42 protein-coding genes and 1 pseudogene are annotated in these 45,092 nt (G+C 60.8%); 23 read left to right on the top strand and 20 right to left on the bottom strand.

Annotated elements, in window-relative coordinates; translation table 11 throughout:
• From NW827_RS02255 to NW827_RS02275, 5 genes are all read left to right on the top strand, one after another.
• A partial coding sequence (locus tag NW827_RS02255; protein ID WP_414503293.1) for a GTP-binding protein occupies window positions 1–741 on the top strand: 741 nt, incomplete at its 5' end.
• 84 nt (window positions 742–825) lie between these two features.
• Window positions 826–1,650, top strand: coding sequence for a hypothetical protein (locus tag NW827_RS02260; RefSeq protein WP_414361710.1), 825 nt, complete (start codon window positions 826–828; stop codon window positions 1,648–1,650).
• Window positions 1,651–1,662: 12 nt separating this feature from the next.
• Complete coding sequence (uvrB, locus tag NW827_RS02265; protein WP_414403702.1) at window positions 1,663–3,750, top strand: excinuclease ABC subunit UvrB; 2,088 nt, start codon at window positions 1,663–1,665, stop codon at window positions 3,748–3,750.
• A 78-nt stretch (window positions 3,751–3,828) separates the two neighbouring features.
• Complete coding sequence (locus NW827_RS02270) at window positions 3,829–5,634, top strand: mechanosensitive ion channel family protein (protein WP_414503294.1); 1,806 nt, start codon at window positions 3,829–3,831, stop codon at window positions 5,632–5,634.
• Between the two features lie 11 nt (window positions 5,635–5,645).
• Window positions 5,646–6,299, top strand: a complete 654-nt coding sequence (locus NW827_RS02275) for a DUF721 domain-containing protein (RefSeq protein ID WP_414403704.1) — start codon at window positions 5,646–5,648, stop codon at window positions 6,297–6,299.
• Here the strand turns inward: NW827_RS02275 and NW827_RS02280 are convergent.
• Both NW827_RS02280 and NW827_RS02285 read right to left on the bottom strand, forming a co-directional pair.
• On the bottom strand, window positions 6,269–7,120 hold the full coding sequence (locus NW827_RS02280) for a prepilin peptidase (RefSeq protein WP_414403705.1): 852 nt from the start codon (window positions 7,118–7,120) through the stop codon (window positions 6,269–6,271). The genes NW827_RS02275 and NW827_RS02280 overlap by 31 nt on opposite strands.
• Window positions 7,121–7,188: 68 nt before the next feature.
• The gene (locus tag NW827_RS02285) at window positions 7,189–7,389 is read right to left on the bottom strand and encodes a hypothetical protein (RefSeq protein WP_414403706.1); all 201 of its coding nucleotides are present in this window, start codon (window positions 7,387–7,389) and stop codon (window positions 7,189–7,191) included.
• Window positions 7,390–7,709: 320 nt separating this feature from the next.
• Here NW827_RS02285 and NW827_RS02290 point away from each other — a divergent pair, with 320 nt between their 5' ends.
• The 3 genes from NW827_RS02290 (at window position 7,710) to NW827_RS02300 (ending at window position 10,360) form a co-directional block, all read left to right on the top strand.
• Entirely contained in the window at window positions 7,710–9,962 is a 2,253-nt protein-coding gene (locus NW827_RS02290) for a ComEC/Rec2 family competence protein (protein WP_414503295.1), read from the top strand.
• A gap of 96 nt (window positions 9,963–10,058) precedes the next feature.
• On the top strand, window positions 10,059–10,148 hold the full coding sequence (locus NW827_RS02295) for a cytochrome b6-f complex subunit PetN (protein WP_414361698.1): 90 nt from the start codon (window positions 10,059–10,061) through the stop codon (window positions 10,146–10,148).
• Between the two features lie 59 nt (window positions 10,149–10,207).
• On the top strand, window positions 10,208–10,360 hold the full coding sequence (locus NW827_RS02300; RefSeq protein ID WP_414503296.1) for a hypothetical protein: 153 nt from the start codon (window positions 10,208–10,210) through the stop codon (window positions 10,358–10,360).
• On the opposite strand, the gene NW827_RS02305 is transcribed toward NW827_RS02300, so the two are convergent.
• The 3 genes from NW827_RS02305 to NW827_RS02315 all read right to left on the bottom strand — a co-directional run bounded on the left by NW827_RS02305 (window position 10,361) and on the right by NW827_RS02315 (window position 14,240).
• Entirely contained in the window at window positions 10,361–10,774 is a 414-nt protein-coding gene (locus tag NW827_RS02305) for a DUF309 domain-containing protein (RefSeq protein ID WP_414403709.1), read from the bottom strand.
• A gap of 4 nt (window positions 10,775–10,778) precedes the next feature.
• Window positions 10,779–13,298: a GAF domain-containing protein gene (locus NW827_RS02310; protein ID WP_414503297.1), complete on the bottom strand. Its 2,520-nt coding sequence runs from the start codon at window positions 13,296–13,298 to the stop codon at window positions 10,779–10,781.
• Between the two features lie 123 nt (window positions 13,299–13,421).
• The gene (locus tag NW827_RS02315) at window positions 13,422–14,240 is read right to left on the bottom strand and encodes a TatD family hydrolase (RefSeq protein WP_414403711.1); all 819 of its coding nucleotides are present in this window, start codon (window positions 14,238–14,240) and stop codon (window positions 13,422–13,424) included.
• Window positions 14,241–14,402: 162 nt separating this feature from the next.
• Here NW827_RS02315 and NW827_RS02320 point away from each other — a divergent pair, with 162 nt between their 5' ends.
• The 3 genes from NW827_RS02320 to NW827_RS02330 all read left to right on the top strand — a co-directional run bounded on the left by NW827_RS02320 (window position 14,403) and on the right by NW827_RS02330 (window position 18,626).
• Complete coding sequence (locus tag NW827_RS02320) at window positions 14,403–14,993, top strand: thioredoxin family protein (RefSeq protein WP_414361690.1); 591 nt, start codon at window positions 14,403–14,405, stop codon at window positions 14,991–14,993.
• A 391-nt stretch (window positions 14,994–15,384) separates the two neighbouring features.
• Entirely contained in the window at window positions 15,385–15,588 is a 204-nt protein-coding gene (locus NW827_RS02325; RefSeq protein WP_414403712.1) for a hypothetical protein, read from the top strand.
• Window positions 15,589–15,710: 122 nt separating this feature from the next.
• Complete coding sequence (locus tag NW827_RS02330; RefSeq protein ID WP_414503298.1) at window positions 15,711–18,626, top strand: ATP-binding protein; 2,916 nt, start codon at window positions 15,711–15,713, stop codon at window positions 18,624–18,626.
• 4 nt (window positions 18,627–18,630) lie between these two features.
• Here NW827_RS02330 and rlmN read toward each other — a convergent pair whose 3' ends face one another.
• Window positions 18,631–19,719 (bottom strand): 23S rRNA (adenine(2503)-C(2))-methyltransferase RlmN, encoded by a 1,089-nt coding sequence (gene rlmN / locus NW827_RS02335; RefSeq protein ID WP_414403714.1) that lies wholly within the window; start codon window positions 19,717–19,719, stop codon window positions 18,631–18,633.
• Between the two features lie 122 nt (window positions 19,720–19,841).
• Here rlmN and NW827_RS02340 point away from each other — a divergent pair, with 122 nt between their 5' ends.
• Window positions 19,842–20,438: a chromophore lyase CpcT/CpeT gene (locus tag NW827_RS02340; RefSeq protein ID WP_414403715.1), complete on the top strand. Its 597-nt coding sequence runs from the start codon at window positions 19,842–19,844 to the stop codon at window positions 20,436–20,438.
• A gap of 1 nt (window position 20,439) precedes the next feature.
• Here the strand turns inward: NW827_RS02340 and NW827_RS02345 are convergent, their stop codons facing one another.
• From NW827_RS02345 to ebsA, 6 genes are read right to left on the bottom strand one after another with little or no spacing between them, the layout of a single operon-like run.
• Window positions 20,440–20,967 carry a hypothetical protein gene (locus tag NW827_RS02345; RefSeq protein ID WP_414403716.1) on the bottom strand — a complete coding sequence of 176 codons (528 nt, stop codon included), beginning with the start codon at window positions 20,965–20,967 and terminating at the stop codon, window positions 20,440–20,442.
• Window positions 20,968–21,006: 39 nt separating this feature from the next.
• Entirely contained in the window at window positions 21,007–22,953 is a 1,947-nt protein-coding gene (locus NW827_RS02350) for a DNA polymerase III subunit gamma/tau (protein ID WP_414503299.1), read from the bottom strand.
• 57 nt (window positions 22,954–23,010) lie between these two features.
• A complete protein-coding gene (locus tag NW827_RS02355) occupies window positions 23,011–23,484 on the bottom strand; it encodes a hypothetical protein (protein WP_414403718.1) in 474 nt (157 codons plus the stop codon).
• 48 nt (window positions 23,485–23,532) lie between these two features.
• Window positions 23,533–24,186 (bottom strand): dephospho-CoA kinase, encoded by a 654-nt coding sequence (gene coaE, locus NW827_RS02360; protein ID WP_414403719.1) that lies wholly within the window; start codon window positions 24,184–24,186, stop codon window positions 23,533–23,535.
• 18 nt (window positions 24,187–24,204) lie between these two features.
• Window positions 24,205–25,872: a citramalate synthase gene (gene cimA, locus NW827_RS02365; RefSeq protein WP_414403720.1), complete on the bottom strand. Its 1,668-nt coding sequence runs from the start codon at window positions 25,870–25,872 to the stop codon at window positions 24,205–24,207.
• The gene (gene ebsA, locus NW827_RS02370) at window positions 25,862–26,233 is read right to left on the bottom strand and encodes a type IV pilus biogenesis protein EbsA (protein WP_414361670.1); all 372 of its coding nucleotides are present in this window, start codon (window positions 26,231–26,233) and stop codon (window positions 25,862–25,864) included. Before ebsA ends, cimA begins: the two co-directional genes overlap by 11 nt.
• 179 nt (window positions 26,234–26,412) lie before the next feature.
• Here ebsA and larE point away from each other — a divergent pair, with 179 nt between their 5' ends.
• The 3 genes from larE to NW827_RS02385 all read left to right on the top strand — a co-directional run bounded on the left by larE (window position 26,413) and on the right by NW827_RS02385 (window position 29,617).
• Entirely contained in the window at window positions 26,413–27,276 is an 864-nt protein-coding gene (gene larE / locus NW827_RS02375; RefSeq protein ID WP_414403721.1) for an ATP-dependent sacrificial sulfur transferase LarE, read from the top strand.
• A 3-nt stretch (window positions 27,277–27,279) separates the two neighbouring features.
• Entirely contained in the window at window positions 27,280–29,082 is a 1,803-nt protein-coding gene (locus NW827_RS02380) for a DUF3769 domain-containing protein (RefSeq protein WP_414503300.1), read from the top strand.
• A gap of 253 nt (window positions 29,083–29,335) precedes the next feature.
• Complete coding sequence (locus NW827_RS02385; protein ID WP_414361666.1) at window positions 29,336–29,617, top strand: DUF1830 domain-containing protein; 282 nt, start codon at window positions 29,336–29,338, stop codon at window positions 29,615–29,617.
• A 181-nt stretch (window positions 29,618–29,798) separates the two neighbouring features.
• Here the strand turns inward: NW827_RS02385 and NW827_RS02390 are convergent, their stop codons facing one another.
• Genes NW827_RS02390 through NW827_RS02400 form a run of 3 tightly spaced genes read right to left on the bottom strand, consistent with a single transcriptional unit; the run spans window position 29,799 to window position 31,325 of the window.
• Complete coding sequence (locus NW827_RS02390; RefSeq protein WP_414503301.1) at window positions 29,799–30,005, bottom strand: hypothetical protein; 207 nt, start codon at window positions 30,003–30,005, stop codon at window positions 29,799–29,801.
• Between the two features lie 7 nt (window positions 30,006–30,012).
• Window positions 30,013–30,738: a hypothetical protein gene (locus tag NW827_RS02395; RefSeq protein WP_414503302.1), complete on the bottom strand. Its 726-nt coding sequence runs from the start codon at window positions 30,736–30,738 to the stop codon at window positions 30,013–30,015.
• Window positions 30,739–30,788: 50 nt separating this feature from the next.
• Entirely contained in the window at window positions 30,789–31,325 is a 537-nt protein-coding gene (locus tag NW827_RS02400) for a DUF3110 domain-containing protein (protein ID WP_414404414.1), read from the bottom strand.
• Window positions 31,326–32,170: 845 nt separating this feature from the next.
• Between NW827_RS02400 and NW827_RS02405 the strand changes: the two genes are divergently transcribed.
• Window positions 32,171–33,292, top strand: a complete 1,122-nt coding sequence (locus tag NW827_RS02405; RefSeq protein ID WP_414503303.1) for a methyl-accepting chemotaxis protein — start codon at window positions 32,171–32,173, stop codon at window positions 33,290–33,292.
• Here the strand turns inward: NW827_RS02405 and NW827_RS02410 are convergent.
• Entirely contained in the window at window positions 33,289–33,678 is a 390-nt protein-coding gene (locus tag NW827_RS02410; protein ID WP_414404416.1) for a DUF4359 domain-containing protein, read from the bottom strand. The two genes, NW827_RS02405 and NW827_RS02410, sit on opposite strands and share 4 nt — an antisense overlap.
• 143 nt (window positions 33,679–33,821) lie before the next feature.
• On the opposite strand from NW827_RS02410, the gene prfB reads away from it, so the two are divergent.
• Window positions 33,822–34,953 (top strand): peptide chain release factor 2 gene (gene prfB, locus NW827_RS02415; protein ID WP_414361813.1). Its coding sequence is split into 2 segments (ribosomal slippage): window positions 33,822–33,893 and window positions 33,895–34,953, totalling 1,131 coding nucleotides; the frame shifts between segments, so codons are not numbered across the junction.
• On the opposite strand, the gene NW827_RS02420 is transcribed toward prfB, so the two are convergent.
• A complete protein-coding gene (locus NW827_RS02420) occupies window positions 34,950–35,957 on the bottom strand; it encodes an o-succinylbenzoate synthase (protein WP_414361656.1) in 1,008 nt (335 codons plus the stop codon). The genes prfB and NW827_RS02420 overlap by 4 nt on opposite strands.
• A gap of 107 nt (window positions 35,958–36,064) precedes the next feature.
• On the opposite strand from NW827_RS02420, the gene trmH reads away from it, so the two are divergent.
• From trmH to NW827_RS02445, 5 genes are all read left to right on the top strand, one after another.
• On the top strand, window positions 36,065–36,649 hold the full coding sequence (gene trmH / locus NW827_RS02425; protein WP_414361654.1) for a tRNA (guanosine(18)-2'-O)-methyltransferase TrmH: 585 nt from the start codon (window positions 36,065–36,067) through the stop codon (window positions 36,647–36,649).
• A gap of 179 nt (window positions 36,650–36,828) precedes the next feature.
• A complete protein-coding gene (locus NW827_RS02430; RefSeq protein ID WP_414361652.1) occupies window positions 36,829–37,806 on the top strand; it encodes an alpha-ketoacid dehydrogenase subunit beta in 978 nt (325 codons plus the stop codon).
• Window positions 37,807–37,859: 53 nt separating this feature from the next.
• Entirely contained in the window at window positions 37,860–39,239 is a 1,380-nt protein-coding gene (locus NW827_RS02435) for a DUF3084 domain-containing protein (RefSeq protein ID WP_414503304.1), read from the top strand.
• A 12-nt stretch (window positions 39,240–39,251) separates the two neighbouring features.
• Window positions 39,252–39,677, top strand: coding sequence for a resolvase (locus NW827_RS02440; protein WP_414361648.1), 426 nt, complete (start codon window positions 39,252–39,254; stop codon window positions 39,675–39,677).
• Window positions 39,649–40,770: an extracellular solute-binding protein gene (locus NW827_RS02445; protein ID WP_414404420.1), complete on the top strand. Its 1,122-nt coding sequence runs from the start codon at window positions 39,649–39,651 to the stop codon at window positions 40,768–40,770. Before NW827_RS02440 ends, NW827_RS02445 begins: the two co-directional genes overlap by 29 nt.
• Window positions 40,771–40,804: 34 nt before the next feature.
• Here the strand turns inward: NW827_RS02445 and tig are convergent, their stop codons facing one another.
• The 3 genes from tig to ccsB form a co-directional block, all read right to left on the bottom strand.
• Entirely contained in the window at window positions 40,805–42,406 is a 1,602-nt protein-coding gene (gene tig / locus NW827_RS02450; RefSeq protein WP_414404421.1) for a trigger factor, read from the bottom strand.
• A gap of 51 nt (window positions 42,407–42,457) precedes the next feature.
• Window positions 42,458–42,841, bottom strand: coding sequence for a LapA family protein (locus NW827_RS02455; protein ID WP_414361642.1), 384 nt, complete (start codon window positions 42,839–42,841; stop codon window positions 42,458–42,460).
• An 80-nt stretch (window positions 42,842–42,921) separates the two neighbouring features.
• Window positions 42,922–43,926 (bottom strand): c-type cytochrome biogenesis protein CcsB, encoded by a 1,005-nt coding sequence (gene ccsB / locus NW827_RS02460; protein ID WP_414361812.1) that lies wholly within the window; start codon window positions 43,924–43,926, stop codon window positions 42,922–42,924.
• Between the two features lie 238 nt (window positions 43,927–44,164).
• Between ccsB and NW827_RS02465 the strand changes: the two are divergent.
• Window positions 44,165–45,092 (top strand): annotated as a pseudogene (locus NW827_RS02465) (hypothetical protein); the annotation flags it as partial.

Raw genomic sequence — 45,092 nt, forward strand, 5'->3', positions numbered from 1 at the left:
GAGTTGGGTGGGATCTCCATCGAGGGCAACCTAGCCCACCTGGCTGCAGGAGCGAGGCGGCAGCTTAGCAATCGCTGTCGCTGGGGCAGGGTGCGGCACTACCTTGAAGCGGCCGCTGTGCAGCTGCCCCTGCCTGCCCAGGCGTTGGACTACCGGGTAGCGGATCCCAGGCAAGCAACCGAGCTATTTGTCCAGAAAACTTTCCGCCCGGAGCTGCGCCTTGCGGCCGTGGTAACCTTGGGCCACGGGGCCAAGTACTGGCGCAATTTCCAGCGCTCCCAAACTGTTGCCCACCAGATTAGCAGCGCCGACCTCCTGCTGCTCAACAAAGCGGATGGAATCACCGCTGCTGAACTTGACCTGCGCTGCTACAACTCTGCGGTCTCTTGTCTGCTCACCACCCCAGTTCCCCTGGCCTGTATTTTGGAGGTGCCCGCCTTTTGCCCGGAACTCTGGGATCCCCAGCTCTCCGCTGCCGAGGCTGAAGCTCACGCCTACCCCAGCCACCGCCTAGCCCCAGACGGGAGCCAATCCCTGAGCTTTCAACTGCAGCAGCCGCTGGGGGACTGGCGGCAGGAGGTGCCGGAGACCCTTGTTTGCGCTAAGGGAGTACTGGGGTGGACGAGCCACAGCGGGTTATGTTTCACCAGCTGGGCTGTCGGCAGACCCTCTCGTTGGAGTGAGCAGGGGATCCCCGGGAGCGGCGCCTGTCCAAAAGGGTCTTCACTGGCAAGGGGCTAGACCGGGAAGCCCTGGCCGCCGGCCTCAAGCAGGTGTGCCGCTCAACCGCCACCTGCCCATAAGTTTTGGGAGGGGAGAATGGCCATGACTCGCAGCAAACTTTCAGAGCAGGAACACCAGCAGATTGTCAATGCCTACCGCAGCTCGGTGGCTACTGTTGCTGAATTGGCGGAGCAATTCCGAGTCAGCCTCTCCACCATCACCCGCGTTCTCAAGGAAAATATCCCTCCTGAGGAGTACCAGCGGCTCATTCAGCTCAAACGCTCAGCAGCCCGCCGCAAAGACAAGGGCAAGGAACTTACCCTTCCCCTAGACACTCCCGAGGTACCCCAGCCGCAACAGGGTCTGTTTCCAGAGGCTGCCGACGCCTCCCCTCAGGCGGGCGAGGGAGAGGGGACAACAGGAGCAGAACTGCCTCCTGAAGCATTGCCGGCCCACCTGGTGGCTGAGCTACAGGCAGATCTGGCCGCAGACGAAGACAGAGAGCTGGAAGAAGAAGAGGAAGACGAGGAGGACCCTAGCGACGATTTTCTAGACAGCGCAGAGGCAGGACCAGATCTCCTCGCAGAGCCTGTCCATCAAATTCGGGTGCTCCCCCTGGAGGAGCTGAATCCGCCTGAGACCTGCTATGTGGTGGTGGATCGCTACCAAGAATTGGCCACCCGCCCCCTCAGGGAATTTTTGGGGCCGGGATGCTTGGAAGGGATCGAGAATGCCAATACGCTGCCCATTTTTGACAACCACAAGGTGGCTCGGCGCTTTTCCGAAATGAGCCGCCGGGGTAGCAACACCCACCCGCCCTACCGGGTCATCCAATTTCCCGGCTACATTCTGGAAATTGTGCGCTCGCAGTTGCAAAAAAAAGGCATTACTTACCTGCTGGTAGATGGACAGATCTACAGCTTGTAAAGGATTAGACCTATGTCCGAGTTTCAACTGGTTTCCCCCTACCAACCTACCGGGGATCAGCCTAAGGCAATTGCTGGCTTAGTGCAGTCAATTTTGGAGGGCCATCGCTTTCAAACTCTGCTGGGGGCAACCGGAACTGGCAAAACTTTTACCATTGCCCATACTATCCAGCAGATTGGCAGGCCGACCCTGGTGATGGCCCCCAACAAAACCTTGGCCGCACAACTGTGCAACGAGCTGCGCGAGCTTTTTCCCTACAATGCTGTTGAGTATTTCATCAGCTACTATGACTACTACCAGCCGGAGGCCTATGTGCCCAGTACCGACACCTACATTGCCAAGTCCTCTTCCATTAACGAAGAAATTGACATGCTGCGGCACTCGGCTACCCGCTCCCTCTTTGAACGGCGGGATGTCATCGTTGTGGCTTCTGTAAGCTGCCTCTATGGCTTGGGCATGCCGGAGGAATACCTGAAGGCTTCCATCCCCTTCAAAGTTGGCCAGCAAATTGACCAGCGGCAAGTCTTGCGGGATCTAGTCAGCATCCAGTATGAGCGCAATGATCTGGAACTGGTGCGGGGGCGGTTTCGCGTCAAAGGGGATGTGTTGGAAATTGTGCCTGCCTACGAAGACCGAGTCATTCGCATTGAGTTTTTTGGCGACGAGATTGAGGCCATTCGCCTCATTGACCCAGTAACAGGTCAAATCCTCACCAGCGTCAGCGCCCTCAGGGTTTATCCAGCTCGCCACTTTGTAACACCAGAAGAGCGGCTAGAACAGGCCATCCGCAGCATCGAGCAGGAACTGGAAGAGCAGCTAGCTCTCTTTCGCCGCCAGGGCAAGCTCTTGGAAGCCCAGCGGCTAGAGCAGCGCACCCGCGCTGATCTGGAAATGCTGCGGGAGGTGGGCTATTGCAACGGCATTGAAAACTACTCCCGCCACCTGACAGGGCGCAAGGAAGGAGAGCCACCTGCCTGCTTAGTGGACTACTTTAAGGCCAACGATTGGCTCTTGGTGGTGGACGAATCCCACGTCACGGTGCCGCAAATCCGTGGCATGTACAATGGGGATCGCGCCCGCAAACAGGTGCTAGTGGATCACGGCTTTCGCCTGCCCAGTGCCCTCGACAACCGCCCCCTCAAAGCCGAAGAGTTTTGGGCCAAAGTCCACCAATGCATCTTTGTTTCCGCCACGCCTGGCAACTGGGAACTGGAGCAAAGCGGAGCCCAATTTGAAACAGTGGTGGAAAACGGCAAAACCCTAAAGTTCTATGTGCCGGGTACGGGTCGGGTTGTAGAGCAGGTCATTCGGCCCACCGGCGTGGTGGATCCCGAGGTGCATGTGCGCCCTACCGCCGGGCAGATCGAGGATTTGCTGGGGGAGATCTATCTGCGGCTAGAGCGCTCGCAGCAGGGCCCTGCCGAACGGGTAATCGTGACCACCCTCACCAAACGCATGGCCGAAGATCTCACAGAATACCTGCAGGAACGCGGCATCCGCGTTCGCTACCTACACTCTGAGATTACCCCCATCGAGCGCATCGAGATCCTCCAAGATTTCCGGGAAGGAGCTTTTGATGTCCTGGTGGGAGTCAATTTGTTGCGGGAAGGGTTGGATTTGCCGGAAGTCTCCTTGGTGGCCATTTTGGATGCGGATAAAGAAGGATTTCTGCGGGCGGAGCGATCCCTAATCCAGATGATTGGGCGGGCAGCGCGCAATGTTCGCGGCACGGTGGTGATGTACGCCGACACTCTCACCAGCAGCATGGCCCGGGCTATTGCCGAAACCCAGCGCCGCCGGGAAATTCAATTGCAATACAACCGCCAGCACAACATCACCCCCAAGCCCATCGTTAAGAAAAACAGCAACGCTATTTTGTCTTTTTTAGCCATCTCCCGCAAACTCAACGGCAGGGATCTAGAAAAAGCCTTTCCAGCACCAGATGAGATCCCGCTATCAAAAATTCCAGAGCTAATTAGCGAGCTAGATGCAAAGATGAAGGCGGCGGCTAAAAACCTGGAATTTGAAGAAGCTGCCCGGCTGCGCGACCAGATTAAAAAGCTGCGCCAACGGCTTTTGGGCCACCCTCAGAGCCTCTGAACGCTTAGCCTACCTCCCTTGGGATTTGCTTGTGCCACCATAGGCATACCGCCAAGCCTCCCCGGGATCTCTGCAACCATGGGTGTTTGTCTCCGCCGCGCCATTCGAGAGTCCCTCCTCCTGAAGGGAGCTGTGCTAGGGCTGACGGTGGGGATCGGTCTCTGGCTTTCCCCTGCCGTCTCTGCCCCCCTTGAGGGCCGCCTGGCTCAGGCCCTCGAGCTACAGACTCCTGGCCTTGCCCCTGAGGGATCCCCCCCTCCGATCCCGTTGACTGGCCAAGAGGGCACAGAAGTCTTGGTGGGGAAGGTCCCCGTGTTTCGCCTGCAGACGGCAGAGTACCCCAGTGACGTGCGGGCCGATAACGTGCGGGCCATCATCGAGCGCTTTTTAGAAGAAGGCCAGTTGCCAGAGCCAGAGGTGCGGGTGGCCCAGGAGGCCAATGGGCAGTACGTCCTCCGTCTGGGAGAAAGAGGCCGCTTTGAGGCCACCCAACGGTATTTGTTTACTGTCACCTATGCCGATGCGGCTGCCGAGCGCAGGATACCGCTGGGCCAGGTGAGCCTCAACGATGTGCGTCTGGTGGCCAACAGTTGGGCACGACGGCTGGAACAAGCCATTGCCGAGTACCGGCAGGATCGGCTGGATCTGCAGCGGACGCGGGATCCGCGCGTGCTGCTGTTTACTCTCCTAGCTGGGCTGGCCACTTTGGCGCTGGGGTTCTTTCTCTGGCGGCTGTTTGACCGCAGCCTTGTCCGCCTGCAGAGGTGGCTAGAGCTCCGGGCCGACCCAGGCTGGGGCAGCTGGATTGACGTGGGAGGATCCCTGCTGCGCAGCCTGGGGGCAATGCTGATTGCCGGCATCTCGCTGGATCGCGGCATCAGCTTCATACCCCCCCTGCGACCCTTTCAGCGGGCTTTTTACGCGCGCCTGGAGCAGGTGGTGGACACGGCGCTGGGCGTTCTCACCCAACCGCTGCCCAATTCCCATGTTTCCATTGCTAGCCTGTTGGTTTTCTTTGTCCTGGCCGCTCTGGTTTTTACGGTTGCCCACTACATCAGCGTTGGCTTGAAGCGGCGACTATTAGGTCGCCTTGGGCTAGACTTGGGCACCCAGGAGTCGACGGCGGCCATCTTCAAATACGTCCTCACTCTCTTTGGGATCCTGCTGGTGCTGCCCTTTAGTGGCCTCAACCTCAGCTCCTTAGCTGTGATTGCGGGGGCGGTGGGCTTGGGCATTGGCTTTGGCCTGCAAAACCTTTCCAACAACTACATTAGCTACCTCGCCATCCTCCTGGAGCGCCCCATCCAGATTGGGGATCTGGTCGAAGTGGATAACTTGCTGGGCACGGTGGAGCACATTGGCCCGCGGGCAACTGTCCTGCGCACCTTGGATCGCATCTTTGTGATTGTGCCCAACTCCCGCTTCACCGAGTCGAAGGTGGTGAACTGGAGCTACCGGGATCCCCGCTGCCGCATCCACATTCCCGTAGGTGTAGCCTATGGCTCCGATACGGCCGTGGTTACCGAAGCCCTCCTTGCGGTTGCTAGAGGGAATCCGCGGGTTCTGACCAACCCGCCTCCGCAGGTGTGGCTTAGATCTTTTGGGCCCTCTTCCCTTAACTTTGAGCTGCTGGTGTGGATCAACCGTCCTCAGGATCAATTTGTCTTGATTAGCGAGCTCAACTTTGCCATTGAGGCAGAGTTTCGGCGGCGTGGGATCCGCATCCCCTTCCCCCAGCAAGATATCCACATCCGCAGCTTGGAAGGACTAGTTTCCCTCAGCCCCGATGGCGGATCCCGTTCTCTACCTGATGCCGCTTCCATCCAGTCGGCCCTCAGCGAAGCAGCCCAGTTCCTGGAAGACAAAAGCGGCCTTTCCGATTAGGGCAAGACCCCATGCTGCAAAGCCTAGAGCATGTGTTGGCAAGTTTCAGCGCTCACCCCCTTTGGGCCGAGCTTAGCCAAATGCAGACCCTGCGGCAGATCTGGCCGGAAGTGGTGGGAGAAGCGGTAGCCGCGCAAACCCATCCCGTCAACCTGCGCCGTCAGGTGCTGCAGGTGGCCACCTCTACCCCCGCTTGGGCTCAGAACCTCACTTTGCAGCGCCAACTGATTCTTAAGAAACTCAACAGCCGCCTGCCCTCTCCCCTCACTGATATCCGCTTTAGCCCCGCTGCTTGGCATGCCAGATCTGGCTTGGCTAACTCTTTTGCCGCCGATGCGGAGCTGGTGGACAAGTTCTACCCCCTTTCCCCTGCACCGCCAAAGCGGCCTGCTGCCCCTCGCTGCTCTTGCTTACCTCCCTCTTCTGAGGAGGTCAAAGCTGCCTTTGAGCGCTGGGCTCAGCGAGTGAAACAGCACCAGACCCGGCAAAACCTGTTCCCCTGCCCTGCCTGCGGCTGCCCCACCCCTGCCGCCGAGCTGGAGCGTTGGTTTGTCTGTGGGTTTTGCCATCGCCAGTCCTTGCGGAGGCCCGGCCCTCCCTACCGCGACTGGCAGGAGCTGAACAGGCGTTCCCCCTACTCCAGCAACCCCGACCAGCGCAGGTAGGCTTCGACCAGCGGGGAGCCTGCCAAGGCAGCCACAGCCCCGCCTAGAGCCAAGTAGGGTCCAAAGGGGACGGGTTTGCCCAGGCGGGCCTTTCCTTTGGCCAGGGCCAGCAAGTTAGCCAGCAAGCCCAACCCCGAACCCACTAGGAGGGTCACCCCCACCCCCTGCCAGCCCAGCCACATACCAATCAGGGCAAGCAACTTGCCATCTCCTCCGCCTAGGGCCTCCCGCCGCAAAACCCGGCGGGCCACCAAGCCAATACCCTCCAACAGCCAAATGCCGAGCACCGCGCCAGCAATCCCCGCCACCACTGACCAGCCCATGGCGGCCAGGGATCCCGACCCTTCCCACCAGGGCAGGAGCAAGCGGGCCAGCAGCCCCGCCACCAAGCCGGAGCGGGTGAGCGCTTCCGGCAGCAGAAACGTATCTAGGTCAACCAGGGCCAGCGCCAGCAGCCAGCTCAACAAGACACAGGTGAGGATCCCGCGGGGGGAAAACCCTAAGATGGCGATGCTGAGGCCAAACAGCCCCAGGGTCAAGGCCTCAACGGCAGGGTAGCGCCAGGCAATGGGATCCCCGCAGTGGCGGCAGCGACCCCGCAGCAGGAACCAACCCAGGAGGGGGAGGTTTTCCGTGGGGCTCAGGGGGGTCTTGCAGTGGGGACAATGGGATCCGGGATAGAGCAGAGAGAGACCCCGCGGCAGGCGGTAGACCACCACGTTGATAAAGCTGCCCACACAAGCCCCCAGGACCAACACCAGCACCCAACCCAGCAGACGCAGTTCCCAGGGGCTGTTCGTGTCGACGTTGCTCAGCCACATTGCGCAAGCGCTGCTTAGCAGCGCAGAAGGTTGAGCAGGGCAGCCAAAGCAAGGGTAGCCCTTCTGCCTCACTGCAGCGGCTCCAGCTGCTGCAGGGGGATGAAGGTTTCTTGGGGTAGCAGAATGGGAAACTCAGAAAAGATCAGATCCCCTCGCAGGGTACGGCGGTGGATGACCACACCCCGCGGTGGCTGCTCCACCACCTCTGGTCGGTGCTGAAGATGAAGCTGGTAGATCTGGCGAGCTGCTTGCAGCAAAGTGCTGTCCATGTGCGCTTCCCCACCTTGCGAAGCCCACTATCACCCTAACGACATTCCCAAATGGGATGGAACAGAGGGGAGCGGATCCGCCTCCCCTCGCAGTAGCCTCAACCCTAGGATATCGCCCTCACGAGCCAGTGGGCCATCTTTCGCAAAACTGGCAAGAGGAAGTTTGCGGGCTAGGGATTGGGGGGTGCGTTGCCCCTCTGCCGGGAGAAGGCGGCTGGTGGCAATTGTCTTGCGGGGTTGGCAACCGTTCAAGGTTAAGACAAGGCCATGGATCCCACCTGAGCGCAACAGTAGAGTGGGAGCAAGGGCGCTGAAAGGGGATGGAGAAAACCTATCTGCTGGGGCTGGGCTGGATCCTAGGCCTGTTGCTGCGGGCCTGGCCAGCGGTAGGGGGCTGGGGGTGGGGGATCCCGCTGGCGTTGGGATTGGCGGGATCCCTGCTGTGGCGGCGGCAACTGCGTTTGGCCCGCACCTGGCTGGCGATGGGGCTGGTGGGGTGTCTAGCCTGGACCTACCTGGGCTGGCGACAGCCGGTTCCCGGCCCAACGGATATCAGCCTGCTGGCCCCACAGCCGCAGATGAGTCTGGTGGGCACCGTTCTTTCAGAACCCCGTCCCACCCGCAGCGAGCGGCGGCAGTTTTGGCTTGAGGTGGAGCAGGTGTTGGAGCCCAACTCCACCGCTCGCCAGGTGAGCGGCAAGCTCTACGTCACTGCCAGCCCTGAAGCTCTCCCAAGCCAGGATCTCCATCCCAGCCAGCGGGTGCGCCTGACGGGATCTCTCTACCTCCCCAGTCCAGCCCTAAACCCAGGCAGCTTTGATTTTCAGGCCTATCTGCAGCGCCAGGGAGCTTTTGCGGGGTTCAGCGCTCGCGAGGTGATTCCCCAACCGGGCGGGAGGGGCTGGGGAGGTTGGGTGTTGCGGCGGCGGGTGCGGGAGGCGTTCATTGCCGGGCTGGGGGAGCGGCAGGGGAACCTCTTGGCTTCCTTGGTGCTGGGATCCCGCGCTGCGCAATTGGATTTTGATTTGCAGGATGCCTTTCGGGAAGTCGGTCTGGCCCACGTCCTGGCGGCCTCTGGGTTTCACGTGTCCCTGGTGGTGGGGGTGGTGTTTGTCCTAACGCGGCGGCTGCCGGTGCGCCTGCAGCAAGGGATCCTCCTGGCGGTCTTGGGGCTTTACCTCACCTTGACGGGGTTTACGCCTTCGGTGTTGCGGGCGGCAGTGATGGGGGTGGCGGCCATGCTGGTGCTGACGGAGCCCAGACTGGAAGGAAAAGTTAGGCTTGACCCCCTGGGGACGCTGCTGGTGGCGGCAGTTTTGCTCTTGATCTACCAGCCCCTGTGGATTACGGACTTGGGGTTTCAGCTTAGCTTTGCTGCCACCCTGGGACTGCTGGTGGGGACGGCGCCGATCGTGTCCCGGCTGGACTTCTTGCCGCCGGCGGTGGCTACCGCTCTGGCCGTTCCGCTGGCCGCCCAGATCTGGATCCTGCCGCTACAGGTGGTTATCTTTGGCCGCATCCCCACCTACTCGCTGCTGGCCAACCCGCTGCTATTGCTTCTAGTGGTGCCGCTGCTGGTGGCAGGGTTTGGGGCGGCCCTGGTGGCCTTAATCTGGCCGGGGCTGGGATCCCTGCTGGCCCGGCCCTTGACGTTTTTGCTCACCCCCTTGATTAACTGGGTGAGCTGGATGGCCAGCTGGCCCCTAAGCTCCTACTACACCGGCAGGGTCTCGTTGCTGCAGTGCCTGCTCCTCTACGGGGCGCTAGTGGCCCTGACCTTTTGGCCCCGCTGGCGGCGGGCTTTCCGCTGGCAGGGCACTGCTCTGGTTATGGCCGCCATCCTGCTGGGGCCAAGGCTGTGGCCGGGGCCGCCAGTTCAGATCACGGCTTTGGCCAGTGGCCGTATCCCCATCCTGGCCATCCAAGCCGAAGGACGCCACCTCTTACTGAACAGCGGCGATCCCCGCTTGGCCGAGCGTACGGTGCTCCCTTTTTTGCGGCAACAGGGCCTGCGCCGTCTGGAGGGGGCGGTGGCCATGACCTCTGCCGGCTCGGCCAATGGGGGCTGGGAGATCCTGCTTTCAGCTTTCTCCATCGGGCAGTTCTGGGACGGGGGCGGCGTCAATGCCGCCTCGGACAGCTACCTGCGCTCTCTTAGCGCCGTGCAAGCTGCCGGGATCCCCTATCAAGTCTTGCGGCCTGCGGATTGGATCCCTTTTTCGGAGCGGCTGAAGCTGCAGGCTGTCCACACCAACCCTCTGGTGTTGACCCTGGAGGCGGAGGGATCCCGTTGGCTGCTCTTGGGATCCGCCGGCACCAACGTCCAGGCCGAGCTAGCCGGATCCCCCCTGCTGCCGGCCCAGATCGACTGGCTGTGGTGGGATGGGGGATCCGTAATCTTGGACTTGCTGGAGCGCTTTCAGGTGCAGGCAGGCATCAGCTCCGGCCCTGTTGGCGAGGCAGTAGCTACTTGGTTTCGGCAAAAGCAGCGGCCCCTCTACATTGCCGAGCGCGTTGGAGCGGTAACCTGGTCGCCCCGGGGCGTGCAAACCCTGAGGGCGCAAGATCTCTAGCTCCTCCCCCCCAGTCGGGCTCTAGGGGGGAGGCGGGGGGATCCCATCCCCTAAAATGGGATTACCTCGATGGACTCTCTTTGCTGAGCTAGAGCTATGGACATCATTACCCTTGGCTGGGTTGCCGTTGCTGCTTTCTTTGCCCTTTCCATTGCCTTTGTGGTCTGGGGCCGTAACGGCATGTAGCGGATCCCGCCTGGCCCTGTTGTTGCTAAAGGACTTCCTCCTGCTCTATGGAACTTGACGTGTCCTGGGTTGTCCGCCTTGCCTACGGCAGCATCTTTTTGCTCTTGCTGGCTGTAACGCTGGGGGTTGGCTACATCACCTTTGTTGACTGGCGGGATCGGCGGCGGCGCCAGGAGGCAGAACGGCAAGCTCGTCGCTCCAAGCGGCGGTAGCTACTGGGGTTCTGGGAGATTCCAAGAAGCCTCGCGATCGGGCCTGTCGTCAACGGTTCTCAGGACAGGAGGGGCCACCCAGGGCAAGGGATCCTCAGGCTGGAGGCAAAAGAGCTCTTGCAGGAGACTCTGGTTGGCTTCCCAGAGAGCTTGCAGGTTGTAGCCGGCGTAGGTGGGCAGAAAGTCGGCCAGCTTGCGGTTGGCCTCCCCCAGCAGGATCATGCAGCCGCGGCGGTTGCCGTTTTGCAGGTGGTAGTAGGCCACGGCGGTTTGCAACAGCCCCTGGTAGAAGCGCCGCTCCGGATCTGTTGCCTCCATCCACAGCGCCTCCAGGGTGTCGTGGCAGGCGTAGAACTCCCCCCGGTTGAATTGCCCAACGGCTAGTTGCAGCGCTTCTGGGTGGCCATCGCTCATGGGTCTAGGCACAGTTGCGACTCAGGGGCGGCTGCTGCAGGGATCCCTGCGGCAACAGCAGGGTAAAGCAGGTCTTGCCGTGGCCGCTTTCTACCCAGACGCAGCCTCCCAGCCGCTGCATCCACTGCTTGACCAAAGCCAGCCCCAGGCCGGTGCCGCCCCGCTTCCAGGGATCCCCGCTGGGGATGCGGTAGAACTTCTCAAAGATGCGCTCCCACTCGCTGCGGGGGATCTCCACCCCCTCGTTGATAACCCGAATTTGCACTTGTTCAGGGCTGAGGCGGCCCGCCGTCACCGTGATGCGGTGGTGAGGCGGGGTGTACTTGCAGGCGTTGTTGACCAGCTCCTGCACCACCCGCTCCAGACCCACCTGATCCGTCACTATCTTGCCCACCTTCGGGTCAATCTGCCACCGCAACTGTTGCTGATTGGCCTGGGCCCGCTGCACAAAGGGCTGGAGCACAGTGGGCAGCCAGGCGGCCAAGGACACTTCTTCAAGATGAAGGGGTTTGGATCCCTGCTCCAGCCGCTGCAGATCCAGCAGATCGTTGACCAATTCCGCCTCGCGCTCGCACTCCTGCTCCAGGATTTGCAAGTATTGCTCCCGTTTTTGCGGGGTGCGGGCCACTTTCAGCAGTTGGATGGCCATTTTCATGTTGGTGATGGGGGTGCGCAGCTCGTGGGAGACGGTGCTCAAGAAATCATCTTTGAGGCGGTTGAGGCGTTCCAGCTCACTGATTTGCTGCACCGAGGCCTGGTAGAGGCGAGCCTGGCGAATGGCGATGGCACAGTGATCCGCCACCTGCTGCACTAGCCGCACCTCCAGCTCATCAAAGCACTCGTCTGCCGGCTTCACTAGCCAGAGATCCCCCACCAACCCCTGGCCATCCCGCAGCGGACATACCAAGAGGGTTAGCCCTTCCCGCCGCGGGATCCAGCTTTGCCCCGACAAATGGCACAGTTGCGCCGCTTGCCCCCTTTGCAGTTGCCGGTAGAGATCCGGGTAGTCGGCTAGGGTTAGAGTGATCCCGCCGGCGGGCGGCAGGGCGGCGGTGTATTCGTAGCGCACCGTGGCCTGGCCGGCCTCCAGATCGTAGAGACAGAGATCGCAGCCTTGGATGGGCAGCCCTAGGGCCAACTCCCGCACCACTGCCCGCAGGATCTGGGCTTCGTCCAGGGTGGTGCGCACCTGGTCGGTAACCCGCTGCAGGAGGGCGTCCATTGCTAGAGAGCGCTGCAGGGCCGCGGTCCGCTCCTGCACCTCCTGCTCCAGACGGGCGTTGAGATCTTGCAACTGGCGGTAGAGCTGGTTTTGCGTGATCGAGAGGGCCAGGTGTACAGCAGCGCGGCTGACGAGCTCCAGGTCAGAGGCCGACCACGCCTTGGGCTCGTCAATTTTCAGCTCCCGCCAGGCGGCAAAAGAGATCAAGGGCAGTTGTTGACGGGGATCCTCCCCACCTTCCCCTTGGGCGGGCCAGCGGTAGCCGGCCCAGTGGGTCTCTTGGCAGATGGCGCCACGAAACACGCTCAGCCAGCCCAGCACCTGCTCCTTCCAAAGCAGCGGTACCGCCAGCAGCCCGCGGATGGGCGTCTGCTGCACCTGTAACTGCAGTTCTGGCCACTTCTCCAGTTGCGAAAGCGACCAGGTTCTCACCCCGTTCCCTGCCGACTTGCCTCTTCCCACCTGCTCCTGCAGCCAGGCGTCGTATCCTGCCGGCGGCTGGCTCCCATAGCCGTGGAGAGTCTCCAAGCCCAGGAACTGGAGGCGCAGCCGTGCCCCGATCCCTTGGAGCTGGGCGGTAAGCTGCTCCAGGACGGTGCTCAGGGTGGTTTCGGGGTGAAGCGGCGAGTACACCAGCGCCGCAATTTGGTTAATCAAGCGTTCCTGCTGCGCCTTCTGCCGCGCCTGCTCCAGCAACTCCGCCTGGGCAATGGCAATCGACACCTGATCCGCCACCAACTGCACCACCTGCAGCTCCTCAGCAGAGTAGGAGCGCGGCTCGGCGTGGTGGGAGACCAAGAGCCCCCACAATTGCTGGTGATGCAGGAGGGGCACCACCAGGGAAGAGGCCACCCCCATACACTTGAGGTAATGGGCATGGCAGGGATCCACCGGCCGCTGCGGCACCTCTCCCAGAGGCAAAGGCTGGGCCTGGGCAAAGCGGCCCAGAGGCTCCGGCTGGCTGAGGGAGCGGGTTTGGCCCTCCACATCCACAATGACCCGCACCTGGGCCAGGCGAAACAGCTGCCGCGCTTGCTCAGGAATATCCCCCGCCGGAAAAGACAAACCCAGGAGAGAGGGCAGCCGCCCCGGCTGGCGCGCTTCCGCCACCACCGTTCCATGACCTTCCGGGTCGAAGCGGTACACCTTGACCCGATCCGTGCCCAAAAAGGCCCGCACCTCCTCTACCGTTGCCCTCAGGATCTGATCCAGCTCCAAAGATTGCCGGATCTGGTGGGTAATGCGGTTGATGAGGACATCCCGGCTGGTGCAGGCTGCAGGGGCCAAGTTTTCCGTAGCCATCTCTCCATGAGGGAGCAAAAGTATTGGAAGCTACACTCCCTCTTTCACGATAGCGCCCCCTGCCGGGAAGTTGCAGAGCCGCAGGGGAAAAGCTTAAGGAATTCAAAAGTTCTCCACTCTCCTTCACAAAGGGGGCTGGGGCAGGCGGAAGAGGCGGGCGGCATTTTGGCTGGTCTGTTGGGCCAGGTCTTCCAAGGAGATCTGCAACAGCTCCGCCAGAGTTTGGGCTACCCGCTGCACGTAGGCCGGCTCGTTGCGCTTGCCGCGGAAGGGGGTGGGGGCCAAAAAAGGGCAATCGGTTTCCACCAAAAGCTGGGACAAGGGCACCTCCAAGGCCGACCGGCGCACGGTCTCGGCGTTCTTGAAGGTCACGATGCCGCTAAAGCTGATGAAGCAGCCCAGCTCTACAAAGAGCCGCGTCTCCTCCGGGGATCCACTCCAGCAGTGCATCACCACCCGCAGCGGCCCCCCGGTGGCCAGGGCCTCCTTGAGGAGTTCGTAGGTGGCTGCTGCCGCCTCACGGCAATGGACGATTAGGGCCAAATCCTGCTCCTGGGCAATGGCAATGTGGGCGCGGAAGGAGGCTTGTTGCCGCTCGATATCCGCCGGGTCGGACTTGTAAAAATCTAAGCCCGTCTCCCCGATGGCCACCACCCGCGTGTCGCTGGCGGCCAACTGGGCGATCTTTTCGGCCAGATCCGGCTGCCACTGGCGCGCCTCCAAAGGGTGCAGCCCCACCGACAAAAAGACTTCGGGGTACTGGTTGGCAATGGCCTGCAGCTGGGGAAACTCTGCTGGCGTTACACAGGAGTGCACCAGGTGCCGGATCCCGGCCTGGCGCCAGCGCTCGGCCACCTGGGGCAGATCTTCTGCAAAGTCGGGATAGTTCAAGTGGACGTGGGTGTCCACTAGGGGAGCAGCGGACAAGACGGTGGGGCTCAAGGCTTAGCTCCTGGACAAAGTGCTACGGACTTCATCCAAATTGTAAAGGCTGTTCCCGGCCTACTTGGGATCCTCAAGTTACTGGCGCGATCCCCTGGTGAGGTTTTCTGGGGAGGGGGATGAGCCATGATGATTAAGGAAACTTTACGCTGGAGGTTTGCTATGGCCCGTACTCCCTCGACCATGCTACCTTTGGGCACCCCGGCCCCAGACTTCAGCCTGCCGGATGTGGTAACTGGACAAACCATTTCCCTCTCCACCTTTGCCGACAAGCCCGCTTTGCTAGTGATGTTCATCTGCCAGCACTGCCCCTATGTGAAGCATGTGCAAGAAGAGCTGGCCCGTATTGGCAGAGATTACAAGGACCGCGGCGTCGGCATTGTAGCCATTAGCGCCAACGACGTGGAGAATTACCCTGAGGACAGCCCCGAGAACTTGAAGAAAATGGCCGAGACCTTGGGCTTTACCTTCCCCTTCTGCTACGACGAAACCCAAGAGGTGGCCAAGGCCTTCAGGGCTGCTTGCACCCCTGACTTTTTCTTGTTCGATGCAGAGCGCAAGCTGGTGTACCGGGGCCAACTGGATGACAGCCGTCCCAGCCTGACGGATGTGCCGGTCACCGGCAAAGATCTGCGGGCAGCCCTGGATAACCTGCTAGCAGGCAAGCCCATCGATCCCAACCAAAAGCCCAGCCTCGGCTGCAACATCAAGTGGAAGCCCGGCAACGAGCCTGACTACTTCAAGCAAGCCTAAGCCTCCCGCAGGGCGGATCCCGAGCTTCCCGGAGAGCTGCTGCCGCGGTCACCCCATCTTCGCCCTGGCGCATAGGCTCGCAGGCAACCCCCCATGCGGGGGGTTGCTCCTCCTTGCTTGTTTCCGCCAGATCGTGTACAAAAAACGTAGAAATCGCTTACGTGATATCCCGGAGCACTTGCTAAACTCGTTAGAAGTACGGAGAAAACAGCATGCAGGCCCCTCTCGACTTAACCCTAGATTACCGGACTTACCGCTTGGCAATGGTGCTGAGCGAGAACCTCTCCCTGGGGAAACTGCGGAGGGTTTCTCTAAAGTGGCAGGACACGGCTCCTGCTGCAGCTAAGGCTCAAGCGTCCCTGAAGTAAGGAAAGCCCAAACGGAGACAGCCATGAATACCCCCAGTATCCAGGAAGTAGTTGCGCAAGTGTTTCAGAGTAGCTTCCTCAGCCTAGAGCAAGAGAGCCTCATCAACGAACTGCTTTTGCAGGGACGTTACTCGGAGGCCGACCTAGAAATTCTGGATCAGTTGACCCTGGCGCTGCTTAGCCAAAAGGTTGCAGTGGAAAAGCCAATCTCGGCTTCTGCGGCCTAGCCACTCAAAATCTGGCCCTGGTGGTAGGTTAACCCTTGCTAGAGTAGAGAGAGTATTTCCTGGGACAGCTTTCTCGGCCCATTGGGAAGATGACCGTCGGGGAGCATCTCCCAGGCCATCCCATGCAATCTTCCTGGAGTTCTTCCCAAGGGCAATCCCGCTGGTCTCTCCAACCCATCCCTTTGCGGGTGGCGCTGCTGTTGCCGCTGCTGTTGGCAGTGGCTGGGGGGGCAGGCGGGGTGGGCTATCTCTCCTGGCGGGCTGGGCGGCAGATGGCGCTGCAATTGGCCGAGCACCTGAAGAGGGAGGTTCACCATCGCACTGAAGAGCACCTCAGGCGCTATCTCCAAGCTCCCCTTCAGATCAATGCCCTCAATCAAGGGGCAGTGCAGTGGGAGCTACTGCCCAAGTTGGCCGCACTTCAGCCGCAAGATCTGGAGAGGCTTGAGGCCTATTTTGCCCGCCAGTTGCAGCAGTTTCCCGAGCTGAGCTACATCGGCTTTGTCTCAGCGGAGGGGGGGTTTGTAACCGCCCGCCGCCACGCCGATGGGTCGATTTGGACTTACCACACGCCGGGCCTGAAGCCGGGATCCGTCCAGGGCCGCCAGCGGGATCCGGAAAGCGGGGCTCCCACCGGCTTGACGCGGCAGTTGGGCTGGGTGGATTTGCGGCGGCTGTCTTGGTTTCCCGGGATCCTGCAACAGGAAGAGGCCCGCCGTACCTGGGTGGTGAGCAACTTTTTTGTCGAGTTTCCCAATCAGAGGCCGGAGCGGCTGATCCTGACAGCGCTGCCCTTGGCCGAGGCGGAGGGGCGGGTTTACGGCAGCTGGGTGGCTGCTCTCTCGGCTCAGCAACTGCAGGCTTTTCTGGAGGATCTGCAGGCCAGCTTGGCGTATCCAGGGGTGAGCTGGTTGCTGGATGAAGAGGGCCAGGTGGTGGCCGGCACGGAGGAGCTCTCTCCCCAGCCGCTGCTGCTGGCTGTGCAAGAGCAGGTGGGATCCTGGGCAACGGCGGCCTCTGAAGGTTTGCTGCGCCTTAGGGTGGACGGGATCCCTTACTGGGTGCAGGTGACGGCCATTCAGGATCAATGGGGGCCGGGCTTTTACTTCGTCTACGGGATCCCGGAGGGCGCCCTTTTAGCCCCTGTCTATGCCAGTGCTCGGCAGGCGGCCCTGTTGGGGGGTGGGCTGCTGCTGGGCTTTTTGGCCGCCGGGATCCTCCTCAGCGAAGCCCTCTCTCGTCCGCTGCGCCGCCTTACCCAAATAGCGGAGCAATTTGTGCACACTGGGATCCCGGCCTGGCCCCCTGTGGATCCCGGCCCTATCCAAGAAGTGCAGATCCTGGCCAAAGCTTGGCAGCAGGCGACCACCAACCAACAAGCTTTGCTGGATCGCCTCTGGCAACAGCAGCAGCAGTACCGCGCTGTGGTGGAGCAGCAGACGGAGCTGATCTGCCGCTCTTTGCCCGATAGCCGCATCACCTATGTCAACCCTGCCTACCTGCGCTTTTTCGGCCGTTCTGCAGAAGAAACGATAGGTAGCCGCTGGGTGGACTCTCTGCCACCGCAAGAACGGGAGGCAGTGCTGCAGGCGCTGGCGGCTCTGACGCCTGAGCACCCTTACCACCGCAGCGAGCGGGAGTACCCCGGCGAAGATGGCCAATCCCGCTGGGTGAGCTGGGTGGATCAGGGCATTTTCGACAGCCAGGGCCAACTGGTGGAGATCCTGTCGGTGGGGCGGGAGATCACCGAGCAAAAGCGGGCCCAGCAGCAGCTAGAAGCCCTCAACCGCGAGCTGGAAGCCCAGGTGGCGCTGCGTACTGCCAAGCTGGAGCAGGCTTTGCGCTTCGAGGCGGTGCTGCGCTCCCTCAGCAGCCAGATGGTGGCCAGCCTCAAGGAGGGGGAGATCCTGGAAGAGGTGGTCAAGAGCCTGGCCGAGGCCCTCAACCTAACCAGCTGTCATATTTTCTTGACCGGCGCCGATGGATCCTCCTGGATCCCGGCTTGCTCGTTTCCGGAGAAGGCGGATCCCGCCTACCTCAACGACCCCGAGCTGAGGCACCTGCTGCACTCCTATGCTTTTCTCGAGCAGCCCTGGGAAGTCCACTGCTGTTGTCAAAAGGAGCGAGAGGGGCACTGGGTACAGCTTTTGGCTTGCTCCCTCTGGGACAAGCAAGAGCGGCTGGGGCTGTTGCTGTTGGAGCGGCAGCAGAAGTTTTCCGAAGCCGAAAGGCAACTGGCCTACCAGGTGGCCAACCTGTCTGCTCTGGCCCTGCGGCAGGCCCGTCTGTATGAGGCAGCCCAGGCCCAGGTGAAGGAATTGGAGCGGCTCAACCTGCTCAAGGACGATTTCTTGAGCACCGTCTCCCACGAGCTGCGCACCCCCATGACCAATGTGCGCATGGCCCTGCAAATGTTGCAAATAGCCCGCGATAACCCCGAGAAGCAGCAGCAGTATTTCGCCATCGCCCTCAAGGAATGCAACCGCCAAATTGAGCTCATCAACGACCTGCTGGACATGCAGCGGCTGGCAGCCGAGAAGTATCTGCTCCAACCCGAAGAGATCTTCCTGCCGCGCTATTTGCGGGATCTGGTGGCGGCAGTTCAGCCCCTGGCCCAGGCCAAAAACCAAAGTTTGCAACTGCATCTAGAAGAGGGGATCCCACCCCTTGAGGCGGATCCCACGGCTCTGGGCCGCATCTTGCGCGAGCTGCTGCACAACGCCGTCAAATACACCGCCCCCGCGGGATCCATTCACCTGCAGGTGGCCTGGGAAGGAGAAGGGATCCTCTTTGTCTGCAGCAACAGCAGCGAGATCCCGGAGTCGGAGCTGCCCCGCATCTTTGAGAAGTTCTACCGCATCCCGCAGTCAGATCGCTGGAAGCACGGCGGCACCGGCCTGGGGCTGGCCTTGGTGAAGCAACTGGTGGAGCACATGGGGGGCCAGATCTCCGTCAGCAGCTCGGAAGGATGGACGCATTTTCGCGTTTGGCTGCCTTCTGCCCCGCCGGTGGCAACTGCAAAAAAACTGGGGACTTGAGCGTCTAGGGACGGCCAAGGGCTGGCCCAGGGGAAGGCAAGGGCGCGGGGGAAGCGGTCAGAAAGGATCCCCGTAGTTGACCACAGGCCGCGTTGCTATCCAGGCCGCGGGTTTGGCGCACGCTGGCCCGCACGTGGTGCTCTTCAAGCAGCCGGACGAACTCCGCCACTCGCGCTGGGTGGGGGCGCTGATAGTTGGCCTCGGCAATGGGGTTGTACGGGATCAGGTTGACGTGCAGGCGGGCCCCCGCCTGGCTGGCCTGCTGTAGCAGACGCGCCAGTTGGCGGGCATGGAGGGGCAGATCGTTCACCCCCGCTAGCAGTGTATATTCAAAGCTGACCCGCCGCCCGGTGCGCAGCATGTAGTCGCAGCAATCCCGGATCAGGGCCTCTAAGGGGTAGTGGGCTGCGGAAGGGATCAACTGCTGCCGCAGCTCCTGGTTGGGGGCATGCAGGCTGACGGCCAAGGTAATCTGCAGATTCTGCTCTGCCAGCCAGGGAATTTGCCGGGGCACGCCCACGGTGGAAAGGGTAATGTGCCGCTGGCCAATGCCGATATCTTGGTGGAGGCGGCGGATGGCCTGCACCACGGTGTCGCGGTTGAGCAGGGGCTCCCCCATACCCATGAAGACCACGTGGCTGACGCGGCGGCCAAAGTCCTCCTGCACCGTTAACACCTGATCCAGAATTTCGTGCAACTTGAGGTTGCGCCGGTAGCCCATCTTGCCAGTGGCGCAGAAGTCGCAGGCCATGGGGCAGCCCACCTGGGAGGAAACGCAGACAGTTAGCCGCTTGGCGGTTGGGATCCCCACCGTCTCAATCAACTCCCCATCCGCTAGCTGCAGCAGCAACTTAACGGTGCCGTCGCGGGATTCTATCCGCTGCACAACCTGGGAGCGCCCCACAGGATAATCCTGCAGCGCCTCGCGCCAGGCTTTGGGAAAGACCGTCACTTCCTGCAGGGAGCGGATCCCTTTTTGGTAGAGCCAAGTGTGCAGTTGTTGGCCGCGGTAGGCCGGCTGCCCCTGCTCAACTGCCCACTCTTTCAAGGCAGCCAAAGATTGCCCCAGCAGAGGAAGAGGTGCCGCAGACATAGGCCAAGTGGCAACAGATTGCATTCTTCTACTCTAGCTCGCGGCCCTCAAGGCTTGCTTTGGCAGCTAGGACGAGCATCTTGGATAATAGGTTTGCCCTTGGTTAGGATTTTGCCCGCGCTATGTCGGTTTCGCCGCAACTGGCCCAACTGGCCACCTGGATGGCCGGACATTTCAACAATCTGCACCAGGCGCTGGCCGAGCCGGTTTGGTTTGCCAACATTCACGTCTACCAGTGCCCCCTGCCGTGGTCGGTGTTTCAGGGGATAGGGTTTTACGTGGAGCAACTGTACGATATCTACCCCGACCAGCCCTACCGGCAGCGGGTCATCCATCTCTTCGAGACCCCCGAGGGGATCCGCATCCAAAACTACGCCCTGACCTCTCCAGAGGCCTACAAATGTGCCGGTCGGAACTTAGAGCAATTGGCCCGCCTGAGGGCGGCAGAGCTGGAACTCTTGCCCGGCTGTGTAATCCAGGTGGAGTGGACGGGATCCTGCTACCGGGGCCGCAGCGTGCCCGGCAAAGGCTGTATCGTCGAGCGCAAGGGCAGAACCACCTACCTCTATAGCGAGTTCGAGATTGGGGCCGACTACTTCCACAGCCTGGATCAGGGCCGCGACCCGGAAACGGACCAAGTGGTCTGGGGATCCCTTTCCGGGCCCTTTCGGTTTGTTAAGAAACAGGATTTTTCCTGCTACTTGCCCCGCTGGAGCTAAGCTAGCCCCCCGTCCAAACCCAGAAGGCAAGGATCCCATCCCAGAGCAAGAGCAGCAGGGCGCAGCCGCCCAGTAGCGCGTACATCCAGGGCTGGACATAGGGGCGCAGCCCATCTATCGCAAGGCCAGTGTGGTGACGCACCAGCGCCACCAGTTCCCGGAAGCGGGCTACCCGCATGGGCAAAAGGACGCGATCCCCCCTTCGGCTGACCAGGTAGTACACCAGGCCCCCTTGGCTGGTGGAGCGGGGTTCAAGGCGCTCGACATCGGCCCAGCGGATTTGCCACTCCTGGCGCAGCCAAGGCGGAACCCAGGCGGGGTAGGTGGATTGCATGCCCACCTCGTCCACCTGAACCTGCTGGCTTAGGGATCCCACGAGCAGCCCCCATCCCACCAGCAGTGCCGCCAGCAGGGATCCCAGCGCTAGGGGCGTTCCTTGGCGGGCTAGCAACAGCGGTAGGGGCAGGACCAGCGCCCAGTACAGCGCCTGGACTGAGAAGCGGATCAAGGGCGAGATGGGGAAGATCATCCCTCAAGACGCAGGGGTTGAGACAATCCCAGCCTAGCGCTAAAAAGGCTGCCCTTCCTCTTCGGGGGGCAGAGGGGCCTGGCCTGTCAACAAGCCGTCGGTTTCACCCAAGTCTGGAGCCCCCTCCAGGGCAGACAGGTCCGCTGCTGTCTCTGGGGGCGCGGCCAGGATCCCTTGCAAATCCACCAGACTGCCGCTGAAATGGTCAGCAAAGCGGCGGGCCACCTCCGCCAGCTCATGGGCCAGGTCGTAGGAGGGTGGCCTTGCGGTTTGCACCACTGGGGCAGTAGATTGCCGGGCCCTCAGCTCCGCCTGTCTTGGAAGAGAGAGCTCGGGGGAAGGAGGGCTGCTCTCCAACCTTGAGTCACGGGCCGCAGCTGGGCCAGCATGCCCCTCCCGTAGGCGAGGCGGTGGCTGTACCACCAGCTTCAGCCGCACCGGGCGCCGCAGCAGGTTGTAAAGAGCAGAGTGGACCTCGGCTTCTTTGCTGCGCACCTTCTCCACCAGGCCCTTATTGGGAAAAGCAAGGGTAATTTCTAAGGTCTCCGTCCCCTCGAGCCAAACAAGAGCCTCCTGCTGCAAATGGCCGGATGCCAATAGCCCTCGCGTGATGGGGCGGAGGTTTTCAAGAAACTGCTCCCAGTGGGGCCGCAACACCTGGGCAGGCGCCGGATCCTTTGCCTTTTCCGGAGGGAGCGGCTCTTGTGGGCTGGGTCCTTGCGGCAGGGGCGTCAAGTCCCCTGCTGGGCTAGGGGAAGGGGTGAAGGACTCTGGGGTGGCTGTTGCCGTAGCCCTCTGCTTTTGTTCTGCTGGGGTGCGGGGGGAGGCATCGACAGTTTTCTCAGCAGAAGGTAAGCCCGCAGAGGCAAGGGGGATCGCGGCGCTGGCTGCAGCCCCTGGGCGCAGCTGGCCCAGCAGATCCAGCAGAGCAATTTCCAGCCACAGCTGGGGTTGCCCGCTCTGGCGAATTTGCGGCTCGCACTGGCGCAGATGGCTCTGGATTGCCAGCAGCATCTCTACGGAGTAGCGAGGGGCCCGCTGTTGCAGGGCCGCCCAGGTGGGATCCGTTACCGCCGCCCAATGCCGTTGCTGGGGGGCCGTCTTGGCCAGGAGCAGATCCCGGTAAAAAGCCGCCAGGTTCTGCAGCACCACCAGGGGCTCTTTGCCCCGCTCCAGCAATTGCCGCGTTTGAGCCAGCACCCCCTCTACATCCTGGGCCAGCAGGGCATCCGTCAACTCCAAAAGCTGCTGTTCCGGGATCCCGCCCACCAGATCCCAGACAACTTCTGGGGTGATGGATCCCTCTAGCAAGCTAAGCTGATCCAGCAGGCGCTCGGCGTCCCGCAGCCCGCCCTGGGCAATTTGGGCTACTAGCTGCAGGGCTTCTGCTGTGATGGGGATCCCTTCCTGGGCGGCGATCTTGCCCAGGTGGGCCACCATGTCGTCGAGGGGGATGCGGCGGAAGTCAAAGCGCTGGCAGCGGGAAACGATGGTGGGCAGAACCCGCTGCGGGTCGGTGGTGGCGAGGACAAACACCACGCGGGGGGGCGGCTCTTCCAGGGTCTTCAGCAAAGCGTTGAAGGCCGCGTTGCTGAGCATGTGACATTCGTCAATGATGTAGACCTTGTAGCGGCTACTCACCGGCGCAAACTGGGCCCGCTCGATTAGCTCGCGGATGTTGTCCACGCCGGTGTGGCTGGCGGCGTCAATTTCAATCACATCCAGAGAAGAGCCGGCGGTGATGGCGCGGCACTGGCTGCACACCTGACAGGGATCCGGCGTCGGCCCCTGCTCGCAGTTTAAGGACTTGGCCAAAATGCGGGCGCTGGAGGTCTTGCCCGTGCCGCGCGGCCCGCAGAACAAATAAGCCGGCGCCACCCGGTTTTGTCGGATGGCATTGGCCAGAGTCTGCACTACTGCTCCTTGACCGACGACCTCGGCAAAGCGCTGCGGGCGGTATTTTAGGTGCAGGGGCTCATAGGCCATTTCCCAAATCTCCGAGCAAGCAGCGCCTCGACTGCGCTCCTAGGGCTGGGGCGAAACTCAAGGGCGAGGCGGAGAGGGGTCCTGGGGATCCCAGCGGCGCAGGCCAGGGAGAGAGGGGAGGGGCAGCTTCCAGCTTGGGGTATCCAACTGATCCATGCCCTGCAGCCGGTAGCTGAGCTGGTCCAGTTCCCGCTTAAGCCGGCGGTTTTCTGCCTGAAGGGCAGCAATGCGCTCGCGGATGGGCTGTAGGCGGGCCTGCAGCCTGCTGCGGTAGAGCTGCGGCAGCTCCTGGAGCAGATGCTCCAACACCTGCTTTTCTTGGTAGAGCTGCTCAATTTCTGCCTCGTAGCTGCGCAGTTGCCGCTGCTGCTTTTCTTGGCGCAACTCCAAAAGATCAATTTGGCTCTGCAGGAGGCGGTTGCGCTCTTGCAAAGCCTGGATCTCCTGCTCCCGCGCCGCCAGGGCTTGCGCCCACCAGGACTCCGGCCTGCTGCTGCCAAGCGTTTCACCGCCGCAAAGCGCTTCTTGCATTGCGTTTGCCTCAACTCACCCAAGCGCAAGGGATCTCCATCCGCTACTCTATCCAGCCTGCTGCGGCGAGGCCAAGGGTTTCTGCCCCACTGCCGCCAGGGCTTGTTGCACTTGCGCTTCCAGCTCCGCCAGGGATCCGGAATTGTCCAGCACCACCTGGGCACGACGGGCCTTTTCCTCTAGGGGCCACTGGCTGGCCAGGCGAGCTTCAATTTCTGCTGGCGTCAGCAGGGGATCCCGCTGGGCCAGGCGCTGCCGCTGCTGCTCAGGGGTACAGGTTACCACCCAGATCTCGCTGACCCAGTTTTCCATGTGGGCCTCAAACAGCAGCGGGATCATCAGGCAAACGGTGGGAGAGCCGTCCTTTTGAGGATTTGCAGGCGGCGCAGAAGCTCCGTGGGACTCGAGAAACTCCCGCAGCCGCGCTTTGACAAAGGGGTGGATCTGGGCCTCCAACCAGGCCCGCTCGGAAGCATCGGCGAACACAATTTGCCCCAACCGCCGGCGATCCAGCTCTCCAGAGGGATCTAGAATGGCCGGGCCGTAGCGCTGCAGCACCCGCTTGCGGAGGGGAGATCCCACCGCAAGGGCCTGGCGGGCCATCTGGTCTGCATCGGCCACTGGGATCCCGTGCCGTTCCAAAATGCGGGCCACCGTGGATTTGCCAGTGGCTATGCCGCCCGTCAGGCCGATGATTCTCATGGTGGCTGAAGATCCCCCTCAAGGTGCAGCCATTTGGGCAGAGGGTGGGGAAAGGCAAGGTTCTGGCAAGAGGCTGTACTCAAAGCCTTCCACCAAGGCCCGGCAGGAGGCTTCGATGATGTTGGTGGAAACTCCCACCGTGGTCCAGCGGCGGTGGCCATCGCTAAACTCCACCAGCACCCGCGTTTTGGCTGAAGTGCCGGCCTGGCCATCCAGAATCCGCACCTTGTAGTCGGTCAGGTGAATGACCTCTAGTTGCGGGTAAAACTCCAGCAAGGCCTTACGCAGCGCCCCATCCAAAGCGGCCACTGGCCCATTCCCTTCCGCTGCCGTCACCCGCGTCTGCCCCCGCACGGCAATCTTCACCGCTGCTAAGGACTGCACCTCCGCTGCCTCACCACTGGGATCCCAGTTCCTGCTGCTCCAGTCGGAGCGGGTGGTGGCGCTGACATGGAAGCTGAGCACCTCAAAGGGCTGGGAGCGCTGCCCCAACAGGCTGCGCACCAGTAGCTCAAAGCTGGCCTCGGCCGCCTCAAACTGGTAGCCCTGCAGCTCCAGGGTTTTCAGCCGCTCTAGGATCAAGCGCGCCTGCGGATCCGACTTGTCCAGCCGGATCCCGAAGCCGGCCACCTTGCTGAGGATATTGCTGAGCCCCGCCTGTTCCGAAACCACGATGCGCCGGCAGTTGCCCACCTGCTCCGGGGCAATGTGCTCGTAGGTGAGGGGGTTTTTCTGGACAGCGCTAACGTGGATCCCGCCCTTGTGGGCAAAGGCCGACCGGCCCACAAAGGGGGCATGGTCATCGGGGGCCAGGTTGACCACCTCGCTAATGGCCCGGGAGATTTCTGTGAGGAGTTGCAGCTTGCCCTCAGGGAGACAGCGGTAGCCCAGCTTCAGTTGCAGGTTGGGGATGACGCTGCACAGGTCGGCATTGCCACAGCGCTCCCCATAGCCATTGATGGTGCCCTGCACCATGCGCGCTCCCGCCTGGACCGCCGCCAGGGCATTGGCCACAGCAGTGCCGGAGTCGTTGTGGGTGTGGATCCCGATGGGCAAATGCCCCAAGTGATGGGATTCTGCCAAAACGGCTGCAGTGATGGCGGCAATCTCGTGGGGCAGGGAGCCGCCGTTGGTATCGCAGAGAACCAGCCACTCCGCCCCTGCCTCGGCAGCCGCTACCAGGGTTTGCAGGGCGTAGTCGGGGTTGTGGCGGTAGGCATCAAACCAGTGCTCAGCATCGTAGATCACTCGGCGCCCCTGAGAGCACAAATAGGTGATGGTGTCGCGGATCATGGCCAGGTTTTCAGCCAAGGTGGTGCCCAGCCCTTCAGTAACATGCAGATCCCAGGACTTGCCGAACACCGTCACGTAGCGGGTGCCCGCTGCCAAGATGGCTTGCAGCAGGGGATCCTCAGCCGCCCGCCGCCCTGGTTTGCGGGTGGAGCAAAAGGCCACCAGCTCCGCCTGCTCCAGCGGCTCTTCCCGCATCTGCCAGAAAAACTGCACATCCTTGGGATTGGCCCCCGGCCAGCCGCCTTCGATGAAAGGGATCCCCAGGCGATCCAGCAGCTTGGCAATTTGCACCTTATCTTGCACCGACAGGGACAACCCCTCCCGCTGCGCCCCATCCCGCAGCGTCGTGTCGTAGAGGGTGATGGCAACTGGAGAATTGGCCTCAGTCTTCATACCGCATCAGCTTTTTGTAAAAGGCGGTGGTGAAATTGGGCGGCTGGCCCCGCTGCATTGCCGCTACCACATCGATGAGGTAGTCCACAAACTCATAGTTGGCTAGGGAGAGCTGATAGGTCAGATCTGGGTCTTGGTCGAAGATAACCTGCACCACCGTTAGGTCGGAGGGCAGAGGCAACACGGGCCAACTGGCCAAGAAAGGGACGGGCTTGTCTCCTTCAATGGGCCGCTGTCCCTCTAGGCTGCCCTTCTTGTAAAGGCCCACGGCTAGAGCCAGGTACTGCCGGCGGGCAAGGGCGTAGTAGGGCTGATAGAGGGCCACCTCTGGCGGGCTGGCCGGTTCAACCTGAAAAGTCATGGCAGGTCAGAAGGAGAGGCAGGGATCTCCCTGCCATCCAGCCTACCGCGTCGGTGGCCCACTGGCCTAGAGAGGGGCCTTGAAAGCCTTGGATAGTCAGGAAGCTCCAGGAAACAATAGACTAAGGAAACACCCCCTGCTTTCTGCTCTGGCCCAAACCTTACTGCCTGCCTAGCCTCATGCACGCACCTGTTGGCCCTGCCACCCTAGATCCCGCTTTGCGGCACAAGTTTCGGCAGCTTGTCCAAATCTTCGCCGACATGAAGCGGGTTGTAGTGGCCTACTCGGGAGGGATCGATAGCAGCCTGGTGGCCAAACTGGCCTGGGATCAGTTGGGGGAGCAGGCTCTGGCTGTCACCGCCGCTTCCCCGGCGCTTTTGCCCGAAGACCTGGAGGAGGCCAGCCGGCAAGCCCAATACATTGGCATTCGCCATCAGATCGTTGAGACGCAGGAGTTGCAGGATCCCCGCTATGCTGCCAACCCCCCGAACCGCTGCTACTTCTGCAAAAGTTACCTGTACACCACGCTGCTCCAGCTGGCTAAAACCCAGGGGTACGACTACGTGGCCGATGGCCTCAATGCCGACGATTTGGCGGACTACCGGCCAGGGGTGCAAGCCGCCCGGGAGCGTGGCGTGCGCTCCCCTTTGGCAGAGGTGGGGATGAGCAAACTGGAGGTGCGGCAGTTGTCTCGCCACTTGGGTCTGCCCTGGTGGGATAAGCCGGCCCAACCCTGCCTCAGTTCCCGCTTTCCCTATGGCGAGGTCATCACTGCCGAGAAACTGCGGCGGGTGGGATTGGCTGAGCGCTATCTGCGCAGCTTGGGCTGGCCTCAGGTGCGAGTGCGCTCGGAAAAAGATACTGCCCGCATTGAACTCCCCCCCCACCAGATCCGAGAGTTTGTGCAAAAAACCGATCTAGAAGCGCTGGTCAGGGCTCTGCAATCGTTTGGCTACCTCTACGTCAGTCTCGATTTGGAGGGCTACCGCAGTGGCAAGCTCAACCGCGCCCTCAACCCTCCCCAGCCTGGGAGTTTGAGCTGAAGCATGAAGGGGTTTTGGTGGCTCTGGCTTTGCTTGGGGGTGTTTGGTCTGGCCACGGCTGCTCCTGCCTCAGCCCAGAAAGGCCAGGTGGCAGCCGCCCAGCCTGTGGAGACAAGTACCCTCGCAGCCCTTGCGGATCGCACATTGCGGCTACGCGCCAACCGGCAAACCTTTGATCAGCGGGCCCAGGTTTTCTTGGCCGAAGGAAACGTTGAGATGCGGCTGGGCCGCTCTGTACTGCGGGCAGACCGCCTGCGCCTTGAGCTGCAGCAGCGGCGGGCGGTGGCCGAGGGCAATGTCTCAGTGGAGCTGGAGCAGCAGCGCCTCCAGGGATCCCGCCTGGAATACGACTTTGAGCAAGAGCGAGGAGTTCTAGAAGAAGCCTTTGGCCAGGTGGATCTTGGCCAGCTGCCGGCTGCCGGACTCTCCCCCCAGCGTCTGGTGCGCTTCCGGGCTGCTCGCATCCGCTTTGATGCCAACAGCTGGGAAGGGGAGCGGGTGCAGTTGACCAACGATCCCCTGGAGCCGCCGGAGCTGGAGATCCGCAGCCCACGGGTGACTTCCACCTTGCAGGCCGATGGCTCCAGCCTGTTGCTTGCTGAGGTGGGGCAGGTGGTTTTCGACCAGGTCTTTTTTTTGCCCCTGCCCCTGCGGCTGCGTTTTGACTCCTTGAAGCGCCAACCGCCCCTTAGCCTTTTCTACGATGACTTCGACCGAAAAGAGCTGCGGCGCGGTCTAATCCTGCAAGCCAACATTGAGCTGCTGCAGGATCCCCATCTCAGTTTGGTGTTCTCCCCGCAACTGTATCCCCAGCGCCTCTGGGGGAGCCTCCAAGGGATCCGCGACGGAGTTGGGCTGCGAGCGGAGTTGCGCTGGCAGCAGCCCCCTGCCCAAACCTCCCTGTTTGCCGAGCTGCGGGGGGTTGTCTTTGAGGAGTTTGCCCAGCGCCTGCGAGCCCAGCTCGAACATCGCGTTACCACCGGCAACGGCGGCCAGGTGACCTACACCTACGCCTACCGGGAGCGCTTCTTTAGCGGGCGCCTGGGGTTCCAGATCGTGGAGAATCGCTTTGGCGCTAGCTACAGTTCGCCCACCCTTCGCCTTGGCAACACCGGCTTGGATTTCCGCTACCGCCTAGCTGCCGATTACCTCGACGCCCTCGGACAGCTCGGCACCATCGACCCTGATCCCCAGCGGGCTTTGGCCAATACCAAGGAGCGCATCCAGCTTGCCCGTCTGCAGCTGGGGGCAACCCTAACTCGTTCTTTTCCCCTCTGGCGGCCCCCCAAGAGTGCAGCCGAGCCGCCGCCCCGCTTTTCCGCTTTGCCCGTGGAACAGGGGATCTGGCTCAACACTGGCCTCAGCAGCAGCCAGTCCTTCTACTCCAATGGCCGCACCCAAAGCTACACCGCCGGCAGCATTGGCCTGGAGGCGGTGATTGGGGCTTTTGTAGCAGATGCCTTTGACTACACCAACTTGAGGGTAACCTACTCCAATGGCTTTCTGGCCGGGGCCTCGCCGTTTTTGTTTGACCGCATCACCACCCGGGAGCAGCTGGTCTTGGGCTTTCTGCAGCAGCTGTATGGCCCGCTGCGAGTGGGGGCAGAGACGGCGCTGGATCTGCAGTCAGGCCAGCAAGTGGATATTACCTACCGCCTCAGCTATGACCGCCGCACCTATGGCCTTAGCTTGCAATACAATCCGCTGCGGCAGTCAGGAGCGCTAGAGCTACGGGTGGAAGGCCTGAACTGGGATCCCAGCGGCGACCCTCTGGAGCCTCGAGGAGCTTTGCTCCCAGAGTCTTGAGCAAGGAAAAAATGTAATTCTGGCTACTGCTATCTGGAGATTTTCTATAGCAACTGCGCCCCTCTGGGAAGGGATCCCTGGCTCAATCCAGCCTGTTCCCAAAAGGCATTTTAGAAATCGGAACCGTAAGAACAGAAGTCTTTTGGGACTTAGTTTTTGTTAATTGGGATCGCCGTATCGCAGGCTACTGCAATGATCCCCAGACGGTGCTAGCTTAGATGACAAGCTGAGCAAGGCAGGCTGGTGAGCTATTATGCAAACTCTCGATGCCATCCCCGCGAAAAAACAAGCAGAGCGAATAACCTGTAGCTATATCAATGCAACCAGCTCAATTCAGGTGGCTCGCATTACCAACATTGAAAACTGGTACTTTGAGCGGGTAGTTTTTCCTGGGCAGCGGCTGCTGTTTGAGGCGCTGCCAGGAGCCAAGCTGGAGATCCACACAGGCATGATGGCCAGCTCCATCCTGACAGACATCATCCCCTGCGAAAAGCTGCGTGTGAGAGAAACGGAGCCGGTGACGGTGGTTGGTTAAGCCTCCAGGCCACAGAGCAGAACTTAGGTCTTGTGGCTTTGCCGCCTCTCCTCTTTCCTGGCCGGGCGAGGGGAGGGCTTGGGTGGCAGGGGGATCTCGAGAAAACGGGCGCTCAGCCTCAGGGGGCTGGTCTCGCGCTGGGGCGGCGGCCACGGGATCCCGAGCCAGCGAGCCGTGAGCTCTAGCAGGCTGGGGGCGGCGCTGGCGTAGAAGGGGGCGGTGGTGGTGGGGTAGGGTAGAGATCCAGGCGTGGCGGACGGGGGGTGCTGACCCGGAAAGCCTCGGGGGGAGGTTGGGTTAGCGGCACATTGGGATCCCCGCATCCCAGCAGGCCCAGTCCGCTAGCTAGCAGGACGATGAGGGTTCTCTTCACCAAGGGCTTGAGCATAGCCAAACTAGCGGAAGGCCAGGGCACTGATCCGAGTTTGCAGATCTGCTTCCAGCGCCGAGAGTTGGCGGGCTATTGCGGCGTAGCGGTTAGCGGTCAAGTTTTTGGCAATAAATTGCTCGAGTAACTGCTGATCCCGGGAAACCACTTGACGAAAATACTGCTCCACGGAGGCCCCTGGGTTTTCCATCAAGGCTCTGCACATCTGCAAGGCCGTGATCAACTGAGCTCGTACCTGCAAAAGCAGCGACTGGATGTACTGCTTTTCTGCCTCGCTGAGTTGGCGAAAGTCTTGCCAATAACGGCCCTCCTCCAAAGACTGTTGCAGCTCCTGAACCCAGTGGTTGTATTCCTTAACCTTGCAGGCTAGGTCACTGGCAAACTCCATGATCTTGGCAGGGCTATTTAGGAGATGGGCCTCTTTCCAGCGCTGACGAATGCGCTGCAGGTTTTGCCGCAACTCCAGGAGAGCCCAGAGCAACCCCAGGAAAACTACTCCCAGCAACAAGACTGCCACTGCATAGAGCAGCCAATAGCCGGGATCGCGGGTTCCCAAGAGGATCACCAGAGCAATCACCAACAGGCAGAGGGCCAGCATGACCCAGAAACGCAGTTGTTGCTGTTGCAGACGCAAGTACTCCGCCCTCAAGCCAAAGGCCTCACAGCAAGCCTCCAGATCCGCCGCCAGGATCTGGTGAAACTCCTCTGCAGAGATCGGCTCAGCAGTGATCATTGAAGACCCTCCTGACCGAGGTGAGTGGACTCCAGTTCAGCTCCTCAGGATTAGTCTTGCCAATTGCGCGCCGCTTCCGTACTCTCTGGCAGGGGCTCCAGCACCTCGTTGGCCGGAACCACCATCAACCCATAGCCCCCCTCACGGCAAAAATCAACGATCTCCCGCGTGTCAAAGCGCTCGGTCACAGGTTTGGGCAACCCCTGCTGGGCCAACCTCTGGGCGTACTTTTTCGCCCCAAAGATGCTCTCAAAGGCAATGACAATGTCCTTGCCCCCAATTTGGCGGGTGCAGATCCCTTCCTGGCCATTGGCTCGGTACAGCAGCACAATCACCTGTGGGGGCAGGTCTTCTGCACTCGTCCAAGGCGAGACCGTCTCGGTCTGGGATCCGCCGCCCAACAGTACATCCCGGGCCTCATTTAGCCGTGCCAGTTGCGCCTCCAGCAGGGGCCTTTGGCGTTCGTCGTCCAGCTCAAGAAGAGCGCCAGTGAGAGCTTGGTATTCCCGGAACCATTTCCTCCGGATTTCCTGTTCGCTGGCATCTGGCGGCAGATTGAGCACTTGGAGGGCCTCAGTAGTGTCCATTGACCAGCTCTGCTCCCCTCGACTGTTCCCTATCATCGTCTAGACTAACCGCTCTGAGAAGCTGGGGAGAGGAACATGCTTGGCCCGCCCTGGCGCCGACAAAGCCCACCAAGACCGCCAGCCAAGGGTTTTCCAGCTAAAATCCACAGAAGCCCTGCCCTGTAAGCGCCAGCTCCAAAATTGGCTGGGCAGGGGTTGAGCTCAGAAGTGGCCATCCCTCTGCCCTCGGCTCGTAACCTGGCGCACTGACGGGTAGCAGCTGCCGCCAAGGCGGCCAAGCGGAATAACCCCACAGTCAAGCCATTGCTACCTCTGCTGCAAGGACTCCCCTCTGCCCGCCTCTTCTTGCAGACTCCCGCTGTCGGCCGGAAGCGCTTTGCAGGCTGCTTGGTAACCAGGCCCTACCCCCAAGTCCGCAACCCTAGTCAAGCGGCAAGGCGGAAAACGGCAGCAACGGCTGTCCAAGCGGGGGTGAGCCTTTGCATTGCCAAAGCTGTTGGGCGAAGAAACCTCTGGGGGAGGAGGAAGCATCTCCAGCCACACAGTAAGCTTGAAGCGGTGGGCCTTCTCTCAACGGAGGCAGCTTCTCCACTCCCACGGCAAAGATTGGCCACAAATGCCTACCTATCCACCCGGATCCCGGTCGGGTCCCTTGCCTGCCCACCAATCAAGGGCCTCTTTTCGCAAAGTCCCCTGGAGAGTTGTAGCTAGTAGGATCACGAGGCAAACTGAAGATGACTGGCTCGCTCTGCCCCTAGTCCCTTGGAAAGCCGAGTGGAGTCATGTTCCTGCTTATACATACATAGCCACCTGTCTCTGCCCAAGCCGCTCTGAGGATCCCTGGGATGGCCATTCTGACCAATCCGCCCACTCCCACCCTCTCGATCAACACCAAGCTGCGCGATCTGGCCCTGGTGGACTTTCAGGTGAACGAGTCCACCCCCTGCGAGAATGTGGTGCGCCGCCTGGAAGATGACCCCAGCCTTTCGGGGGTAGTCGTGTTGGATGAGCAATCGCAGGTAAGGGGGATGTTGACCCGCCGCGCCATTTTGGAGTGGATGCTGAGCAAGCCCTATGGCCTAGACGTGTTTTTGAAGCGGCCCATCAGCTCCTTGGTGGAGTTCCACGGGCAGGGCTTTTTGCTGCTCCCCGGCGACTGCGATGTCCTCGCGGCGGCCAGCCAGGCTTTCCAGCGGCCCCAGGAGACCATCTACGACCCGGTGGTGGTACAAGTTGGTCCCCAGGACTACCGCCTTTTGGACGTGCCGGTGCTGTTGGTGGCCCAGTCTCAGGTACATCTGGCTACGCAGCAGAAGCTGCGGGAACAGCAGGAGGAGATGCAACGGATCCTGGCCGAGCTGGAGCAGGAAAAAAACCGCAGCCTTCAGTACGCCCGCGATCTGGAGCGGCAAAAAGCCGAGATTCTCCGCCAAAACCTGGCTTTGGATCAGGAACGTCGGCAAGCGCAACAGCGCTCCGAGGAGCTGGCCCGCCTCAACGCCCGCATCATCGAGATCAGCTCGGTGCTCTCGGAGAAGGGCAAATCCGCCTTTGCCGCCACCTTTGCCGGAGTAGAGGCCGTGCGCCGCCTATTTCAGGAAATTGCCGACAGCAACCAGGAGCTCTCCCGCGAGCTCAAAGAAATCAACACCATCGTTGACTTGATCGTAGAGGTGGCGGGCTATATTCGCCTGCTCTCCTTTAACGCGGCTGTGGAGGCCAACCGCAGGGGTGGGGGCGGCGGTTTTGGTGCCATTGCCCAGGAGATTCGCAAATTAGCGGGGCGCACCACCGAAGCCAGCAACCGCATTCGCAGCTTGGCAGAGCGCATCCAACGCCAGAGTCAATCCACCCTGCAATCAGCCCAGGCCAGCGCCGAGATGGTGCAATCCCTTTACCAGCAGGCCCAGTCGGCCCAGGCGGCTCTGGAGGAGTTGCAAGCCCTCTTGGAGCGGGCCCAGGTTTAGTCCTTTTTGGGAGTGGTCTGGCCCTCGCGGATCTCGTAGGTGTAAAACTGCCCTGCTACCGTCAGAGTTTGGAAGTGGTAGGTGGGCAAGGAGATCCCCAGCGGGCCAAAGTTAAGCAACGACAAATCGGTGCTGTAGAGGCTGAAGAGGATGAAGTTTTGCCGGCGGGTCTGGCGCAGGAACAGCTCTGCCAACTCCGGTTGCAGCTCTTGGACAAGGGCGTGACATTCCTCAATGAGGGTGGGCAAAAAAGCCGCGAGCTGGGCGCAGTACTCCCGTGTAGCATAGGCAGCCAATTGTTCCCCTGCGTAGGCCCCGTACGCTTCCGGGGTGGGATTGGAGATGGCCAGAGCCAGTCCGGACAGCAAGCCCAGAACCTTCGCCATGGCAGCCTCCAAAACAAGATCCCGATCTTCCTCTGGGCTCAGATCCCTCCAGCCATTTCCCCAATCTAGATGCGCCCGTCAGCGGGCTAGGAAGTTAAGATGGGATCCCAGACCCGATGACTTCAGATAGCCTCTACAAACCCATGGAACTGGCCGATCTAAGACGCAGCCTAGAATCGCTCACCGCGCGCCTGAGCAGTGCTCAGGACTATCTTTGACCTGCCCCGCCTAGAGCAACAGATCGCCATTTTGGAGCAAGAGGCGGCGCAGCCGCAGTTTTGGAACGATACCGAGGCAGCCCGCCGCCATCTGCGGCAGCTCAACAGGCTCAAGGCCTCCTGGGATCAAGTTCACCGCTGGAAGGATTGCCTGGAAGATGCCGCCAGCGCCCTGGAGCTGCTGCAAGAGGATCCCGACCCGGAGCTGTTGGCGGAAGTGTCCGGATCCCTGGCGGCGGTGGAGCGGGAGCTCAGCCAATGGGAGCTGCAGCAACTGCTTTCCGGCCCCTACGACAAAAACGGGGCCATCCTCACCATCACCGCCGGCGCCGGAGGAACCGATGCCCAGGATTGGGCGGCAATGCTTCTAAGAATGTATACCCGCTGGGCGGAGAACCAGGGCTACAAGGTTACCCTTTCGGAGTACTCAGAAGGGGCAGAGGCTGGCATCAAGTCAGCCACTTTGCTGATTGAGGGGCCCTATGCCTACGGGTATCTTTCCGCTGAGAAGGGCAACCATCGCATGGAACGCATTAGCCCTTTCAACGCCAATGGCAAGCGCCAGACCAGCTTTGCTGGCGTGGAGGTCATGCCCATCCTGGAGGAAGAGAACGAGTTTGAGCTGCGGATGGAGGATCTGGAGTTCGAGACCTGCCGTTCGGGCGGGGCAGGGGGCCAGAACGTGAACAAGGTGGAAACGGCAGTGCGGGTTATCCACAAGCCCACTGGTATTGCCGTGCGCTGCAGCGAAGAGCGCTCCCAACTGCAAAACAAGGAGCGGGCCATCCAGATCCTGAAGGCGAAGCTAATTGAATTGGAAGAGGAGAAGCGCCGGCAAAAGCTAGCCGAGATCCGCGGCGAGATAGTGACCCAGGGTTTTGGGGGCCGGATTCGCACCTACACTTTTGATCCCTACAAATTAATCAAAGACCACCGGACTAACGCCGAAACCTACAATGTCGAGGCGTTTATGAATGGCGAGCCGGAGGAGCTGATGCGCTTTATCCAGGCCTACTTGCGGCAAGAGCATGCTAAACAGCAGCTTGCTGCCGTCTAGGACTGGCTGTAGCGCTCCCACACTGCCTGCATTAGAGCGGCCCGCTCCTGGGCGGAGAGCTTGACCAGGGCAAGGGGATCCCCTTCCTGGAAAAGCTCCCCCACTCCCCATCCTACGGCCCTAGGGTAGGCGCTTTTGGCTTGCAGGGATCCCGCCCAGGCTAGCCCATGCCAAGCGCCGATGGGGGTTTCCAGGGCCGAGGAGAACACTAGATCCAGCCCCGGGTGTTGGCTGAGGTAGTCCCTGAGGGCAAGACCCGACCCAATTAAAGAGGGTTTGACCACCAGGATCCCTTGCCAGCCGGAGCGGTGGACAGCTTGCAACTGCTCTAGGCTGGCCACCGACTCATCTAGGGCAATGGGGGTTTGAAACTCGCGGCTCAGTTGGATTAAGTCAGCGTACTGCTCTGGCGGCAAAGGCTGCTCGAAAAACTCAATCTTGCCCGGGTACTCCCGATTGAGCCGGTCGCAGGCAGCCAGCCACTGCCGCGCCTCTGCTAGGGTCAAGCCGCCATTGGCATCCAGACGCAGCCGGGCTCCCGCCGGCAACTGCTCCAGCCAGCTTTCCAGCTTTTTCCACTCCGTTGCGAAGGGATCCACTCCTACCTTGCCCTTGTAGACTGGGTAGGAACCTGGGGGGGGAGCCTTCCCCAAAAAACCACAAAAGGAAAGGCCGGAGAGATCCCTAGTCAGCCAGCCAGGATCCCGACAGGCCAACCAGGCGCATTCCAGCCCAAAGCGAGTGGCGGCCAGCGTTGCCGGGATCTCCTTAATCTGCGCCTCTGAGAGCTTGGCCGGCAACTGGCGACAGAAGGCCAGAGCCTGCTCAAAGGTCTCACTGCCAAACCAAGGAATAGGGGCTATCTCCCCGTAGCCCTGCTGACCTGTCTCCAGATCCGTCAGGCGGACGAGGATTCCTTTGCGCACTGACCACCAGCCATAACGGGTGCGCAAGGGCTGCTGGAAAGGTCGCCAATAGCAGCAAACTTCAAGGCGGGCCAGCAAGCGATCCTCCCCCAAAGGTAACCGAGAGCCAGCTTACGGGTAGCAGAGCTGGGGTAGTTCACCGCCAGGCCTTTAAGCTAAAGCGAAGGTTTCTCCAGGTACCACCCATGAAGGAGCGCACTCCAGAGAGGCGAAGACGCTTGGAGGAGGTTCTAAGGCGCAGGCAGCCGGACCTCACGGTGCTTTTAGAAAACGTCCACAAACCCCATAATCTTTCTGCCATCCTGCGCACCTGCGATGCTGTAGGGGTGCTAGGGGTCCACGCCGTGAACCCCACGGAGGGGGTGCCCACTTTCAACGAGACCAGCAGCGGCAGCCACAAGTGGGTCTATTTAAAGATTCACCCCTCCACGGAGGAGGCCTTCCAGCACCTTCGAGAAAAAGGCTTCCAAATCTACGCCACTGCCTTAAAGGAGGGGGCCCGCAACTACCGCGAGGTGGACTACACCAACCCCACCGCCATCGTCTTTGGAGCCGAGAAGTGGGGGGTTTCCGAGCGGGCCTTGGCCCTAGCTGATGCGCTTATCCATATCCCCATGCTGGGCATGGTGCAGAGCCTAAACGTCTCGGTGGCAGCAGCAGTGATTCTCTTTGAGGCTCAAAGACAAAGGCTCCAAGCAGGGCTTTACGATACACCGCGCCTGGATCCCGAACTGTACCAGCAGATTTTGGAGGACTGGCTTATGAAGTAGTTTTCTAGAGCGAAACCCAAGCAGGGCAAGGCAGGCCAGACCCATCTGCAGCAGGTCAGGCGAGAGAGGCGCTGACCAAGGGTGTGGCTACCGCTTTGGCGGGCAAACACGGTCAGGATGGGGAGGTTGGTGGTTTAATGTTAAAGACTAGCCCCATTTTCCAGCAACAGTTGCCCCCTATGCCTGAGACCTTCCTCTACAACGCTTTGCGTGCCGCCCTTGACGAAGAAATGGCCCGGGATCCCAACGTCTTTGTTTTGGGAGAGGATGTGGGCCACTATGGCGGCTCCTACAAAGTCACCAAAGACCTATACCGCAAGTACGGGGAGATGCGCCTGCTGGACACCCCCATTTGTGAAAACAGCTTCACCGGCCTAGCCATTGGGGCGGCAATGACCGGCTTGCGCCCCGTGGTGGAAGGGATGAACATGGGCTTTCTGCTGCTGGCTTTTAACCAAATTGCCAACAATGCCGGCATGCTGCGCTACACTTCCGGCGGTAACTTCAAGATTCCAATTGTCATCCGCGGGCCGGGCGGCGTGGGCCGGCAGTTGGGGGCTGAGCACTCGCAGCGGCTGGAGGCCTACTTTCAGGCGGTGCCGGGGCTAAAGATCGTTGCCTGTTCCACTCCCTACAACGCCAAGGGTCTGCTCAAGTCGGCCATCCGCGACGACAATCCCGTTCTCTTTTTTGAGCATGTTCTTCTCTACAACGTGAAGGGGGAGGTGCCAGAGGAGGAGTACCTTTTGCCCCTGGATAAAGCAGAAGTTGTCCGTCCTGGATCCGACGTTACCCTCCTTACCTACTCGCGCATGCGCTACCACGTGCTCAAAGCCGTGGAGACCTTGGTGGAGCAGGAGATCGATCCTGAGGTGATTGATTTGATCTCCCTCAAGCCGTTGGATATGGAGACCATTGCAGCTTCGGTGCGCAAAACGCACCGAGTGGTCATTGTGGAGGAAGATGTGAAAACTGGTGGCATCGGAGCAGAGGTAACTGCTCGCATTATGGAAGAACTCTTTGACGAGTTGGATGCGCCGGTGGTGCGCCTGGCTTCCCAAGACATTCCCACTCCCTACAACGGCACTTTGGAAGCAGCCACCATTGTGCAGCCAGAAGACATTGTGGCAGCCGTGGAGCGGCTGCTCTACGCTTAAAACCCTGGCCAAATAGCGCCTTGCTAAGATTTCCATGGCAGGGATCCCGGTCTATGCAAGGCGTACTACTGATCCTCTACATGCTGTTTATCAGCGGCCTGATTGCCGTAGTTGGGGATCGGGTAGGGCATCGCATTGGCAAAAAGCGCCTCACCTGGTTTAACCTGCGCCCTCGCCACACGGCCGTCTTGGTAGCTGTGATGACGGGGGTAAGCATCTCAGCCCTAACCTTGGGCACGCTGCTGCTTCTCAACCGCTCCCTTTCCGAAGCCCTTTTTAGCTATACCAACCAAATTGCTCGGGCTAGGCAGGAGCTGCAGGCCCTCAATCGCCAAAAAGCTTGGCTGGAGACCGAGAATGCTGCCCTTAGAGCCGAGCGGGATCGCCTCAGGCTAGATCTTGAGCAATTTCGCAGCCAGCAGTCGGCAGCCCAAACCCGCCTGAGTGCAGTTCGGGAGCAACTGGCTGCAGCGCTGCAAGCGCGCCAAGAGGCCGAGGCCAAGTTGGCGGCAGCCCAAGAGCAACTGGCCCAGGTGCAGCCCAGGCTGGAGCGGGCCCAGGCAGAGCTGGCGGCAGTCAAGAAAGAGGTGGAACTGGCGCGGCAAACCATCGCCACCCTGGAGTCGCAAAAGCGGACTTTGCAACTGGATCGGGATCAACTGGAGCGCTCCCTGGAGGCGGCCCAGGCAGCCCTAAACCAACTGGAGACCCAGAAAAACCAGCTTGAGCGCGAAATTGCCCAGCTCAACCAGTTGGCAGTGCGACTGCGGCGGGGGGAGCTAGCCATCTTGGCTGGCGAAGTCTTAGCTACAGGGGTAGTCCAGACTCCTGTAGGGGCAAAGCCAGAGGCCATCCGGCAGCAGTTTGAGCAACTGTTGGCCCAGGCGGAACAGCGGGCCCTGGCCCTGGGATCCCAGCCGGTGCCCCCTCTGGAAAACACCATCCTCCTCCGCCGCGAGGATGCAGAGCGAGCTTTGGAAAAGCTGCAAGAACCCGGCAGCTGGGCAGTGCGCATCCTCTCTCTTACCAACCGGCTCAAGGGTGAGCCTGTGCCCGTGCTGGTGCAGATTTACCCCAACCAGCGCCTTTTTGCCAAGGGATCCGTGCTGGCCCAAGGAGTGATCCAGCCGGGCTTGAGCGAAAATGAAATCCAGCAGCGGCTGCTGGAGCTGCTAAACGAGGCCAATCAGCGCTCCCAAGAAAAAGGTCTCCTTGCTGATCCCATCACCGGCACCGTTGGGGAGTTCTCCCAGGTCAGGTTCTTGGAGGTGGTGCAGCAGCTGCGCCAAAGCACCACCCCTTTGGATGTAAAGCTAGTGGCCGACGCCGACATCTACACGGCAGGACCGCTGCGGGTGAGTTTTCTCATGGCGCAGGCCTCCAGCCAACACGGCCCCGCTCCAGCTCAGCTAAGAGGGCGCAGGGAGGGATAGGGGATCAAGGCTATGGAGCGGGTGCTAGTGGGTTTTGACCCAGGGCGGGACAAATGCGGCCTTGCGGTTGTGCAAACCCAGCCAGCCTGGCAAGTTTTGCATCGGGAGGTGGTTCCTGCCGGGGAGGCCCTGCCCAGGTTGGGGGCTCTTTGGCAGCAGTTTGGAGCCGAGCGGCTGATCCTCGGCAATCAGACAACGGCGCGGCAGTGGAAGGCTCAACTGGAGTCGCTCCTCCTACCGCAGCAGATCGTTGTTGTGGACGAACGCCACAGCTCAGAAGAAGCCCGGCGGCGCTACTGGGAGGTTTACCAGCCGCGGGGGTGGCAGCGCCTGCTGCCCAAGGGGCTGCGGGTGCCGGACAAGGCCTACGATGATCTAGTGGCCTTGATTCTGGTGGAGCGGTACTGGCGTGGGCAAGCAGCAGCTAAGCCGGCGTGAATTCCTCTACCTGGCTGCTCTGGCAGTGGCCGGCTGTGGCGGGCCTGGCGTCCCTTTGCCCCTCATCCTCGCCCTCAAGCAGGGGATCCCTCTCAGCTTAGTCAACGAATTCCGCCGCCGCACCCAGGTCCGCTTTCGCTTGCAGCTGGTGGATGAGCGAAGCCAGTTGTTGGCTTACCTGCGCCAAAGCCTCCAGGCGTCCCAGCCGTCCTGGTGGCGGCTCGGCCAACGACTGCCAGTACCAGCTCTTAGCCTGCTGGGGGCCGACGCTTTGGATTGGGCTCTGGCTGCCGGCTGGCTGGATCCCTTGCCGCCCAGCCTCTTGGGGGGGCGCTGGCAGCAGTTGGATCCCCGTTGGCAGGCGGCAGCCCTGCGGGAGGGGCAGGTCTGGGGTGTGCCCTGGCGCTGGGGGGTGACGGCCATCGCCTACCGCCGCGACCGCGTCAGCAAGCCCATTGAGGATTGGGCTGACCTATGGCGGCCTGACTTAGCTGGCAAGATTACGCTGCCGGATCACCCGCGGGAGGTGATTGGGCTGACCCTGAAAAAGATGGGCCGCTCCTACAACGATCCCCTTGACCCGGAAGAGGCGGAGCTGCGACGGGAGCTGGGCTCCTTGCACCGCCAAGTTTTGGCCTATACCTCCGCTGACTACTTGCCCATGTTGCGCCTGGCCGATAGCTGGGTAGCGGTGGGCTGGTCGCAAGATCTCTACGCTACCCAGGCCAGCTACCCCGAGTTGGAGGTGGTGATCCCGGCTTCGGGATCCGCCGTCTGGTGGGATGTCTGGGTGCAGCCCCGCGCTGCCGAGCCCCTCCTCCTGCCCCTAGAGAAGCAGAGGGAGCTGGAATCCCTGCGGGCCAAGTGGATTGACTTTGTCCTCAATCCCGAGTTCGCCCCTCGCCTTGTCAATTTGAGCGGGATCCCTTCGGTTTTGCCTCTGGATTGGGATCAACTTTCCTGGCGGCTGCGCCGCCGGCCTGACTTTCACCCCTCCACCTGGGAACAGGCCGAGATCTGGCGGCCCCTAAGCTTAGCTGAAGCCGAGTCCTACCTCCGCCTTTGGGATCAGATGCGGCGCGGTCTCCTGTAGGAATTGGGAGAGCTTCCCCGAGGGAGGAAGGAGTCTACTTGCCCTTTTTGCTCTTTTTGTCCGACTTGGGCTTGGCCTGGTCTGGCTGTTTCAGCTGCAAGCTGGCAGATTCAGCTTCCAGATCCAACCTCTCCTCGGCAGTAGAGGCCGCCTCTGGCGCGGTTTTGGCTTCAGCTGCCCTAGAAGAGGGCGCTGCCGTTTCTCCAGAGGCCTCCAGGAGCCCAGAGCCCTTTGCTGTCTCCAGCTCGGCCTCTGCCACCGACCCAGATCCAGCCCTGAGGGGTAGAGCGGGTGCCTCGGTGGGATGGCCCTCGCTATCGACCCAGTTAACGGTGGTGTGCGACTTCAACCAGGCCATCACCTTGCGGGTGAGCAGATTTTCGTAGACGACTTGGCGTACCCCCTCCCGATCCAACTTTTGGCCCTGCTGGGCATAGGCCTTCATTACCTCTTCTACTTCTACTTCCAATTCGGTGGGGCCGACGGCAATTTGCTCTTGCCGAGCAATAGCGCTGAGGGCAAGGGCACGGCGCAGTCGGTCGATGGCCGCGGGCCGGTGGCGTTCCCTCAGTTGGTTGAGAGTTTCAGGCGGCAGTTGGGCCAGGAACTTGCGCATTTCTCCCGGTTTAGCCCCTGCCTGCTGCTGTAGGGACTGCAGGTCTTGGGCTAGCAGTTGCGTGGTTTCTTGCTCAACAAGGCTCTCGGGCAGATCCACCTCGGTAGCTGCCAAAATGGCCTTGAGGATGGCCGCCTCGAGGTTTTCTTCAGATTGTCTTAGGGCATCTTGCTCAAGGCGCTTTTGCAGGTGTTCCCGCAGCTCGGCTACTGTCTGGAAATTGCTGACCTCCTGTACAAAAGCATCGTCTAACTCTGGCAGCTCTTTGGTTTTAATCTCCTTGAGGCAGACAGTAAAGGTAACCGTTTTCCCAGCCAGCTCTGCTCTAAAGTAATCCTCGGGCAGGGTGGCAGTGATCTCCTTAGTCTCGTCGAGCTGCATGCCAACAACGCCTGCCACAAAACCAGGAATGAAGTTTTCCTCCTGCAGCTCCAGCTGCAAGTCTTGAGCGGCAATTTCCTTGAGGGGATTGCCCTCAGCGTCACGGGCTTGGAAATCAATCACCACCACATCTCCCAACTGGGCAGGCCGATCCTCCACAGGCAAGAGAGTAGCCCGTTGATCCCGCAACTGGTCGATAAGCCGGTCAACTTCCTCAGGCTTGATGTCAACCCGGGTTGCCGTGACGGTTAGCCCTTTGTACTGCCCAAGACGAACCTCAGGGTACACTTCCACATACCCCGAGAAGCTGAAGTCGGCTTCTGGGTTGAAGCGATCCAGAAGTTGCTTCACCTCTTCATCCAGCTCAAACTGGCCGATGGGGTTGACTTGAGCCTCCTGGAGGGCCTCCTGGATAGCTTCGTGGATGAGGTTATCGATAGCACTGGCAATAATCCGCTCGCGGCCCACCTGGCGCACTACCAGGTTGCGCGGAGCCTTGCCCTTGCGAAACCCTGGAATTTGAATGTTCCGCTCCAGCTGGCGCAGAGTTTTTTCGTAGGAGCGCTTAACCCGGTCAGCTTCCACCACAATCTTGAAGCCAACCCGGCTACCAGGGCGTTTTTCTTGGGTAACCTGCATAGGTGCTAGTGAGAAAGGCAAGCAGAAGCTTAATTGTACCGCATGGGCGGCCTAGGCAGGGGATCCCTCGGTGGTAACTTCCTTAACGTCCTGCAGGTCTTCCTGGGGCTCAGCCCGCTTACTGGGGGGCAGTTGCTTAACTTTGGCTTCCAGCTCCACCACCATTTCCTTGAGCTCGCTAATGGTGACTTCCTTCTCTTGCAGTTGCCGATTTTTCTCGCGGGCTTCGAGGCTAAATTGCAGCCGCATCCAAAGGCTATAGACCCAGGCCAAAGCAGCCCCGATCCCGGCAGAAGCCAAAAGCTCAATCACCAACGGGCTCTCGATGCTAACGCCGGGGGCAAAGGTAATCACTACCGGGCTAGCGTTTTGCATGGCAAAGAAGGCAACACCCAGGAGGGCCAAGAAGAAGACGATGTAGTTAAACAGACGCATCCTTTTCTCCTCGGGAGGTATCCACAACGGCTTGCCAGCATCAGAATACCCGTAAAGGGGGGTGCCAGAGGTGACCTACTTCAAAAGAACCAACCGTAGCTGTGTAAGCCTTTGCCCAAAAAGTTCACTCCTAGGTAACACACCCAAACCACCCCAAAGCCCAAGCTGGCCAGGAGGGCGGGACGCTTGCCCTGCCAGCCCTTGCTGATGCGGGCGTGCAAGTAGGCAGCAAAAACCAACCAGGTAATCAAGGCCCAGGTTTCTTTGGGATCCCAGCTCCAGTAGGTGCCCCAGGCCTCGTTGGCCCAAACAGCGCCGGCAATGATGCCAATGGTAAGTAGCGGAAACCCCAATCCAATGAAGCGGTAGCTAGTGTTGTCCAAGATCTCAGCCAGACTCAATTGTTGGGGAGGGATCCCTTCGGGGGTCGGCGAGGGAGGAAGTTTAGCGGCGGACAGAGAAGAGCGGCTCCCGGCAAGTTCCCAGCTGGAGGAAGAAACAGCGGCTTCCGTGAGCTCTGGCTGACTTGCAGGTCGGGGCGGTCGAAATTGTAGGCCGAGGGAGTTGCCCTTGAGCTGCACCTCCTGTCCACGCGTGAGGATGAGAAAAGCCATGGCCAACAGGGATCCCACCAAGAGGGCTGCGTAGGCCAGGAGCATGACGGTAACATGCATCATCAGCCAGTTGGACTGCAGAGCCGGCACTAGCGGCTGAGCTGCCTGCATATCCTCCGGCAGGGCCAAGGCGGCAAAGGCGACAATACCCGTTGCTAGTGGGGCAGTCATCACCCCCACCCAGCGGCGGCGGGTCCAATGGAGAGCCAGCAAGTGCAAGGCAGTGATCCCCCAGGCCAAGAAAAACAAAGACTCGTACAAATTGCTCAAAGGGAAGTAGCCGGCGTCGATCCAGCGAGCCGTTAGCAGAGCGGCTATTGTCAAGTTGGTCCCCACCATCCCTGCTAAGCCCAGTTCGGCCAAAAGTGGCACTTGGGGAAATGCCGCTCCACCCCAGTAAAAGAGCATGGCTCCCAAACAAATGGCAAAGGCGAGGTTGTTGAGGAGAGCTTGCCACTGAGTGAGATCCAGGCCCGCGAGGGCTATTGTCGCTGCCACTGGCGTCATAGATGACCTCAAAGCTTTTCCTGACAGGAGCAAACCTGCCGATCCCATTCTAGGGCGGCGGGGGAGGGGATCCTCCCCGAAGGACACATCCTGGTAATGTTGTGAGGATGGCTTGTCTGCGGCTTGGCAAGTGTGGGATGTGAAGCTCATGCAAGGACGCGCGGGAAATGCCAGCTTGAAAGCACGGGGAGTGGGATGGTGGATGGCGCTGTTGACAGCTTTGCTGCTGGTTGCCTGTGGGAGATCTGCGCCTAAACAACCCCAGGAACCCCAGCTACCTCAGGTTGAGCAAGTGCCGGCGCCACCAGAAATTGCCAAGCTGGATGCCTACTTGCAGCACTATCGTCCGCAGGTGCAGATCCTTAGCCCCCAACCTGGCGAGATCTTGCCGGAGCGCCAGGTTACGGTTCGCTTGGCGGTACGGGGGTACCCAATTTTCAAAGATCCGCAGCTGGGTCTTGGTCCCCACTTGCATGTGGTTCTGGACAATCGCCCCTACATTTCCCACTACGATGCGGAGGCTCCCCTTGTTTTCAAGGACTTGGAGCCGGGATCCCATACTCTGCGAGTGTTTGCCGTCAAGCCCTGGCACGAGAGCTTTAAAAACTCCGAGGCCTACGCCCAAGTCAGCTTCCATGTGCTAGCGCCTACGCCGGAGTACGTGCCGCAGCCGCAGTTGCCACTACTCACCTACAGCTCTCCCAGCGGCAGCTACGGAGCTGAGCCGATTCTGGTCGATTTTTGGCTGGCCAATGCCCCGGTGCGGGAGAGCTTGCTGGCCGACCTCCCCCGTGACTGGCGCATCCGCTACACCCTCAACGGTCAGTCCGGCCTGCTGGATCGCTGGGAGGCTTTTTACCTGAAGGGTTGGAAGCCTGGCCGCAACGTGATAGTAGTTGAGCTGGTCGATAGCAAAGGGGATCCCATCCGCAATGTGTTTAACAGTGCCGCCCGCGAAATCACCTACAGCCCCGGCGGCCAAGATACCCTCTCCCAGCTGGTTCGGGGAGAGTTGAAAGCAGAAGAAGCCCTAGCTATCCTGCAGCCTCAGCCCACCCCTACACCGACTCCTACTCCTACACCGACTCCAACGCCTACGCCAACTCCAACTCCAACACCCACCCCTACAC

The organism is Synechococcus sp. H70.1 (assembly GCF_047502705.1).
Lineage (GTDB): Bacteria > Cyanobacteriota > Cyanobacteriia > Thermostichales > Thermostichaceae > Thermostichus.

Excerpts from the sequence above, each read along its gene's own strand:
- NW827_RS02260 (WP_414361710.1), top strand. The coding sequence starts at position 826 with ATGACTCGCAGCAAACTTTCAGAGCAGGAACACCAGCAGATTGTCAAT.
- uvrB (WP_414403702.1), top strand. The coding sequence starts at position 1,663 with ATGTCCGAGTTTCAACTGGTTTCCCCCTACCAACCTACCGGGGATCAG.
- NW827_RS02270 (WP_414503294.1), top strand. The coding sequence starts at position 3,829 with ATGGGTGTTTGTCTCCGCCGCGCCATTCGAGAGTCCCTCCTCCTGAAG.
- NW827_RS02275 (WP_414403704.1), top strand. The coding sequence starts at position 5,646 with ATGCTGCAAAGCCTAGAGCATGTGTTGGCAAGTTTCAGCGCTCACCCC.
- NW827_RS02280 (WP_414403705.1), bottom strand. The coding sequence starts at position 7,120 with ATGTGGCTGAGCAACGTCGACACGAACAGCCCCTGGGAACTGCGTCTG.
- NW827_RS02285 (WP_414403706.1), bottom strand. The coding sequence starts at position 7,389 with ATGGACAGCACTTTGCTGCAAGCAGCTCGCCAGATCTACCAGCTTCAT.
- NW827_RS02290 (WP_414503295.1), top strand. The coding sequence starts at position 7,710 with ATGGAGAAAACCTATCTGCTGGGGCTGGGCTGGATCCTAGGCCTGTTG.
- NW827_RS02295 (WP_414361698.1), top strand. The coding sequence starts at position 10,059 with ATGGACATCATTACCCTTGGCTGGGTTGCCGTTGCTGCTTTCTTTGCC.
- NW827_RS02305 (WP_414403709.1), bottom strand. The coding sequence starts at position 10,774 with ATGAGCGATGGCCACCCAGAAGCGCTGCAACTAGCCGTTGGGCAATTC.
- NW827_RS02310 (WP_414503297.1), bottom strand. The coding sequence starts at position 13,298 with ATGGCTACGGAAAACTTGGCCCCTGCAGCCTGCACCAGCCGGGATGTC.
- NW827_RS02320 (WP_414361690.1), top strand. The coding sequence starts at position 14,403 with ATGGCCCGTACTCCCTCGACCATGCTACCTTTGGGCACCCCGGCCCCA.
- NW827_RS02325 (WP_414403712.1), top strand. The coding sequence starts at position 15,385 with ATGAATACCCCCAGTATCCAGGAAGTAGTTGCGCAAGTGTTTCAGAGT.
- NW827_RS02330 (WP_414503298.1), top strand. The coding sequence starts at position 15,711 with ATGCAATCTTCCTGGAGTTCTTCCCAAGGGCAATCCCGCTGGTCTCTC.
- rlmN (WP_414403714.1), bottom strand. The coding sequence starts at position 19,719 with ATGTCTGCGGCACCTCTTCCTCTGCTGGGGCAATCTTTGGCTGCCTTG.
- NW827_RS02340 (WP_414403715.1), top strand. The coding sequence starts at position 19,842 with ATGTCGGTTTCGCCGCAACTGGCCCAACTGGCCACCTGGATGGCCGGA.
- NW827_RS02345 (WP_414403716.1), bottom strand. The coding sequence starts at position 20,967 with ATGATCTTCCCCATCTCGCCCTTGATCCGCTTCTCAGTCCAGGCGCTG.
- NW827_RS02350 (WP_414503299.1), bottom strand. The coding sequence starts at position 22,953 with ATGGCCTATGAGCCCCTGCACCTAAAATACCGCCCGCAGCGCTTTGCC.
- NW827_RS02355 (WP_414403718.1), bottom strand. The coding sequence starts at position 23,484 with ATGCAAGAAGCGCTTTGCGGCGGTGAAACGCTTGGCAGCAGCAGGCCG.
- coaE (WP_414403719.1), bottom strand. The coding sequence starts at position 24,186 with ATGAGAATCATCGGCCTGACGGGCGGCATAGCCACTGGCAAATCCACG.
- cimA (WP_414403720.1), bottom strand. The coding sequence starts at position 25,872 with ATGAAGACTGAGGCCAATTCTCCAGTTGCCATCACCCTCTACGACACG.
- ebsA (WP_414361670.1), bottom strand. The coding sequence starts at position 26,233 with ATGACTTTTCAGGTTGAACCGGCCAGCCCGCCAGAGGTGGCCCTCTAT.
- larE (WP_414403721.1), top strand. The coding sequence starts at position 26,413 with ATGCACGCACCTGTTGGCCCTGCCACCCTAGATCCCGCTTTGCGGCAC.
- NW827_RS02380 (WP_414503300.1), top strand. The coding sequence starts at position 27,280 with ATGAAGGGGTTTTGGTGGCTCTGGCTTTGCTTGGGGGTGTTTGGTCTG.
- NW827_RS02385 (WP_414361666.1), top strand. The coding sequence starts at position 29,336 with ATGCAAACTCTCGATGCCATCCCCGCGAAAAAACAAGCAGAGCGAATA.
- NW827_RS02390 (WP_414503301.1), bottom strand. The coding sequence starts at position 30,005 with ATGCTCAAGCCCTTGGTGAAGAGAACCCTCATCGTCCTGCTAGCTAGC.
- NW827_RS02395 (WP_414503302.1), bottom strand. The coding sequence starts at position 30,738 with ATGATCACTGCTGAGCCGATCTCTGCAGAGGAGTTTCACCAGATCCTG.
- NW827_RS02400 (WP_414404414.1), bottom strand. The coding sequence starts at position 31,325 with ATGGACACTACTGAGGCCCTCCAAGTGCTCAATCTGCCGCCAGATGCC.
- NW827_RS02405 (WP_414503303.1), top strand. The coding sequence starts at position 32,171 with ATGGCCATTCTGACCAATCCGCCCACTCCCACCCTCTCGATCAACACC.
- NW827_RS02410 (WP_414404416.1), bottom strand. The coding sequence starts at position 33,678 with ATGGCGAAGGTTCTGGGCTTGCTGTCCGGACTGGCTCTGGCCATCTCC.
- trmH (WP_414361654.1), top strand. The coding sequence starts at position 36,065 with ATGAAGGAGCGCACTCCAGAGAGGCGAAGACGCTTGGAGGAGGTTCTA.
- NW827_RS02430 (WP_414361652.1), top strand. The coding sequence starts at position 36,829 with ATGCCTGAGACCTTCCTCTACAACGCTTTGCGTGCCGCCCTTGACGAA.
- NW827_RS02435 (WP_414503304.1), top strand. The coding sequence starts at position 37,860 with ATGCAAGGCGTACTACTGATCCTCTACATGCTGTTTATCAGCGGCCTG.
- NW827_RS02440 (WP_414361648.1), top strand. The coding sequence starts at position 39,252 with ATGGAGCGGGTGCTAGTGGGTTTTGACCCAGGGCGGGACAAATGCGGC.
- tig (WP_414404421.1), bottom strand. The coding sequence starts at position 42,406 with ATGCAGGTTACCCAAGAAAAACGCCCTGGTAGCCGGGTTGGCTTCAAG.
- NW827_RS02455 (WP_414361642.1), bottom strand. The coding sequence starts at position 42,841 with ATGCGTCTGTTTAACTACATCGTCTTCTTCTTGGCCCTCCTGGGTGTT.